Source organism: Latilactobacillus parafuchuensis (genome assembly GCF_055271665.1).
Genome location: NZ_CM143875.1, coordinates 1,787,817 through 1,843,924, shown reverse-complemented (window position 1 = coordinate 1,843,924; position 56,108 = coordinate 1,787,817). Strand labels below are relative to the sequence as shown.

The 56,108-nt window shown below is 42.0% G+C and carries 65 protein-coding genes and 2 tRNA genes (2 of these 67 cut by a window edge); 15 read left to right on the top strand and 52 right to left on the bottom strand.

From position 1 onward, the window contains the following. From cas9 to ACVPPQ_RS09020, 27 genes are all read right to left on the bottom strand, one after another. Window positions 1–261 carry the start of a type II CRISPR RNA-guided endonuclease Cas9 gene (gene cas9 / locus ACVPPQ_RS09150; protein ID WP_463494129.1) on the bottom strand. 3,834 nt of this gene lie to the left of the window's left edge, so only the first 261 of its 4,095 coding nucleotides appear in the window; it begins with the start codon at window positions 259–261; its stop codon lies off the left edge, out of view. A gap of 134 nt (window positions 262–395) precedes the next feature. Further along, the gene (locus ACVPPQ_RS09145; protein WP_025083226.1) at window positions 396–1,214 is read right to left on the bottom strand and encodes a MetQ/NlpA family ABC transporter substrate-binding protein; all 819 of its coding nucleotides are present in this window, start codon (window positions 1,212–1,214) and stop codon (window positions 396–398) included. Between the two features lie 17 nt (window positions 1,215–1,231). After that, complete coding sequence (locus tag ACVPPQ_RS09140) at window positions 1,232–1,921, bottom strand: methionine ABC transporter permease (RefSeq protein WP_463494127.1); 690 nt, start codon at window positions 1,919–1,921, stop codon at window positions 1,232–1,234. Beyond that, window positions 1,914–2,948 (bottom strand): methionine ABC transporter ATP-binding protein, encoded by a 1,035-nt coding sequence (locus tag ACVPPQ_RS09135; protein WP_463494125.1) that lies wholly within the window; start codon window positions 2,946–2,948, stop codon window positions 1,914–1,916. The genes ACVPPQ_RS09140 and ACVPPQ_RS09135 overlap by 8 nt, the downstream gene beginning before the upstream one ends. A 383-nt stretch (window positions 2,949–3,331) precedes the next feature. Beyond that, window positions 3,332–3,634 (bottom strand): glycine cleavage system H family protein, encoded by a 303-nt coding sequence (locus ACVPPQ_RS09130; protein WP_025083223.1) that lies wholly within the window; start codon window positions 3,632–3,634, stop codon window positions 3,332–3,334. Window positions 3,635–3,653: 19 nt separating this feature from the next. Continuing rightward, window positions 3,654–4,853 (bottom strand): FtsW/RodA/SpoVE family cell cycle protein, encoded by a 1,200-nt coding sequence (locus ACVPPQ_RS09125; protein ID WP_463494123.1) that lies wholly within the window; start codon window positions 4,851–4,853, stop codon window positions 3,654–3,656. A 91-nt stretch (window positions 4,854–4,944) separates the two neighbouring features. Further along, window positions 4,945–5,175, bottom strand: a complete 231-nt coding sequence (locus tag ACVPPQ_RS09120) for a DUF2969 domain-containing protein (protein ID WP_254680031.1) — start codon at window positions 5,173–5,175, stop codon at window positions 4,945–4,947. Window positions 5,176–5,196: 21 nt separating this feature from the next. Beyond that, window positions 5,197–5,442, bottom strand: coding sequence for a membrane protein insertion efficiency factor YidD (gene yidD, locus ACVPPQ_RS09115; RefSeq protein ID WP_254680032.1), 246 nt, complete (start codon window positions 5,440–5,442; stop codon window positions 5,197–5,199). Between the two features lie 21 nt (window positions 5,443–5,463). Then, window positions 5,464–5,646 (bottom strand): DNA-directed RNA polymerase subunit beta, encoded by a 183-nt coding sequence (locus ACVPPQ_RS09110; protein ID WP_025083219.1) that lies wholly within the window; start codon window positions 5,644–5,646, stop codon window positions 5,464–5,466. A gap of 37 nt (window positions 5,647–5,683) precedes the next feature. After that, window positions 5,684–6,673, bottom strand: coding sequence for a rod shape-determining protein (gene mreB, locus ACVPPQ_RS09105; RefSeq protein WP_025083218.1), 990 nt, complete (start codon window positions 6,671–6,673; stop codon window positions 5,684–5,686). A 141-nt stretch (window positions 6,674–6,814) separates the two neighbouring features. Further along, on the bottom strand, window positions 6,815–8,122 hold the full coding sequence (gene murA / locus ACVPPQ_RS09100; protein ID WP_463494120.1) for a UDP-N-acetylglucosamine 1-carboxyvinyltransferase: 1,308 nt from the start codon (window positions 8,120–8,122) through the stop codon (window positions 6,815–6,817). Window positions 8,123–8,153: 31 nt separating this feature from the next. Further along, entirely contained in the window at window positions 8,154–8,384 is a 231-nt protein-coding gene (locus tag ACVPPQ_RS09095) for a DUF1146 family protein (protein ID WP_463494118.1), read from the bottom strand. A gap of 136 nt (window positions 8,385–8,520) precedes the next feature. Next, entirely contained in the window at window positions 8,521–8,955 is a 435-nt protein-coding gene (locus tag ACVPPQ_RS09090; protein ID WP_463494116.1) for a F0F1 ATP synthase subunit epsilon, read from the bottom strand. Window positions 8,956–8,971: 16 nt separating this feature from the next. Beyond that, window positions 8,972–10,402, bottom strand: coding sequence for a F0F1 ATP synthase subunit beta (atpD, locus tag ACVPPQ_RS09085; protein WP_106483301.1), 1,431 nt, complete (start codon window positions 10,400–10,402; stop codon window positions 8,972–8,974). Between the two features lie 24 nt (window positions 10,403–10,426). After that, window positions 10,427–11,377 carry a F0F1 ATP synthase subunit gamma gene (locus ACVPPQ_RS09080; RefSeq protein ID WP_463494114.1) on the bottom strand — a complete coding sequence of 317 codons (951 nt, stop codon included), beginning with the start codon at window positions 11,375–11,377 and terminating at the stop codon, window positions 10,427–10,429. A 12-nt stretch (window positions 11,378–11,389) separates the two neighbouring features. Further along, window positions 11,390–12,925 carry a F0F1 ATP synthase subunit alpha gene (atpA, locus tag ACVPPQ_RS09075; RefSeq protein WP_463494112.1) on the bottom strand — a complete coding sequence of 512 codons (1,536 nt, stop codon included), beginning with the start codon at window positions 12,923–12,925 and terminating at the stop codon, window positions 11,390–11,392. Between the two features lie 28 nt (window positions 12,926–12,953). Then, on the bottom strand, window positions 12,954–13,496 hold the full coding sequence (gene atpH, locus ACVPPQ_RS09070) for an ATP synthase F1 subunit delta (RefSeq protein ID WP_463494110.1): 543 nt from the start codon (window positions 13,494–13,496) through the stop codon (window positions 12,954–12,956). Then, on the bottom strand, window positions 13,483–14,001 hold the full coding sequence (gene atpF, locus ACVPPQ_RS09065; RefSeq protein ID WP_463494108.1) for a F0F1 ATP synthase subunit B: 519 nt from the start codon (window positions 13,999–14,001) through the stop codon (window positions 13,483–13,485). The genes atpH and atpF overlap by 14 nt, the downstream gene beginning before the upstream one ends. Window positions 14,002–14,063: 62 nt before the next feature. Next, window positions 14,064–14,276 (bottom strand): F0F1 ATP synthase subunit C, encoded by a 213-nt coding sequence (atpE, locus tag ACVPPQ_RS09060; RefSeq protein ID WP_025083212.1) that lies wholly within the window; start codon window positions 14,274–14,276, stop codon window positions 14,064–14,066. Between the two features lie 19 nt (window positions 14,277–14,295). After that, window positions 14,296–15,009 (bottom strand): F0F1 ATP synthase subunit A, encoded by a 714-nt coding sequence (gene atpB / locus ACVPPQ_RS09055; protein ID WP_463494106.1) that lies wholly within the window; start codon window positions 15,007–15,009, stop codon window positions 14,296–14,298. Between the two features lie 267 nt (window positions 15,010–15,276). Next, on the bottom strand, window positions 15,277–15,906 hold the full coding sequence (gene upp, locus ACVPPQ_RS09050) for a uracil phosphoribosyltransferase (protein WP_463494105.1): 630 nt from the start codon (window positions 15,904–15,906) through the stop codon (window positions 15,277–15,279). Between the two features lie 157 nt (window positions 15,907–16,063). Further along, window positions 16,064–17,311, bottom strand: coding sequence for a serine hydroxymethyltransferase (gene glyA / locus ACVPPQ_RS09045; RefSeq protein ID WP_463494103.1), 1,248 nt, complete (start codon window positions 17,309–17,311; stop codon window positions 16,064–16,066). 19 nt (window positions 17,312–17,330) lie between these two features. Then, window positions 17,331–18,344, bottom strand: a complete 1,014-nt coding sequence (locus tag ACVPPQ_RS09040) for an L-threonylcarbamoyladenylate synthase (protein ID WP_463494101.1) — start codon at window positions 18,342–18,344, stop codon at window positions 17,331–17,333. 31 nt (window positions 18,345–18,375) lie between these two features. Continuing rightward, window positions 18,376–19,242, bottom strand: coding sequence for a peptide chain release factor N(5)-glutamine methyltransferase (gene prmC / locus ACVPPQ_RS09035; protein WP_463494099.1), 867 nt, complete (start codon window positions 19,240–19,242; stop codon window positions 18,376–18,378). Next, entirely contained in the window at window positions 19,220–20,317 is a 1,098-nt protein-coding gene (gene prfA / locus ACVPPQ_RS09030) for a peptide chain release factor 1 (protein WP_463494097.1), read from the bottom strand. Before prfA ends, prmC begins: the two co-directional genes overlap by 23 nt. Before the next feature lie 6 nt (window positions 20,318–20,323). Further along, window positions 20,324–20,917: a thymidine kinase gene (locus ACVPPQ_RS09025; protein ID WP_025083206.1), complete on the bottom strand. Its 594-nt coding sequence runs from the start codon at window positions 20,915–20,917 to the stop codon at window positions 20,324–20,326. A 168-nt stretch (window positions 20,918–21,085) separates the two neighbouring features. Further along, the gene (locus tag ACVPPQ_RS09020) at window positions 21,086–21,400 is read right to left on the bottom strand and encodes a glutaredoxin family protein (RefSeq protein ID WP_025083205.1); all 315 of its coding nucleotides are present in this window, start codon (window positions 21,398–21,400) and stop codon (window positions 21,086–21,088) included. A 181-nt stretch (window positions 21,401–21,581) separates the two neighbouring features. On the opposite strand from ACVPPQ_RS09020, the gene ACVPPQ_RS09015 reads away from it, so the two are divergent. Continuing rightward, window positions 21,582–22,931, top strand: coding sequence for a MurT ligase domain-containing protein (locus ACVPPQ_RS09015; protein WP_463494094.1), 1,350 nt, complete (start codon window positions 21,582–21,584; stop codon window positions 22,929–22,931). Then, window positions 22,928–23,671: a type 1 glutamine amidotransferase gene (locus tag ACVPPQ_RS09010; protein WP_463494092.1), complete on the top strand. Its 744-nt coding sequence runs from the start codon at window positions 22,928–22,930 to the stop codon at window positions 23,669–23,671. Before ACVPPQ_RS09015 ends, ACVPPQ_RS09010 begins: the two co-directional genes overlap by 4 nt. A 120-nt stretch (window positions 23,672–23,791) precedes the next feature. On the opposite strand, the gene ACVPPQ_RS09005 is transcribed toward ACVPPQ_RS09010, so the two are convergent. Both ACVPPQ_RS09005 and ppdK read right to left on the bottom strand, forming a co-directional pair. Beyond that, the gene (locus ACVPPQ_RS09005; RefSeq protein ID WP_463494090.1) at window positions 23,792–26,104 is read right to left on the bottom strand and encodes a glycoside hydrolase family 31 protein; all 2,313 of its coding nucleotides are present in this window, start codon (window positions 26,102–26,104) and stop codon (window positions 23,792–23,794) included. A 60-nt stretch (window positions 26,105–26,164) separates the two neighbouring features. Beyond that, window positions 26,165–28,789, bottom strand: a complete 2,625-nt coding sequence (gene ppdK / locus ACVPPQ_RS09000) for a pyruvate, phosphate dikinase (RefSeq protein ID WP_463494088.1) — start codon at window positions 28,787–28,789, stop codon at window positions 26,165–26,167. A 176-nt stretch (window positions 28,790–28,965) separates the two neighbouring features. Here ppdK and ACVPPQ_RS08995 point away from each other — a divergent pair, with 176 nt between their 5' ends. From ACVPPQ_RS08995 to ACVPPQ_RS08985, 3 genes are all read left to right on the top strand, one after another. Beyond that, window positions 28,966–29,589, top strand: coding sequence for a helix-turn-helix transcriptional regulator (locus ACVPPQ_RS08995; protein ID WP_025083201.1), 624 nt, complete (start codon window positions 28,966–28,968; stop codon window positions 29,587–29,589). Window positions 29,590–29,610: 21 nt separating this feature from the next. Further along, window positions 29,611–30,408: a pyruvate, water dikinase regulatory protein gene (locus ACVPPQ_RS08990; protein WP_463494086.1), complete on the top strand. Its 798-nt coding sequence runs from the start codon at window positions 29,611–29,613 to the stop codon at window positions 30,406–30,408. 121 nt (window positions 30,409–30,529) lie between these two features. Beyond that, entirely contained in the window at window positions 30,530–30,778 is a 249-nt protein-coding gene (locus ACVPPQ_RS08985) for a hypothetical protein (RefSeq protein ID WP_025083199.1), read from the top strand. A gap of 93 nt (window positions 30,779–30,871) precedes the next feature. Here ACVPPQ_RS08985 and ACVPPQ_RS08980 read toward each other — a convergent pair whose 3' ends face one another. Continuing rightward, window positions 30,872–31,387 carry an adenylate kinase gene (locus ACVPPQ_RS08980; protein ID WP_463494085.1) on the bottom strand — a complete coding sequence of 172 codons (516 nt, stop codon included), beginning with the start codon at window positions 31,385–31,387 and terminating at the stop codon, window positions 30,872–30,874. A gap of 37 nt (window positions 31,388–31,424) precedes the next feature. Beyond that, the gene (locus ACVPPQ_RS08975; RefSeq protein WP_463494083.1) at window positions 31,425–32,066 is read right to left on the bottom strand and encodes an HD domain-containing protein; all 642 of its coding nucleotides are present in this window, start codon (window positions 32,064–32,066) and stop codon (window positions 31,425–31,427) included. 117 nt (window positions 32,067–32,183) lie between these two features. On the opposite strand from ACVPPQ_RS08975, the gene ACVPPQ_RS08970 reads away from it, so the two are divergent. Then, window positions 32,184–32,645 (top strand): hypothetical protein, encoded by a 462-nt coding sequence (locus ACVPPQ_RS08970; protein ID WP_463494082.1) that lies wholly within the window; start codon window positions 32,184–32,186, stop codon window positions 32,643–32,645. Window positions 32,646–32,699: 54 nt separating this feature from the next. Here the strand turns inward: ACVPPQ_RS08970 and manA are convergent, their stop codons facing one another. Together manA and ACVPPQ_RS08960 are read right to left on the bottom strand one after the other, a co-directional pair. Next, the gene (manA, locus tag ACVPPQ_RS08965; protein ID WP_463494081.1) at window positions 32,700–33,680 is read right to left on the bottom strand and encodes a mannose-6-phosphate isomerase, class I; all 981 of its coding nucleotides are present in this window, start codon (window positions 33,678–33,680) and stop codon (window positions 32,700–32,702) included. Between the two features lie 89 nt (window positions 33,681–33,769). After that, window positions 33,770–34,498 carry a GntR family transcriptional regulator gene (locus ACVPPQ_RS08960; RefSeq protein ID WP_463494080.1) on the bottom strand — a complete coding sequence of 243 codons (729 nt, stop codon included), beginning with the start codon at window positions 34,496–34,498 and terminating at the stop codon, window positions 33,770–33,772. A gap of 187 nt (window positions 34,499–34,685) precedes the next feature. Here ACVPPQ_RS08960 and ACVPPQ_RS08955 point away from each other — a divergent pair, with 187 nt between their 5' ends. Both ACVPPQ_RS08955 and ACVPPQ_RS08950 read left to right on the top strand, forming a co-directional pair. After that, window positions 34,686–36,023, top strand: a complete 1,338-nt coding sequence (locus ACVPPQ_RS08955) for a glycoside hydrolase family 1 protein (RefSeq protein WP_463496358.1) — start codon at window positions 34,686–34,688, stop codon at window positions 36,021–36,023. A 15-nt stretch (window positions 36,024–36,038) separates the two neighbouring features. Then, complete coding sequence (locus ACVPPQ_RS08950; RefSeq protein WP_463494079.1) at window positions 36,039–37,349, top strand: PTS sugar transporter subunit IIC; 1,311 nt, start codon at window positions 36,039–36,041, stop codon at window positions 37,347–37,349. 42 nt (window positions 37,350–37,391) lie between these two features. On the opposite strand, the gene ACVPPQ_RS08945 is transcribed toward ACVPPQ_RS08950, so the two are convergent. From ACVPPQ_RS08945 to ACVPPQ_RS08930, 4 genes are all read right to left on the bottom strand, one after another. Further along, window positions 37,392–38,402 carry a serine hydrolase domain-containing protein gene (locus ACVPPQ_RS08945; protein ID WP_463494078.1) on the bottom strand — a complete coding sequence of 337 codons (1,011 nt, stop codon included), beginning with the start codon at window positions 38,400–38,402 and terminating at the stop codon, window positions 37,392–37,394. A gap of 103 nt (window positions 38,403–38,505) precedes the next feature. Further along, window positions 38,506–40,383 (bottom strand): ABC transporter ATP-binding protein, encoded by a 1,878-nt coding sequence (locus ACVPPQ_RS08940; RefSeq protein WP_463494077.1) that lies wholly within the window; start codon window positions 40,381–40,383, stop codon window positions 38,506–38,508. Continuing rightward, complete coding sequence (locus ACVPPQ_RS08935) at window positions 40,383–42,113, bottom strand: ABC transporter ATP-binding protein (protein WP_413476634.1); 1,731 nt, start codon at window positions 42,111–42,113, stop codon at window positions 40,383–40,385. The genes ACVPPQ_RS08940 and ACVPPQ_RS08935 overlap by 1 nt, the downstream gene beginning before the upstream one ends. Window positions 42,114–42,134: 21 nt before the next feature. Continuing rightward, complete coding sequence (locus ACVPPQ_RS08930) at window positions 42,135–42,773, bottom strand: TetR/AcrR family transcriptional regulator (protein ID WP_463494076.1); 639 nt, start codon at window positions 42,771–42,773, stop codon at window positions 42,135–42,137. Between the two features lie 247 nt (window positions 42,774–43,020). Between ACVPPQ_RS08930 and ACVPPQ_RS08925 the strand changes: the two genes are divergently transcribed. Beyond that, the gene (locus ACVPPQ_RS08925; RefSeq protein WP_463494075.1) at window positions 43,021–43,935 is read left to right on the top strand and encodes an Abi family protein; all 915 of its coding nucleotides are present in this window, start codon (window positions 43,021–43,023) and stop codon (window positions 43,933–43,935) included. 169 nt (window positions 43,936–44,104) lie between these two features. Here ACVPPQ_RS08925 and ACVPPQ_RS08920 read toward each other — a convergent pair whose 3' ends face one another. Continuing rightward, window positions 44,105–44,305: a cold-shock protein gene (locus ACVPPQ_RS08920; RefSeq protein WP_025083187.1), complete on the bottom strand. Its 201-nt coding sequence runs from the start codon at window positions 44,303–44,305 to the stop codon at window positions 44,105–44,107. 249 nt (window positions 44,306–44,554) lie between these two features. On the opposite strand from ACVPPQ_RS08920, the gene ACVPPQ_RS08915 reads away from it, so the two are divergent. Beyond that, on the top strand, window positions 44,555–45,196 hold the full coding sequence (locus ACVPPQ_RS08915; RefSeq protein ID WP_463494074.1) for a lysostaphin resistance A-like protein: 642 nt from the start codon (window positions 44,555–44,557) through the stop codon (window positions 45,194–45,196). 21 nt (window positions 45,197–45,217) lie between these two features. Next, on the top strand, window positions 45,218–45,538 hold the full coding sequence (locus ACVPPQ_RS08910) for a hypothetical protein (protein WP_463494073.1): 321 nt from the start codon (window positions 45,218–45,220) through the stop codon (window positions 45,536–45,538). Window positions 45,539–45,713: 175 nt separating this feature from the next. Here the strand turns inward: ACVPPQ_RS08910 and ACVPPQ_RS08905 are convergent, their stop codons facing one another. The 7 genes from ACVPPQ_RS08905 to ACVPPQ_RS08875 form a co-directional block, all read right to left on the bottom strand. Next, window positions 45,714–46,406, bottom strand: a complete 693-nt coding sequence (locus ACVPPQ_RS08905; RefSeq protein ID WP_025083184.1) for a YoaK family protein — start codon at window positions 46,404–46,406, stop codon at window positions 45,714–45,716. 90 nt (window positions 46,407–46,496) lie between these two features. After that, complete coding sequence (gene mgsA / locus ACVPPQ_RS08900) at window positions 46,497–46,919, bottom strand: methylglyoxal synthase (RefSeq protein WP_025083183.1); 423 nt, start codon at window positions 46,917–46,919, stop codon at window positions 46,497–46,499. A 150-nt stretch (window positions 46,920–47,069) separates the two neighbouring features. Next, window positions 47,070–47,708 carry an aggregation-promoting factor gene (apf, locus tag ACVPPQ_RS08895; RefSeq protein WP_463494072.1) on the bottom strand — a complete coding sequence of 213 codons (639 nt, stop codon included), beginning with the start codon at window positions 47,706–47,708 and terminating at the stop codon, window positions 47,070–47,072. Between the two features lie 346 nt (window positions 47,709–48,054). Next, window positions 48,055–48,465, bottom strand: a complete 411-nt coding sequence (locus tag ACVPPQ_RS08890) for a cupin domain-containing protein (RefSeq protein ID WP_463494071.1) — start codon at window positions 48,463–48,465, stop codon at window positions 48,055–48,057. Window positions 48,466–48,509: 44 nt separating this feature from the next. Beyond that, window positions 48,510–49,253, bottom strand: coding sequence for an SDR family oxidoreductase (locus ACVPPQ_RS08885; RefSeq protein WP_025083180.1), 744 nt, complete (start codon window positions 49,251–49,253; stop codon window positions 48,510–48,512). 125 nt (window positions 49,254–49,378) lie between these two features. Then, window positions 49,379–49,705 (bottom strand): MazG nucleotide pyrophosphohydrolase domain-containing protein, encoded by a 327-nt coding sequence (locus ACVPPQ_RS08880; RefSeq protein ID WP_025083179.1) that lies wholly within the window; start codon window positions 49,703–49,705, stop codon window positions 49,379–49,381. Between the two features lie 50 nt (window positions 49,706–49,755). Next, a tRNA-Gln gene (locus ACVPPQ_RS08875) sits at window positions 49,756–49,828 on the bottom strand. 106 nt (window positions 49,829–49,934) lie between these two features. Between ACVPPQ_RS08875 and ACVPPQ_RS08870 the strand changes: the two genes are divergently transcribed. The 3 genes from ACVPPQ_RS08870 to ACVPPQ_RS08860 all read left to right on the top strand — a co-directional run bounded on the left by ACVPPQ_RS08870 (window position 49,935) and on the right by ACVPPQ_RS08860 (window position 51,269). After that, a complete protein-coding gene (locus ACVPPQ_RS08870) occupies window positions 49,935–50,189 on the top strand; it encodes a hypothetical protein (RefSeq protein WP_025083178.1) in 255 nt (84 codons plus the stop codon). 72 nt (window positions 50,190–50,261) lie between these two features. Then, a tRNA-Glu gene (locus ACVPPQ_RS08865) sits at window positions 50,262–50,334 on the top strand. A 311-nt stretch (window positions 50,335–50,645) separates the two neighbouring features. Next, window positions 50,646–51,269, top strand: coding sequence for a GyrI-like domain-containing protein (locus ACVPPQ_RS08860; RefSeq protein ID WP_463494070.1), 624 nt, complete (start codon window positions 50,646–50,648; stop codon window positions 51,267–51,269). Between the two features lie 213 nt (window positions 51,270–51,482). Here the strand turns inward: ACVPPQ_RS08860 and ACVPPQ_RS08855 are convergent, their stop codons facing one another. From ACVPPQ_RS08855 to ACVPPQ_RS08840, 4 genes are read right to left on the bottom strand one after another with little or no spacing between them, the layout of a single operon-like run. Then, window positions 51,483–51,758: a hypothetical protein gene (locus tag ACVPPQ_RS08855; protein ID WP_463494068.1), complete on the bottom strand. Its 276-nt coding sequence runs from the start codon at window positions 51,756–51,758 to the stop codon at window positions 51,483–51,485. Between the two features lie 31 nt (window positions 51,759–51,789). After that, window positions 51,790–52,164, bottom strand: coding sequence for a hypothetical protein (locus ACVPPQ_RS08850; RefSeq protein ID WP_463494067.1), 375 nt, complete (start codon window positions 52,162–52,164; stop codon window positions 51,790–51,792). Further along, entirely contained in the window at window positions 52,157–53,461 is a 1,305-nt protein-coding gene (locus tag ACVPPQ_RS08845) for a Y-family DNA polymerase (RefSeq protein WP_463494066.1), read from the bottom strand. The genes ACVPPQ_RS08850 and ACVPPQ_RS08845 overlap by 8 nt, the downstream gene beginning before the upstream one ends. Next, the gene (locus ACVPPQ_RS08840; protein WP_463494064.1) at window positions 53,461–53,706 is read right to left on the bottom strand and encodes a hypothetical protein; all 246 of its coding nucleotides are present in this window, start codon (window positions 53,704–53,706) and stop codon (window positions 53,461–53,463) included. Before ACVPPQ_RS08840 ends, ACVPPQ_RS08845 begins: the two co-directional genes overlap by 1 nt. Window positions 53,707–53,836: 130 nt before the next feature. On the opposite strand from ACVPPQ_RS08840, the gene ACVPPQ_RS08835 reads away from it, so the two are divergent. Further along, window positions 53,837–54,022 carry a hypothetical protein gene (locus ACVPPQ_RS08835; protein ID WP_025084026.1) on the top strand — a complete coding sequence of 62 codons (186 nt, stop codon included), beginning with the start codon at window positions 53,837–53,839 and terminating at the stop codon, window positions 54,020–54,022. Window positions 54,023–54,233: 211 nt separating this feature from the next. Here ACVPPQ_RS08835 and ACVPPQ_RS08830 read toward each other — a convergent pair whose 3' ends face one another. The 3 genes from ACVPPQ_RS08830 to ACVPPQ_RS08820 form a co-directional block, all read right to left on the bottom strand. Continuing rightward, a complete protein-coding gene (locus ACVPPQ_RS08830; protein ID WP_463494061.1) occupies window positions 54,234–54,986 on the bottom strand; it encodes a CPBP family glutamic-type intramembrane protease in 753 nt (250 codons plus the stop codon). A gap of 152 nt (window positions 54,987–55,138) precedes the next feature. Next, the gene (gene apf / locus ACVPPQ_RS08825) at window positions 55,139–55,726 is read right to left on the bottom strand and encodes an aggregation-promoting factor (RefSeq protein ID WP_463494059.1); all 588 of its coding nucleotides are present in this window, start codon (window positions 55,724–55,726) and stop codon (window positions 55,139–55,141) included. Window positions 55,727–55,969: 243 nt separating this feature from the next. Then, a protein-coding gene (locus tag ACVPPQ_RS08820; RefSeq protein WP_463494057.1) for a KUP/HAK/KT family potassium transporter crosses the window boundary here: on the bottom strand, window positions 55,970–56,108 show its end. 1,889 nt of this gene lie beyond the right edge of the window; only the last 139 of its 2,028 coding nucleotides appear in the window; its start codon lies off the right edge, out of view — the gene reads right to left on this strand; its stop codon occupies window positions 55,970–55,972.

The following is a 56,108-nucleotide window of genomic DNA, read 5'->3' as shown; positions in this document are numbered from 1 at the left end:
TAAGAAAAAAGTCGCATCTTGCGGTGTGATGTAAGGTTCAAAAATTTCGCGTAATAAACCTAAGCGCCATTTACGCCGTTTTAAGCGGCGGCGCGTCGTTCTAAACAGTCGTCGGTCTTCAGCTGTTTGACCTTCATCGTACAGTCGAACACCGTACCCTAATTTTCCCTTAATTCTGACTAACTGACTTTGATCATTAACCACTGACCAGCCGATGGAATTGGTCCCAATATCTAATCCAATATTATATCGCTTATTCATATTATCTGATCCCCCTAATCACTTAATAAGTTTAGTATAACTATTTTGTAAAGGCTTTACCACTCAAATTAAAGTTTGCACAAAGGCTCACAATAAAAAAGACGCCACCTGAAGGTAAACGTCTTAATACTATTCTATTCGACTGGTAAAACTGCCCCGTGCCATTTATTTTTGATCCAAGTTTGCGTTGATTTTGATTTCAAGGCCTTAACCAGTTTCTTAATCGCTGGTTTGTTTTGATCACCTTTGTTGACTGCCACGATATTCGCATATGGTGACGATTGTTTTTCAAGCGCGACCGCATCTTTTTCGGGATTCAATCCCCCTTGAACGGCGTAATTCGAATTAATCGCGACCAAGGTGCCTTCATTATTTTTCAAGAGTTCGGGCATGAGTTTGGGTTCGAACGTGTATTCAAACTTGAGATGTTTAGGATTAGTGGCAATATCCTTGAACGTTGCATTCTCAGCATTCACGTCGGCCTTTAAGGTGATCAAGCCACCGTCCTTCAGAATCGTCAAGACGCGACCCCAATCAGGCTGACTGCTGGAGACCAACACTTTAGCGCCGTCTTTAACTTCACTGAGTTTCTTAACCTGCTTGCTGTACAGCCCTAATGGTTCCAGATGAATACTGCCTGCACTGACGAGATGATAACCATTATCCTTGTTGGCCTTCTTCATAAAAGGGACATGTTGATAATAATTGGCATCCAATTCACCGCTGTCCAAGGCTTTATTCGGTAGCACGTAATCGCTGAACACTTTAATTTTAAGATTAACGCCCTCTTTTTTCAGTTCGGGTTGAATGTGTTTCAAGATTTCAGCGTGGGGCATTGCTGAAGCCCCCACGGTAATCGTATTACTATCGGCTTGCTTTTTCTGACCACAACCGGCTAAAGTAACTCCGGTTAATAAGACAGCTGCGACTACAAATAAACTTTTTTTCATAATTAATTCCTCCTAATTTTTTAACGGTGATCGATGTGTTTGACCACTAAATCCCCTGTTTTTTGACAAATGAAAACGATGATTAAAATAATGACGGTCGCGACCAATGTAATCGTATTCTGATTGGCTTGAAACCCATCTTGATACGCGAGATTCCCGAGACCACCCGCGCCGATGACCCCGGCCATTGCGGTGTAGCCAATCAATGAAATCGCGGTGACCGTTAAACCGGACACCAGTGCTGGCAAACTTTCAGGTAGCAATACTTGCCAAACTAATTGCCATTTCGATGCGCCCATTGACCGCGTCGCTTCGAGCACCCCACCATCAACTTCGTGAAACGCTAATTCAACTAGTCGGGCGTAAAACGGCGCGGCTGAAATAATCAGTGCGGGGATTGCGGCTTTGGGACCGATCATCGTCCCCATAATCCCCTTCGTCAACGGAATCAATAATACGATTAGGATGATAAACGGAATAGAGCGGAAAACGTTGACGCATAATGCCACGATGCCATTCAATAAGCGACTCATTGGTCGTTGGCTTTGACCCGTTTGGTATAACATCAACCCGAGTAGGAAGCCGAGAACGGCGACTAAGATGACGCTCATCGCTGACAACCAAACTGTTTCAACAGTCGCTTGCCACATGGTTGCCCAATCAACCTGATTAAATTGAAAATACGATTGAAACCCATTGACATTAGTCATGACGAATCACCTCCACTTCGATTGTTTGTTGCGCTAAATCGGCTAGAACCGCTTTTAAATCAGTTGGATCAGCTTGAATCTGGATATAGAGATAGCCGAGTGCTCCGTTAACGGTTTGCTGTAAACTCCCACTAATCACGCTGATTTCAATTGCTTGATAGCGGCGCATCAGTTGACCAATCACGGGTTGAACTGATTGTTCCTCGTTGAACCGTAATTTAACGATGCTGCCATTGGGGACGCGGTTTAGTAATTGGTCAATTGATGCCTGGGTTTCGCTCGGGGTCACGACCAATGATTCCGAAACGAAAGCTTTGGTGGCCGCTGCTTGTGGTCGTTCAAAGATATCGTGCACGCTGCCTTCTTCAATCAGTTGCCCATTTTCCATCACCGCAATTCGTTGACAGATTCGCCGCACCGCATCCATTTCGTGGGTGACTAACACAATCGTAATCCCTAATTCGCGATTGATCTTTGCTAGTAACGCTAGAATCGACGCCGTTGTTTTAGGATCCAGTGCGCTAGTCGCTTCGTCACACAACAGAATTGCTGGATCGCTAATCAAGGCGCGCGCGATTGCCACCCGCTGTTTCTGACCACCCGATAATTCACTAGGATAAGCGGCTTCGTAATCGGTTAACTCAACAAGCTTTAATAATTGACGTGCTTTGGCAAGGCGTTGCTTTTTATTAACGCCGGTTAATTTGAGCGGTAACATGATATTATCAATCACCGTTTTCGACCAAAGTAGGTTGAAATGTTGAAAAATCATCCCCATCTTTTGCCGAACCGGTCGCATCGCTTGTTCACTTAAACCGATGATCGATTGACCATTGACTAAGACATCACCACTCGTTGGCTTTTCCAAACCATTGAACAAGCGGATTAACGTACTTTTACCCGCCCCTGAATAACCGATGATGCCGTAGATTTCGCCATCCTGAATTTCAAGTGACACGTTTTTCAAAGCTTGAAAGGTCTCCCCTTCACGCGTAAATTGCTTATTAACTTGCTGAACTGTTAACATTGAATGCCCTCCTCGTATGCCTAGCGCTGAAAAAATGAGTAAAAAAAAATCCTTCCTCTCAAAAATCGAGAGAAAGGACGCCAAAATGCGTGTTACCACCTTAATTTACGATGACTTCACAGTCATCGCCTTACAAAGTACCAGATTGATACTCGTTCGCTATATCGGGCAACCCCCGCACCGGCTCAGTAAACCTCACCAAATGAAATGCTCAAAGACCATATTCAACTAAGGTTCACATTATCCGCTTGCACCTGACCGGACTCTCTAAGAATGTTACTGCTTAATCTACTCATCTTTTCATCGCTTTTTATTAATTGTCTTTCATCTTAAACAATTTAAATTAAGAAGTCAAGCTTATTCATTTAAAAAAATTGCTTTCGTTAATCAACCCGAACATCGGCGATCCACGCATCTTTTTCATTATCCGCGTTTAATAATTCGGGACTATCAGCTAATGCGGTGTTGACATTGACTAGCTCACCTTTGATGGGGCTATCTAAATCTTGGACCATTTTTTCAGCTTCGATCGCCACTAACGTTTCATCCTTCGTGACGGTCTGCCCGACCGCCGGAACATCGACAAACTTAATCTGACCAAATTCAGATTGGGCCGCTTTGGTAATGCCAACCCGTCGAATCGAAGCCGCGATTTCCTCTGTCCAAAAATAATCATCGTTACTCATTGCCACTTTGTCTTCACTCCTAGAAAGTATCTTCTGACTCACTAAACATGTAACTCTTATAATGATACCGCATCGACATCATAAAACCAATCCCAATCATGTTCCCCAGTAATGAAGAACCCCCCTGTGAAATAAAGGGTAGCGGAATCCCCGTTAATGGCAATAGTCCGACACTCATCCCGATGTTTTCAAAAACATGGAATAAAATCATCATAATGACCCCGGTTGAAACGTAAGCGTAAAATTCATTTTTCGTATCAAACGTAATCCGAATCATCTGATAAATCAGTAAGAAATACAACAGGATCACAAAACAAGAACCGATGAAACCAAAATTTTCACCAATGACGGAAAAAATCATATCCGATTCACGAACTGGGACATTAACTTGAATCGTGTTGAATCCTTTACCGAATAATTGACCAGAACCAATCGCCTTTAAACTTTGAGACAACTGCAAACTGGTAGTCGCCGTATTATCAAACGGATGTAACCAAGCATCAATTCGGTTAAACTGGTACGTCTTAAAACCAACATGGGTCAAGATTACTCGACCCCAAGTCGTGGCAGCCAGAGATAAAGCCGTCCCACCGATTGCGGCAGCTACAGCGATTGTTGGTGCTAAAATCTTCCAAGTAACGCCGGAAACTAAAACGACGCCCCCAAAAATTGCGAAAAAGACCAACATTGTCCCAAAATCATTTTGTAATTTTAACAAGACCATGACTGGCAATGTCCATAGTAATAAACGGCCTAATAATAACCAATCAGAACGCATCGTATGTTCTGAATATTCAGTGTTGTGCTGCGTCACAACCCGGCCCAACATTAAGATGTAGGCCGGTTTCATCACTTCAGACGGTTGAAACGAGATTGGTCCTAAAGCAAACCAACTTTTAGCACCCGTTTGCGCGGCAACTTGGCGATTATAGAGAAATAAAACGGCAATTAGTAGGAAGATCCCGACACCATAAACCAATGGCGCAATTCGCCACAGTTGTTCAGAATCAAATTGCATAATAATGACAATCGCAATCCCACCAATCACGTACCACATCGCTTGCATAACCACTGCTCGGACGGGATTACTGCCACTCGTATCGTGTAAGACAGCAACATAAATCGACATTAATCCGACTAATGCCAACATAAAGACTGAAAAGACAATCCCGTAATCAATTCGCGACGTCTCTTCTGTTGTTTCTAATTCTTTTGGCATGTTAAATCTCCTTCAATCAATCTGCTTTTATTATATAAATAACCCGGCCAAAATGCCGCCGGGCTACTCAAAACTAAGCAATTCTTAAGAATTAACCTTGATGTAAATGGTATTCCTTAAGCAATTCATTGACCGCATCATCGTGTGTTTTTGTAATGATTATTTGCTTCGTACCGGTAACCGTGGCTTCAAAACGCTTCTTAACGCTATCTTCCACAATTACACCAATTTCATTCTTACCGACCATAATACTGGTCATCGCTTGACCGTCACGAGTGATATCGTCAATAGTGACTTCAATATTTTTTTCTTTTTTTGACATAACTATTTAAAACTCCTCTGTTTAACGCTGCGCCTTGTTGCGGCGTACCGTAAAATAATCTGGCACGGGGTCGTAACCACCCTTAATAAACGGATGACAGCGTAAAATGCGCCCAATGCCCATAATCAGCCCTTTGAAGGCCCCGTGTTTTTGAATCGCTTGGATCATGTAACTCGAACAAGTTGGATAATAACGACAACTAGGCGGTAACAATGGCGAAATCCCTTGCTGATAAAACCGGACCAACATAATTAACCCTTTTTTCATCTTGACCCACCTACTATCGAACTATTGTAAGAAATTAATAATGTGACTCCAAGTACTTGGTAAGAAAACCCCAAACGGATTCTGACCGCCCATCGCAAAACCAATCATCTCACCCACTAAGAGCGCAAGGATGATCAAGACAATGACTAAGAGTATTTTCTTAAGTACCGGTTTAACATGTTCATTAAAATTTGATTGATACACGATTTTTCACAATCCCTTACTCATATTCCGATGCACCTTAATGCGCCCGTTTATGTTCCATATTATCCAATAAAATACCCGTCCCGATTGCGACGGCATCTAACGGATTTTCAGCTAAGACCACTGGCACCTTGAGATGTTCAGCAAATAAGTTAGCGATATTCCGCAATAGCGCACCACCACCGGTCAACATAATCCCACGGTCAATAATGTCCGCTGATAATTCGGGAGGTGTCACTTCTAAGACTTCTTTAGCCGCTGCGACAATTTCCATCATGGTATCGTGTAAGGCTGATTCAACTTCATCCGCTGCAATCGTGACTGATTGTGGTAAACCAGTCACCATATCACGGCCCCGAATTTCAAGGGTTTCGCTAGCATCTGCGTGCCAAACGTTCCCAATCGTTAACTTGATGGTTTCGGCACTGTGTTCACCAATCAGTAAACCATGTTTTTTCTTAACGTAGGCGGCAATTTCAGTATTCATCTTATCACCAGCTAGGCGCAATGAGCGACTCGTCACGACTTCACCCATTGAAAGCACGGCAACATCACTGGTACCACCACCGATATCAATCACCATGTTACCCCGTGGTTGAAAAATATCCATGCCCGCACCGACAGCCGCCACTTTGGGTTCTAATTCTAAAAAGACCTTACCGCCGCCTGATTTTTCAGCCGCTTCAATAATGGCTTTTTGTTCAATTGACGTAATATTAGTTGGACAACAAATTAAGATATTTGGTTTTGATAAAAAACCTTTAACGTTTAATTTATTAATAAAATAAGCTAACATTTCTTCTGTAATATCAAAATCCGCAATCACGCCATCTTTTAAAGGACGCACTGCATGAATGTTGCCGGGTGTCCGACCCACCATGCTGTAAGCTTCTGAGCCGACTGCTAAAACCTTTTTCGTTTGTGTATCAATCGCAACAACTGAAGGTTCGTTAAGGACAATCCCCTTACCTTTTACATTAATTAAGACGTTGGCTGTCCCTAAATCAATCCCGATATCTTTAGCCATTTAGCGTTGCTCCTTCCGAAAACCATATTCAATACTAAATTATACCACACGGTACTTTGCAATAACATATAAGATTTATTAACGCTTGGCCTACAAAAAAGCTGAATCAGCAAATGCTCATCCAGCTCTCGATGGTGCTTATTAAGCTAATTTCGCTTCATTCTTAACGATTATTTGACCTTTAGCGTCAAAATCAGCACGGCTAATGTGCGCGCCTAATGCCCGTAATTTCTGATGGAAATGATAATAACCACGATCCATATATTGGAGATTGGTCACTAATGTTTCACCGTTCGCCACCAAACCGGCGATCACTAAAGCAGCGGCCGCCCGTAAATCAGAAGCCGCGACTTCAGCACCATTAAATTTCGTCGGCCCATAAAGTAGGACAGATTGGCCTTCAATTTGATAATCAGCCGTCATCCGACGCAATTCTTCTAAATGCATGAACCGATTTTCAAACACCGTTTCAGTCATCACACTCGTGCCATCCGCCATCAATTGCAACGCCGTCATTTGGGCTTGCATATCCGTTGGAAAACCAGGATATGGGAGGGTTTTAACATTACTGGGTTTCAAAGTCGCTGGTCCGATGACACGAATACCCGCATCTTCTTCAATCACTTCAGCACCCATTTCAACTAATTTCGATAATAAGGGCTTATTATGTTCAGCAATGGCTTCTTGAATCAAGACATTACCGTGAGTCGCAGCAGCGGCTACCATAAAAGTCCCGGCTTCAATCCGATCTTGAACAATACTGTGTTCAGTCCCACATAAACGGGTCACGCCTTCGATCCGGATTGTTTCAGTTCCGGCACCAAAGACCTTCGCCCCCATTTTATTTAAAACGTTGGCCAAATCAACAATTTCGGGTTCGCGAGCAACGTTATCAATTGTCGTCGTCCCTTTAGCCATCGTCGCGGCCATCATAATATTTTGAGTCGCACCGACACTTGGAAAATCTAAATAAATTTCAGCCCCGACTAACTGGTCTGCTTTAGCCTCGATGTACCCATTACTTTGGGTAATCGTGGCACCGAGCGCTTCAAAACCCTTTAAATGTAAGTCAACCGGTCGTGAACCGATGGCACAACCACCTGGCATCGCAACGCGGGCATGACCCAAACGGGCTAACAGGGGACCCATGACAACGATTGAAGCGCGCATTTTAGAAACATATTCAAAAGCAGCTTCAAAATTTAAAGGTTGTGTCGCATCAATCACGAGTTTGTTGTGCGCTTCATCAAAGTTAACTTGCGCTTCTAAACTCTTTAAAACGTCTTGCATCATAAAAACGTCCGATAAAATCGGCACGTTGGTAAATTCGACTGGACCGTCTTCTGCTAATAATGCCGCTGCCATAATGGGTAAAACAGCATTTTTGGCACCTTCAATGTGCACATCTCCGACTAAAGGTTGTCCACCTTGTATGATTAATTTTTCCAAGAGTTTCCCTCCGCTAAATTGGCTTGTTTAATTAAACTAGGAACATGATGTTCCTAGCTTGTGAGATAATTTCTAAAAAGAATTGACTGACTGAATAACCCATCACAATTGCCAGAAACATCATGACAATCTGGATTTGGCGGACATGACCCGGTTTAAAGAACTGTTCCAACCGAACCGCTTGTAATCCGTAAAAACTGATCACAATAAAGCCCATATGACTGATGATTGTGACCACTGCTTGTAATCCAATTGATTCCAATGAACTGATGCTCCTTTTGTGATATACGGACATTGTAACATATCAAAACCAGATTTGTCTGCCTCTCCGCTGCAATCTTAAAATATGTAAAAAAAGCGGTCATCACCTATCAGTGACAACCGCTTTATTTTGATGCTTATAATAAATGATTTTTAACATTAATTCGGTTCACTGCACGTTGTAATGCAATTTGAGCACGAACTAACTCATTACTATCATGTTTTTCTGAAGCAGTCTTAATCGCTGTTTCAGCACGTTGCTTAGCACTTTGAGCACGATCAATATCGATATCACGAGCCCGTTCAGCACTATCAGCGACGATTGAAGCAATATTATGACTAACTTCCATAAAACCACCATTAATGGCAATCGCGTCTTCATGCCCTGGGTTATCTGTCCGCTTAACACGAAGTTCACCAATTTCTAAAGGGGTAATAATTGGCTCATGATTAGCCATAATACCAAGTTGACCCGCCATTGCTGGCACAACGACCATTGAAGCCCGGTGATCATAAACAATCCCACTAGGCGTCACGATATTAACGGTTAATACGTTTTGTCCTTCTGCCATTCATTAGCACCCCTTCCTAAGCTTGAGTTGATTCCTGTTCGGATTGTGTATAACCCATATCCTTTGCCTTTGCTAAAACGGCATCCATATTCCCAACTAGACGGAACGCTTCTTCGGGAACATCATCATATTTACCAGCTAAAATATCTCTGAAACCAGTAACGGTTTCTTTAACAGGTACGTATGATCCAGGTTGGCCAGTAAAGGCTTCGGCAACGTTAAAGTTTTGTGACAAGAAGAATTGAATGCGACGAGCGCGGGCAACGATGATTTTTTCATCGTCTGACAATTCATCCATCCCTAAAATTGAGATGATATCTTGTAATTCACGGTAACGTTGTAAAACGTGTTGTACTTCTGATGCAACATCATAATGTTCTTGACCAACGATTTCAGGATCAAGCGCACTAGAAGATGATTCTAGTGGGTTAACGGCTGGATAAATCCCTTGTTGCGTTAACTTGCGATCCAAGTTGGTTGTGGCATCCAAATGCGCAAATGTTGTTGCAGGTGCAGGATCGGTATAATCATCGGCAGGCACATAGATGGCTTGGATAGATGTTACTGATCCTTTTTTAGTGGATGTAATCCGTTCTTGTAATTGACCCATTTCAGTTGCTAATGTTGGTTGATAACCAACGGCTGAAGGCATCCGACCTAAAAGGGCAGAAACTTCTGAACCAGCTTGTGTGAAACGGAAAATATTATCGATGAACAATAGTACATCTTGGCCTTCAACATCACGGAAGTATTCGGCAATTGTTAAACCAGTCAAGGCAACACGCATACGTGCACCAGGCGATTCATTCATTTGACCGAAAACCATGGCTGTCTTTTCCAAAACGCCTGATTCTTTCATTTCAAAGTATAAGTCATTACCTTCACGTGTTCGTTCACCAACACCAGTAAAGACAGAAATACCACCATGTTCTTCGGCAATATTATGAATTAATTCTTGGATTAAGACGGTTTTACCGACACCGGCACCACCGAACAAACCGATTTTACCACCACGCACATAAGGGGCAAGTAAATCGATTACCTTAATACCAGTTTCTAGAATTTCTGAACTTGTATTTAATTCCTCAAACTTAGGCGCAGAACGGTGAATACTGTCGCGTCTAAAGTCTGCAGGAAATTCTTCACCGCCATCGATTGTTTCACCCAAGACGTTAAACACCCGTCCTAGGGTTTCCTTACCAACTGGTACGTTAATTGAACGACCAGCATCTTCAACGTCCATCCCACGACGTAAGCCGTCAGTTGAATCCATTGAAATGGTACGCATTACCCCATCGCCTAATTCTAGAGCAACCTCTAAGACGACAGTTTCATTATTGCCTTTATCAACGATCAAGGCATTATTGATATCTGGTAAAGTCGTATCTAAAGAAAATTCGACATCGACAACGGGACCAATAACTTGGATAACTTTTCCCATACTCATGTTGTTATCTTCCTCCCGCGTTTCTTATTCTAATGCTGCCGCACCACCGACAATTTCGGTGATTTCAGTTGTAATTTGTGATTGACGTGCCCGGTTATATTTAATTGACAAATCGCCAATTAAATCGTTGGCATTATCAGTCGCACTCTTCATTGCTGTCATTGAAGCCGCATGTTCTGCGGTTTTAGAATCTAGAATGGCACCATAAATTAAACTCTCAGCGTATTGCGGTAGAATCGCATCTAAGGCATCCTCAACAGAAGGTTCTGTAATGTAATCTAAATCTTGATCAGCAACTTCTGAAACATCTAAATCGGTAACGGGTAACATTTTTTCAGCTCGAAAACCAGATGCTAATGAATTGATATGGTGATTGTAACAAACATAAAGCTCATCAAAAACCCCACTATCATACATGGCAACGGCTGTTTTAACGATTTCACGAACTTCATTAAAGGATGGCACATCACTGACGCCACGATATTCGTAGGTCATGTTCATGTGGCGTGCTTTAAAGAAATCAGCGCCAGTCCCACCGACCGCCATAATAGCGTAATCGTCAGCAGACTCGTGATTAGTTGAAATCATTTCAACCATGGCTTTTAAAATCGAACTGTTATAAGCGCCAACTAAACCCCGATCACTGGTAATGACCAAGTAACCGGTCTTTTTAATTGGTCTTTCCACTAACAAATTACTTAAAGTGATTGTGTGTTTCATCACTTCTTGTTCAGTCATGTTGACTGTTTCAGTAGCTTTGACACCCTTCTTTTTGCGAGCTATGCCAATTAATTGACTAGCTGCTAAATGAGTGACAATTTCCCGAATCTTATCCGTATAAACGGAATAAGCGATTGAGTTTTTTTCAATCTGCGAAAGTTTAGCCCCTGAAACCATTTGCATGGCACTTGTAATTTGACCAGTTTTTTTAGTAGAGGCGATTCTTCGTTTGATATCCATTAAAGATTCAGCCAATTAATTCACCCCTTACTTATCTGCGTCTTGATTGTCAGCATCTTGTGTTGGTGCAAAGCCTTCGGTGAAGGTCTTGATTGCAGCATCAAGTTTGTCAGTATCTGGCAATTTCGTTGTTTGACGAATTGTGTCCATCAAGTCTTTCGCAGTACTTTCAAGATAATCAGTTAATTCATTTTCATAACGAGCAATGTCATCAACTGGTACATCATCAATGAAACCATGCGTTAACGCATATAAAATGGTTGTTTGTTGTTCAAATGGTAATGGTTTATGAAGTGGTTGTTTCAAGACTTCAACCGTCCGTTTACCACGATTCAACTTCGCTTGCGTTGACGCATCTAAGTCAGAACCGAATTGCGTAAAGGCTTCAAGTTCACGATATGATGAAAGATCAAGACGCAATGTCCCAGAAACTTTCTTCATGGCTTTCGTTTGAGCAGCGCCACCAACCCGAGAAACAGATGAACCAGCATCGATAGCTGGCCGAGTTCCTGAATAGAATAAATCACTTTCCAAGAAGATTTGACCATCTGTTATCGAGATAACGTTGGTTGGGATATAAGCTGAGATATCACCGGCTTGAGTTTCAATGATTGGTAAAGCCGTCATTGAACCACCACCTAATTCATCACTCAACTTAGCAGCCCGTTCTAGTAAACGTGAATGTAAGTAGAAAATATCCCCTGGATAGGCTTCACGGCCTGGAGGTCTTCTCAAAAGTAATGAAATTTCACGATAAGCAGCCGCTTGTTTCGTTAAATCATCATAGACGATTAAAACGTGCTTGCCGTTATACATGAATTCTTCACCCATAGCTGCGCCAGCATAAGGAGCGATATACAATAATGGTGCGGGTTGGCTAGGGCCAGCTTCAACCACGATAGTATAATCCATTGCGCCGTAACGACGTAATGTTTCCACTTGATTTCTGACAGTTGATTCTTTTTGACCAATGGCGACATAGATGCAAATCATGTCTTGGTCTTTTTGGTTAATAATGGTATCGATCGCAACTGATGTTTTACCAGTCTTACGATCCCCGATAATTAATTCCCGTTGGCCACGGCCAATAGGCACTAAAGCATCGATGGCTTTTAAACCAGTTTGTAAAGGTTCTGAAACTGATTGACGGGCCATAACGCCAGGTGCTTTCTTTTCGATAGGACGTGTCTTATCGGTTTTGATTTCACCTTTACCATCCACGGGTTGACCCAATGGATTAACGACCCGACCGATCATAGCGTCCCCAACGGGAACTTCCATAATCCGACCAGTCCGTTTAACTTGGTCGCCTTCACGAATATTTTCATATTCGCCAAGAATAATGATACCAACATCATTACTTTCCAAGTTTTGAGCGACCCCGTATGAACCGTTAGAAAATTCCAACAATTCACTTGCAAGGGCGTTTTCTAAACCGTGAGCACGTGCAATCCCATCACCAACGTAAGTGACAGTACCGACTTCTTCGACGGCTAAATCTTCATTATAATTTGCTAGTTGTTGTTTAATTAATGCACTGATTTCCTCAGTTTTAATGCTCATCAGGTTCACCTCTTTATCAACGATTGACTTATTTCAATAATAACGACTTAATGTGATCTAAACCGTGTTTAACACTGCCATCAATCACTTTATTGTTCGCTTCAAGCACGATACCACCAATGATTTCTGGATCCACAATAGGTTCAACGATGACTTGGTTTAAGCCTTCGCGTTTAGCAAAAGTTTGACCAATCTTTGCAATTTCAGCTTCATCCAAAGGGACTGCTGAGGTCACTTTCGCATGGGCAATCCCTTTTTGATGATCATATAGATCTTCATAAGCTGCCATGATGTACGGCATATCTGCCATGCGATCATAATCAAACACCAAACCTAAAAAGTGTTGCATCAACGTACTAAAATTTTGTGTTAATAATTCTAGTAGCGTACGTTGTTTTAATCCAGACAAAGTTGTATCGGTGAGAAGCGGGCCTAGTTTCGGATTATCATTGAAAATAGTCTCGAGTGCTTGTATCTCATCATGGATACTTTCAAATTGTTGCTCTTGTTCTGCAAGGGCAAATAAGGCCTTCGCATAGCGCTGGCCGACTGCATACTTATCTAGTTTCATTTTGCTTGTCCAACCCTTCAATATAGGAATTGATCAATGACTTTTGATCAGTAACTGACAATTCTTTCTTAATGAGTTTAGAAGCAATTTCAATAGATAGTTGAGCAACATCATCTCTCGCACTGTTTAACGCATCTACACGAGATTGTTCGATGTCTTTTTTAGCATTTTGTTTTAAAGTTTGGACTTCTTCTTGCGCGAGCGTAACCATACCTTCGCGTTGTTTTTCACCGTTTTGTTTGGCAGTCGTTACAATTTCAACGGCTTCTGATTTAGAGCTCTTCAACTCAGTGGCGCGTTGGGCAGCTAATTGGGCTGCATCTTCGCGTGATTGAGCCGCGTTGTCTAAATCATTGGTAATTTTGTCAGAACGTGTCTGCATCATTTTTGAAACAGGCCCGAAAGCAAATTTACCAACTAAAGCAACTAAAATAATAAAAACCACTAGAACAAATAGTGAATCCCCAAGGTATGCAGAAGCACCAACGAATAAATGACTAAACATCTATTGACACTCCTTCCTTGACTTACTGACTAATTTTTAAAGCAATATAAATCTACTTTTATTTATTGAAATAAGATCAAGAAAGAAACGACGATAGCTAAGATTGGAACGGCTTCAATTAAACCAACCCCGATAAACATGGTTGTCCGTAATTGGCCTGATAATTCTGGTTGGCGAGCCATACTTTCGATTGTCTTAGAAATAACCTTACCATTACCGTATGATGCTGCGAATGCTGCGACCCCTGCTGCGATAGCTGCTGCTAAAAAGTTCATAATTTTTTTCCTCCTGTTTTTAGTCTTCTATTTCAATTTTTTCTGAAATATAGACCATCGATAGTGTTACAAATACAAAGGCTTGAATCGATCCGATAAAGACGGAAAAGCCTTGCCATACCATTTGAATCGGTGCTGTCACAATCATTGTACCAAAACCATTTGAGAAGGCCATTTTTACTAATAAGTTTAGTAAAACTTCACCCGCAAAAATATTCCCATACAACCGTAATGACAACGTTAGGAAATTGGTAAATTGTTCGATGATGTTAATCGGTAAGAAAAAACTTACCGGCTTAATATAACTCTTCAAGTAATTCCCAAATCCTAGTCGTTCGACACTAAAGTAGTGCGCAATGACCAAGACGATCATTGCTAACGACATTGTGACGATTGGATCGGTGGTTGGACTTTTCAGCCAAGTAAACCCATCTACTTTTAACTGGAAAATCAAACCAAACATATTACTAACAAGGACGAAGAAAAACATGACAAAGGCAAATAAATAAAACTGCTGTCCCTCTTTGCCAGGTATCGCGCTTTTCACAATCCCGTTCGTAAAATCGATTGCCCATTCCAAGACATTCTGCCGTTTAGTCGGTTTTAACGCAATCTTCCTTGATAGGAACAAGACAATCGCGAAAACAATAGCTGCACACAATAATACCGATAGGCAGTTCGCTAAATTAAAACGAATTCCCAAAATGCTAATAATGGGATATTTATCATCCACAAGATTCCCTCCTTCCTTAGGCCTATTATTTGTTGGCAGCAATTTTCCGATTCAGAACTGCGTCAAACAAACAACCTAAAACACAGTAATATTTATGTATAGAAAAAGCATAAATCATTACCGTAACACAATTAAGATAATACCACCATTGATTTGAAAGTACAAAGTAAATCAACGAATAAATTTTATTTTTTTAATTGACTCACTTAAGCTTTAACCACCTAACAAAAAATGCTCACAGACAAATGTCTGTAAGCACTAGGGCAATTACTTAGTTCCGAACAACCGATCGCCAGCATCGCCTAAACCAGGTACGATATAGCCATCCTCGTTTAAATGATCGTCTAATCCAGCCGCGTAAATATCAACATCTGGATGCGCATCTTGAACCGCTTTAACACCTTCGGGAGCAGCCACTAGAACAACTAAACGCATTGATGTTGCGCCCCGTTTTTTAAGGGCATCAATTGCCATGATAGCTGACCCACCCGTAGCTAACATAGGATCAACGATGAACAATTGACGTTGATCAATATCTGGTGGCAATTTAACAAAATATTCGTGTGGCTGTAATGTTTTTTCATCACGGTACATACCGATATGGCCCACTTTAGCAGCTGGGATTAATTTTAAAACACCATCAACCATGCCGAGACCAGCACGTAAAATTGGTACCACGGCCAATTTCTTACCACTCAATTGTTTTTCAACAGCGGAACCCATTGGTGTTTCGATTGTCACATCTTCCATTGCTAAATCGCGTGTAATTTCGTACACCATCAATTCTGCAATTTCATTTGCAACTTCACGGAAAACTTTAGTACCAGTATCCTTATTACGGATAATTGTTAATTTGTGCTGGATCAATGGATGATTTAAAACTGTGAACTTTGCCATTTTTTTGCCCCTATTCTCTTAAATTTAAACCGGAAAGAATCTCACCAAAAAAGAGCGACTCCAAAGAAATAATCTTTTGAGTCACTCCCCTTTCCGCGTAAATTCCTGTTGTCTATTGTAGCCCAGATAGCCACAAAAAACTAGCATTATTGCAAAATTAATCTAAAAATTTTGCTTGCGTTAACGGAAATTGTTGTGTGAGTTCAATCACCGCTTCACTAACAGCCGTCATGGCTGCTAAATCAGTATGGTTTTCGATCACTTTTAAAATCAACTGTGCAACTTTTTCACAATCAGCTTCTTTAAATCCGCGGGTTGTAATGGCTGGTGTGCCAATTCGAATCCCACTGGTCTTAAAAGGCCCTAATTGTTCAAAAGGAATTGTATTTTTATTAACGGTAATATGGACACTATCCAATAAACTTTGAACTTCCTTACCATTTAAACCACTTTTTGATAAATCTAATAACATTAAATGATTATCTGTTCCGCCTGAGACAACCCGCACTAAATCAGATTGTTCAAAAACGGCCGCCATCGCTTGCGCATTGGCCACGATTTGTTGCGTATAGGCCGTGAATTCAGGTTGGAGGGCTTCTCCAAGTGCCACTGCTTTAGCCGCAATCACGTGTTCTAGTGGGCCACCTTGAATCCCAGGGAAGACTGCGGAGTCGATGGCTTTGGCATATTCTTGTTTACAGAGAATCAAACCGCCACGAGGGCCGCGTAACGTTTTATGGGTTGTGGTTGTCACAACATCAGCATATGGCACTGGGCTTGGGTGAACACCCGTTGCCACTAAACCAGCAATATGGGCCATATCAATCATTAAATAAGCACCGACGTGATCGGCAATCGCACGTAATTCTTTGAAGTCGATTGTCCGACTGTACGCCGAGGCACCAGCCACAATCATTTTAGGGTGAATTTCTTCAGCAATTGTTCTTAATGCCGCATAGTCAATCTGTTCATCTTGATTAGCCACGCCGTAACTTGAAAATTCATACAATTGACCACTAAAATTAAAGGGTGAGCCATGGGTTAAATGACCACCATCGGTTAAGTTCATCCCGAGAATGTGATCACCGGGTTCTAATAAAGCTTGATAAACCGCCATATTCGCTTGCGAACCAGAATGGGGCTGCACGTTAGCGTGTTCAGCACCAAACAATTCCTTAGCGCGATCAATCGCAATCGTTTCAATTTGATCGATATATTCACAACCACCGTAGAAACGTTTATTCGGATAACCTTCTGCATATTTATTCGTGAGCACACTACCCTGTGCTTCTTGAACGGCAGCCGAAACGATATTTTCAGACGCAATTAATTCAATATTATGAACTTGCCGATTTTCCTCTTGCTTAATTAAATCATAGATTGCCGTATCTGTTTTTGCCAACATTGACAACACCCCTTATCTTTTATTGAAAGTGCTTTTGCCCCGCAGATTTTTCAAGTCGATTCATGTAAGCCACACCGACGCCCGTCATTGTGAATCCTTGAACTAAGATGATTTTGACTTCTGGATTTAAATCAAAATACCGTAAGCCATCAAAAAGATGTCGGCTAGCTGAAACAACTGAATCACCTAACGAGAATTGATCTTTGAAGCGGACTGTCGTTTGATTGGTTAAAATATCATCGACCGCCATCACCCCGAATGGCACATTTTGTTCAGCCGCCCATTGAATTGCTTCATTAAATTGAGCTGGTTGATCAATAATATAAACCTGTGCATTCGGTGCATAATGTTTATATTTCATGCCAGGCGCCTTTGGTATCTCAGAAGCACCTACTTGATGATGGTCGGCAATAATCGGGCCAATCACCCGTTCAATCGCTTCTTGTGTGACAACGCCAGGACGCAATATAACGGGAGTCGCAACGCTTAAATCAATCACAGTCGATTCTAACCCAACCCCTGTGGGTCCATCATCCAATACGCCAGCAATCTTGCCACTTAAATCATGTAATACATGATCAGTCGTGGTTGGACTTGGTTTACCGGACGTATTCGCTGAGGGCCCCACTAATGGCACACCCGCTGCTTGAATTAAATCCAAAGTCACTTGATTAGCAGGCATTCTAAACGCGGCCGTCTTTAAACCACCGGTCACAACCGACGCTAATGCATTCGGTTTCAATGGTAGAATAATCGTCAACGAACCTGGCCAGAACGCCTCAACCAATTGTTTAAACTTAGGGCTCAACGTTGCAGCGTACTGTGCAACCGTCTCAACTGACGCAACATGGACGATTAGCGGATTATCACTTGGTCGACCTTTTGCCGCATAGACTTTTTTGACTGCTTCGGGATTAGTAGCATCCGCGCCCAATCCGTAAACCGTTTCAGTCGGAAACGCAATTAACTCACCTTGCTTGATATCAGCTGCGGCTGCGGCAATTTGTTTGACTGTGTATCGTTTTGTTTCCATTATATGCCTTCCTTACTCGACGTCTATCTCATCATATCAAATTATTCGTTAAATTGTAACTACCACGCATCATTCTAGGCCAATTTGCTAAATCTTTTTTGAATTCCAGCGAAATATCCGAACTATAATTCAAAAAAAGCTTTTCAATATTCGGTTTTTGCTTGTAGCCGAATTCCAAAAACAATTCTGCTGTCGGTTTAAAGTATGGTAACACTTCTTTAGCAAAGCGTTCATAAAAAAGCAGACCCTCTTGAGCAGCAAATAGCGCAATGTCTGGTTCATATTCTAGCACAGAGGCATCCATGACTGCCCGTTCTGAATCCGCGATATACGGCGGATTCGAAACAATGATGTCAAATTGTTGACCATTGACTGGCGCTAAAAAATCCCCCTGTTCAAAATGGACACCGCTCTGCAATTGTTGGGCGTTCTCTTGAGCGACGTTTAAAGCGTCCATCGAAATATCAACCGCCGTCACTTGCCAATTGGGGCGTTCTAACGCCAACGTATTGGCAATCGCCCCCGAACCGGTGCCGACATCTAATACTTGCAGCGTTTGATTGACATCCGGATGCGTTGTTAAAACCCATTCGACCAATTCTTCTGTTTCAGGACGCGGAATCAAGGTCGCCGGCGTCACTTTAAATTCACGACCATAGAAATCAGCATACCCTAAAATATATTGGGCCGGTTGATCGGCTGCAAACGCTTGAATAGCGATTTGGTATTGTTGCCATAAAACCTCAGGCATGTCACTTTGATAATTCAACACCAATTGCGTGTTAGACCAATGTTGTAATCCGGATAATAAGAAACGGGCTGCTTCTCGTTCTTTATCCCGTTCTTCTAGAAATAAAAAAGCCCAATTCAGGGCTTTAAGATAGGTGCGTTGTGCCATCTTGTAATTGCTCCAATTTCTCAGTTTGGTCAAATAGGATTAACGCATCAATCACATCACCTAATTCACCATTCATAATTCGGTCCAATTTATTCAAGGTTAAGCCAATTCGGTGATCCGTCACCCGGTTTTGTGGATAGTTATACGTTCTAATCCGTTCGGAACGGTCCCCAGAACCCACGGCCGATTTACGACTTGAATCATATTCACTTTGGTTTTCTGATTCATAAAAATCATAAACCCGTGATTTTAAAATTTGCATGGCTTTCACTCGGTTTTGTTGTTGTGAACGTTGATCTTGCATTGCCACTACAATCCCGGTTGGTAGATGGGTCATCCGAACGGCTGATGACGTTTTATTGATATGTTGACCACCGGCACCAGAAGCCCGGTAAACATCGGTCCGAATATCTTTCGCTTCTAATTGAACGTCGACACCATCATATTCAGGCATCACCGCTACCGTAGCGGTTGACGTGTGGACACGGCCTTGTGATTCCGTCTTAGGGATTCGTTGGACACGATGCGCACCATTTTCATATTTTAATTTTGAATAAACATTCTTACCAGTAATCATCATGGCAACTTCTTTGAAACCGCCGACTTCAGTGGCCGTTTCATCGATAATTTCAGTTTGCCAATTCTGTGATTCGGCGTAACGTTGATACATGTTTAATAAATCACCGGCAAAGAGACTGGCTTCATCACCACCGGCTGCCCCCCGAATTTCCATAATGATATTTTTTTCATCATTAGGATCGGTTGGTAACATCAACAGTTTGATGCCTTGTTCTAGTGTTTCTTTTTCAGTTTGGAGTTCACTTAAATCAGCTTTAGCCAATTCAGTCATTTCAGCGTCATCAGAGTCACGCAATAGTTCTTCGCTTTCTTCAATTTCGCTGAGGACTTCTTTCAGACGCGTATACTTCGCAACGATATCGCGTAAGCCCGCTTCTTCTTTCGATAGTTCCATGTAACGACTAGTATCGCTAATAACGTCTGGATCCGACATTAATTCTTGTAATTCAGCATAACGGTCTAATAAACCGTCTAGTTGTTCAAACATTTTATCCATTAATGGTTAGCCTTCCTTTTCAATCTGCGTTTTAACGGGTGGGTTAAAATAATGTTTCCGGCAAACCGGATAGTAAGCTTCGTTCCCACCAATTTGAATTTGTTCACCCGTGTAAACGGGCTGACCATCATTCATGCGCAAATTCATAATTGCCTTTTTACGGCAGAACCAACAGATTGTCTTCATTTCTTCAATCTTGTCAGCAAATAACATTAAGTATCTTGAACCTTCAAATAATTCGTTGCGGAAATCATTTTTAAGACCAAACGCCATCACGGGAATGTTCAAGTCATCCACGACGTGTGCCGCTTCTAATACGTGATGTTGTTCTAGAAATTGCGATTCATCGATTAAGACGCACGCGGCATCTGGATTCGTATTTTTAACCAATTCAAAAATATTCGTATCCGCAAAAATCGGTGTTGCTTCGCGTTTTAGACCGATGCGACTCGACACGATGCCAACGCCGTCTCGGTTATCAATCCCACTGGTTAAAATGATGACTGATTTATCTTGTTCCTCATAATTATGCGCGACTTTCAAAATTTCAATTGATTTGCCACTATTCATTGCACCATACCGAAAAAATAATTGCGCCAAACTCAAACACCCCTAATAAGCACATTTTAGTCTAGTATACCTGAAAATAAGTAGCGCAACAATATTGGAAAGTCATAAAAACGACTATTTATGCTCGAAATGACAAAAAAATAACCCATCCTCGATTCGGATAAGTTATTGCCAACAGCATCTGACCGCTGCGGACTATTATTTTTGATGCCATTGTTGAATCTTGCTAGGCTGAAATCCCGCCCAATATTCTAATAAGTCTTCGCTATCATCATCGATAATCTTAACCAATGGTAATTGTTGAATCTCATATTTTTCTTTAAGGCGTTCAACCTTGCGTTCGCTCCATGACCGTTTTTGTTCATCGTCACTATTAACGTCGATCGAATTACTCTCTTCGGAATTACCGTAGTAGGTATTTTCGTAAGGAAACCCCAATTGGTCCATCAACCGCGTTGTCATCTTGCATTGCGGACAATGGGGCTTGGTATAAATCACTGCGTGAACTGCCATCTTATGCCTCCAAAATTGAATTAATCTGAATGGTTTTATTATAGCAAATCTAACAAGAACTACTCAATGTTTTAATCATTTGATTGTATAAGCTGCCCTGATGACCGCTATCAGTGCAACAAAGTCGTATCCTAATTTCCGAAAATATGCTATGATAATTGGCATTGAAAGGGTGGCTTGCATGACAATTAAAAGTACATTTGCTAAAACGTCTGGCCGTTTTTCATATTGGTTCTTACACACCTTTATGCAAGGCGGTAGTTCATTGCCTGGTCAGATTGCGACCAAACTTGACCCAGCCGTTTTAAAAGATTTAACCAAAAATTACGATGTGATTATTATCACTGGGACGAATGGTAAAACATTAACGACCGCTTTAACCGTCCAAATATTGAAACAAAAGTACGAAAATATTATGACGAACTCGACGGGCTCTAACATGATGCAAGGCATCACAACGGCCTTCTTAGCGCATCGCCCTCAAAAAGGCCAACGTGACCTCGCGATTTTAGAAGTTGATGAAGCCAATGTTGAACCGCTATGTCGGTATATCGAACCTAAAGCCATCGTGATGACTAATATTTTCCGGGATCAGATGGATCGTTTTGGCGAAATCTACACCACTTATAACAAAATTCTGGATGGTGTTAAATTAGTCCCGAACACAACTTTAATCATGAACGCTGATGTACCCCTATTCTCATCAGTTGAACTCCCTAATCCGAAACTTTATTACGGCTTTAACCATTTACCAGATGGCGAATTACTAGCGCCTAGCAATACCGATGGCGTTCTCTGTCCCATCTGTGAACACATTATTCACTACAAATTCATTACTTACAGCAGTCAAGGTAAATTCTATTGTCCAAATTGCGGCTTCAAACGCCCTGAATTGATGGATCAAGTCACCGCCATTGATGAACTACGGCCGACTAGCTCAAGCTTTGAAATCAACCAAGAACCGTTTGCGATTTCAATTGGTGGGATGTACAACATTTATAACGCGCTCGCAGCATACAGTATTGGCCGCTTCCTCGATGTGGACGTCGCCGACATTCAAGCCGCCTTCACGAGTAATAAAAAAATATTTGGTCGTCAAGAAGTGATTCAAGTTAAAGATAAAGAAGTCACTTTAGTCCTCGTTAAAAATCCGGTTGGCTTAAACCAAGTCCTCCAAATGATTGAATCCGATCCCGAAGATTTCTCATTAGCGATGTTGTTAAACGCCAACTATGCTGATGGCATTGATACTAGTTGGATCTGGGATGGCGAATTCGAATCCCTCCTCAAGTCGGGGATTCCAACAATCATTACGGGTGGTGAACGGCGCGATGATATCACCTTCCGCTTAAAAGTGGCCGGTGTGACCGAACAACAATTACAAGAAACGGCCGATCTAGACGCGACTTTACGCGCCATCGAAACCGCCCCCACTAAACACGTTTACGTCCTCGCAACTTATACGGCAGTCTTACAACTCCGTAAAAAAATGGCTGAACATAACTACATCAAGAAAGGGATGTCCGTATGACCCAAACTTTAAAAATCGCCCACCTCTATGGTAACTTGATGAATACTTATGGAGATCTTGGTAATATCCTCGTTCTTAATTATTATGCCAAAAAAATTGGTTTACAAACCGAAACCGAGGTTATCAGTATTGGTCAAGAATTTGAGGCGAGCCGTTACGACATCGTCCTATTCGGTGGTGGTCAAGACTTCGAGCAAAAAATTATCTCTAAAGATTTAGAATCCAAAGCAACCGCCATTACCAACTATATCGAAGATGGTGGCGTCATGTTAGCGATTTGTGGTGGCTATCAACTACTCGGTCACTATTACATCGGTGCTGATGGTTCTAAAATTCCCGGTATTGGCGCACTCGACCATTACACACTTAGCCAAGATAACAGTCGCTTTATCGGCGATATCGTCATTCATAACGATTTATTTGACGAAACCTATCTCGGTTTTGAAAATCATAACGGCCGCACCTTCTTAGGCAAGCATGAACAACCCCTCGGCCGCGTCGAACGCGGTCATGGTAATAACGGCGAAGATGGAACCGAAGGTTGTGTCTACAAAAACACCTTTGGTTCATACTTCCACGGCCCAATCTTAACCCATAACGGGGTTTTGGCGAAACGCTTACTCGCAACCGCCATCACCAATCGTTATCCTGATTATGATTTAACGGCGCTAAAAGCCCTTCCGATTGAAGAATCACGTTACCAAGTCGATGCCGCGGGCGTTAAATTGGTCCAAAATTAAGCTGTGACAGAACTCGGTTATCAATTGAGTATCAAGTTAAAAAAACGAGTATCCTGAATTTAGGATACTCGTTTTTTTGATTTGAACGGAAATTGATGAGTGATGGCGCGCGTTAAAAATTTATAAAATATACACCAATTCATACAACATCTTCGCTAAATCATGATCGGCCAACGTGTTTAAAAAGTTGATGAAGCGAATTTTATCCGGCGCCTTTAAGAATTGGGTCCAGATTTCGTTTTTCAAATCGTATTCAATTTGTGCTTGATTCAACTTATTGAATAACCGATCAACTACCAATCGACGTTGGAGCATAATCCGTAAACGATGCAGACTAAATGTGACTTGGCGTTGTTGCGAATCGACACTTGAGTAAACAAATGCTTTATCATTCTCAACTAATTCAATTGGAGTCACGTTACCGATTCCATTTTTAATCGTTGGTTCAAAATCGGTGACACCCCGGAATTGAAATTGATAATGTCGATTTTTTGGAATGATTTGCCCTGGATCAACCATTCGCATGGTTAATTCTTTATTTAACCAATCAAAGATAAAATGCGTGCGCGCCACTTGCCCATCTAAATGTTCATATAAAACATACTCGTTACTAGCGCCTGGGAAAATTAGTATTTTTAAAACCTCTGGTAACTGATTAACATCCGCCATGTAATTCGGATTCAACGGCACAATCGCCCCAGCTTTGGCAAACACCGGAATCCGCGTTTCATCCCGAAAAACACTCAGCGTTGTGTCACCGCCGTATTTCAAACCGTTAAAGAAATCAAACCACATCCCTTTCGGTAACCAAACACGGACCTGGCTTTGATCTAAATGACGTAATTTCGGGGTGACGACCGGTGCCACCAATAATTCCGTTCCAAATAAATATTGGTGCTGGTTCTTAAAGGCTAATGGCTGATCATACGTATAATACATCGGTTTAACTAATGGCACACCAGCCGCATGGGTTTGGTAGTTCGCGCTGTCTAAATAGGGTAACAATTCGTGCCGTAGCCTTAAGAAACGAACCATATTAGTTGCGGCAAAATTTTTATAGCGCCACGGTTCTTTGCCGTTAAACGGATTATTGGCGCTGTGTAGGCGCATAATCGGGCTAAAAACGCCCAATTGCAACCAACGTAACGCCAATTCATCGTCGCGAATGCCACCCATATGACCGCCAATGTCGTGACTCCACCACGTATAACCAATATTGGCGGCCGTCGCTGTGAAATACGGTTGAAACGCTAAAGCGGCCCACGAAATATAAGTATCACCCGAAAAACCAATCGGATAGCGATGACTGCCAGGACCCGCATAACGCGATAAAATCAGTCCTTCACCGTGGTGCTTGGCCGCGCTATCGCGATAGTGATAGTGGTTCAATAGCCATAATGGATCGACATCGCGCACGCCTAAAGTACCCCCCTGTTGCCAATCCAACCACCAAAAATCGACACCCATCTCTTCAAGCGGCTGATGAACTTCTTTAAAATACGTTTCCCGAAAAGCCGCCTGATTTAAATCAAATAACGCCGGTTCTTCATTGTTTTGATCCAACCCTAATTTTTGAGCGACCACTGGATATGTCGCCTCGTAAGCCCGAATCCCCGCTGCCGGGTGAACATTCAAAGTGACTTTCAAACCTCTAGCGTGCAGTGTCGCTAAAAAATGGGCAGGATCGCTAAACAACGCTTGATTCCACGTATAACCCGTCCAACCAGAGCCAAACCGTTTGGGAATGTCGGTGAGATGCCAATCCATATCCAACGTCACGACGCTAAATGGCAATCCATCCCGATCGAAACGATTTAACAATTCGGTCAAGCTGCGCTCACTGTATGCCCAGTAGCGACTCCACCAATTACCAAGTGCATAGCGGGGCAATAACGGTGTCGGACCCGTCAATTGATAATATGCTTGTAATGCTTTTTGAAAATCATGTCCGTATGCAAAATAATACCAATCGGTTGTCCCAACATCGCGCGGACTAAATTGATCCTTTTCTAAAATAAAACTCGCCGAATCATCAAGCGCCGCAAAACCATTGTAGGCCATGATTCCGGGCGCTAACGGTACCACACCGTCAGATTTATCCAAGGTGCGGACGGTGCCGCCTAAATTTTCAACCAATTCACCAAAATGCCACCGATTATGATAATCGGAATAACGGTAATTCACATCAATGTATAACGTATCGGCTGCAAACGGTCCGCCTTTGTAATATAAATGGTAATAATTCGTGATAATTTCGATTTCAAAATGATTATGAGCCGTCAATACTTGATAAGGCACTTCCGTAAACTCGCGATTTTGCACCATCTGAGTTGTTCGGTCTTCAAACTGACCGTCAGCTGAATATTCCATCCGCAATAGGCGTTCCGTTAAAATCGTAAACCGATACTGCTGACCTCTAACTTGATTGGTCATTTGATCACCTCATTTAAAATGAGCTTATCAACTTAACCCAAAAGCTGTAAAGAAATCTGTCTATTCAGTAGCCGTTCGTAAGGCAACTTGGGCAGCTGCTAGCCGAGCGCTCGGTACCCGATATGGCGAACACGAGACATAATCAACGCCGAGTGCCTGACAAAAAGCGATGGAGGCGGGATCCCCACCAACTTCCCCGCAAACCCCAATCGATAATCCATGTTTCGTTTGCCGGCCCTTTTGAATCGCGATTTTCATTAACGCCCCGACACCATCTTGGTCTAACGTTTGGAATGGATCTTTCGTTAGAATTTCTCGCTCTTGATACGCCCCAATAAAATGGCCGATATCATCTCGCGAAAAGCCAAACGTCATCTGGGTTAAATCGTTGGTTCCGAAACTAAAGAAATCAGCTGAAGCCGCAATTTGATCCGCAACTAAACAAGCGCGTGGCACTTCAATCATCGTCCCAATCTGATACGCAATCGTTTGGGCTTGTTGTGCTAAGAAAGCATCAATTGTTGTGGTTAATTGGTGTTTCAACAACTGCATTTCAGTCGCAGTGCCGATTAATGGCAACATGATTTTAGGCGCTACCGCGTGCCCTTGTTCAACTTGAACGGCCAACGCACTTTCGATAATCGCTAAGACCTGCATTTGATAGATTTCTGGATAAGTCACCGCTAAGCGACTCCCCCGATGGCCCAGCATGGGGTTTACTTCGACTTTCGCCGCAATCCGGCGCTTAATTTCGGCTGGCGTAATCTGTAAGGTCGTTGCTAATGCTAATTGATCAGTGGTTGACTGTGGTAAAAACTCATGCAACGGTGGATCTAATAACCGAATCGTGCATGGTCGGTCCTGGGCTAATTCAAAAATCGCTTTAAAATCGGTTAATTGGAGTTCTTTTAACGCTGCTAACGTGATTTGGCGATCACTTAATTGATCCGCTAAAATCATCTCGCGCATCTTGAAAAGCCGTTCAGGTCCGAAAAACATGTGCTCGGTCCGGACTAACCCCAATCCTTTAGCGCCAAATTCAAACGCCGTTGCTACTTCCTTAGGGGTTTCAGCGTTGGCCCAAACATCAATTGGTGCCTCCGCATCACACCAATCGAGAATCGTGTTGAGGGCTGCTTGTTGCTTGCCAGTTTGTTGGTCCAATGCGCCTAAGTAGATTCGACCAGTGTGACCATCAACCGAAATAATCGCGCCTTCTCTTAATAGCTGTCCGTTAAAATCCGCTTGTTTCTGATCCGCATCGACACTCAATTGCGCACAACCAACGACGCAACAGCAACCCATGCCCCGAGCGACCACCGCTGCGTGCGAAGTCATCCCGCCACGACTCGTGACAATCGCTTGACTGACGATCATTCCATCGATATCTTCCGGTGAGGTTTCTTGACGGACTAGAATCACTTTTTCACCGGCTTCGTGCGCCACTTGTGCTTGTTGTGCATCAAAATAAATTGCACCAGTCGCCGCCCCCGGACTAGCGGGTAACCCCGTTAATAACAATGGCGCTTGCTTCAAGGCTTGCGGATCAAATACCGGATGTAAGAGTCCCTCAATCATCGCCGGTTTTAACCGTAAGATGGCCGTTTGTCGGTCAATTAAGCCTTCTTCGACTAAATCTAGCGCAATCTTAAAAGCTGCTTGAGGCGTTCGTTTACCAATCCGGGTTTGCAAAACATACAACTGCCCGGCTTCAATCGTAAATTCCATATCTTGCATATCTTGGTAATGGCGTTCAAGTTGATTCGCCAATGTTTTAAATTGGTCGTAAATCGTTGGTAATTGCGCTTTTAGCGTGGCAATTGGTTCTGGCGTTCGAATGCCCGCGACCACGTCTTCGCCTTGCGCGTTCAATAGATATTCACCAAACAAACCTGGTTCACCCGTTGCGGGGTTCCGAGTAAACGCGACACCCGTCCCACTTTGTCCTTGATAATTGCCGAAAACCATTTGTTGAATATTAACGGCTGTGCCCATTGCCGCATCAATTTGGTGTAACCGCCGATAAGTTTGAGCCCGCGGATTTAACCATGATTTAAAGACCGCTTCGACCGCCAGGTTTAACTGTGCCGTTACCGATTGTGGGAACTGCGCATCATCTGCGTTCTGATAGAGCGTTTGATAAGTCTGAATCAATTGCTTTAGATCAGCCAGGGTTAAATCAGTATCATTGACAACCTGTTTGGCACGTTTCAAAGCTGTCAATTCGGCTTCAAAAATTGATTTATCAATTCCGTAAACAACATCACCGAACATTTGAATTAATCGCCGGTAACAGTCATACGCAAACCACGGATTATGCGTTTGCTTCGCGAGACCTTCCACGGTTTGATCGTTGAGGCCTAAGTTCAAAACGGTATCCATCATCCCTGGCATCGAAATCGGTGCCCCACTCCGAACCGAAACTAGTAAGGGTTGTTCTGGATTGCCCAATTCGCGGTGCGTTGTTGCTTCTAATTGTTGAACCGCTTTCATTAAGTCGCCTTTTAAAAAGTCACAATCTAGTTGGTCATTGGTTAAATAACGTTGGCAAGCTGCCGTCGTAATCGTAAAACCGGCTGGCACGGGTAAGCCTAAGCGCGTCATCTCAGCTAAGTTTGCCCCTTTACCGCCTAATTCAGTATTGGTTAATGTTTGATTTTCAGCAAAAGCATAAATATATTGCATTGTGATAGCCTCCAATATTTTATTGAACATCAACAGCATATAGTGTGACACATTAAAAGTCAATAGTACGTCACATTTAATTATATAAGCTATACTATTATCCGATTTTGATTGCAAATAGGTTGTCGCTATTTTATAATAGTCTTATTGAAATCGGTTAAAGTAAAGGAGTCATTATGGAATTATCAGCGCGTCAAAAGCAAATTATTCAAATCGTCCAAAACGATCAACCGATTAGTGGCACTAAAATTGCCGGACAACTTAATTTATCGCGCGCGACTTTGCGTAACGACCTCGCGATCTTAACGATGACTGGCATTCTAGACGCTCGTCCGAAAGTCGGTTATTTTTACGTCGGTCAAGAGGTCGCCCCATTGCTCGCCGATCATCTGTATCAGGCAACGGTCGATCAACTGATGATTCCCCCGTTACTGATTCAACAAGCGACCACTATTGATGAAGCCGTCACGCAACTTTTCATGCACGATGTCGGTTCATTGTACGTCGTCGACCAACAACAAAAACTATTGGGCGTTCTCTCACGTAAAGATCTATTACGTGCAACGATTAACGCCACTAATACCAGCACGACCCCCGTGGCCATGATTATGACCCGCATGCCCAACATCGTCACGATGACTGAACACAAAACGATTCTACAAGCCGGCCAACGATTAATCGCCCACCAAGTCGATTCGCTACCGATTGTCGAACCTGACGGCGTGACCGTGATTGGTAAGATCACCAAATCAATCATTATGCGCTACTTTATCGAAGAAGGATTACACATTCAAAACTAAGCTTGCTTGGAGGTTTTCAAAATGTCAGCGATTCCAATTTTTATGATTTCAGATTCAATCGGCGAAACTGCCCGCTCTGTCGTGTCAGCCGTCGCCGCTCAATTTCCCCAATCAGTTCCTCTAAAAATCCAACGCTTCCCATTCGTCACCGATCAAGCAACGTTAGTGCCGATTCTAAAAGACGCCCAACAGGAACAAGCGATTATTGTGACGACTTTAGTCAATCGGCCCTTACAACAATCAGTCACCAAATTCTGCCAAGCGCACAATTTAACCCTCATCGACCTATTATCATCGCTAACGGCAGCGATTAGTGACCGCAGCCAAACCGATTCCTTAGAAGCGCCAGGCTCCTTACGTAAATTAGACGAACACTATTTCCACCGAATTAGCGCCATGGAATTTGCCGTTCGTTACGATGATGGTAAAGAACCGCGTGGCTTATTAGAAGCCGATATCGTTTTATTAGGCGTCTCCAGAACCTCTAAAACCCCATTGAGTATGTACCTAGCCAATCAAAATTATCGGGTTGCCAACTTACCCTTAATTCCTGGTGTCCCATTACCCAAGGAACTCTTTAAAGTGCCCACCCATAAAATTATCGGCCTCACGATGCCACTCCAAACGCTACTCAAAATTCGCACCGAACGCCTGGCAACCCTCGGCTTACCCCAGACGACTAATTATTCCGCCGCCACCAGCGTTAGTGATGAACTTGCTTATGCGCAACAACTCTTTGACACGTTAGGGGCGACCGTCATCAACGTGGCCGATCGCTCAATCGAAGAAACCGCCAGCCTAATTCAAACCATGATTTAATGTTTAATCAAGCTCTTAACCTTTTCTGAAGAAAAAATGCATTTATTATTCATAAAACAACAATACTTTGGTAATAGTTAGTCGCTATACTGAACTTATCATCAAGAAGGAGCGATTGACTATGTTAGTACAAACGCAAAATATTGAATCCGTTAAAATTAAAAGCATTGAAAGCCATGATAAAGTTTGGGCTACGACTGAAAACGGCCAAGTGATTGAATTACATATTACCGAACAACAAAAAACCGACCGCCTTTTCTGGGAATCATTGATTAATATTCTTCGGGCCGAATTATGGTTACCACTTCAAAAAAGAACTCACGAACTCTTACAAAATGACTGGCTAACGAGTGAACCCACTTTAGCTTAGATCCTAAAAAGCGCCACGACACCTTACTAATTCAGTGTCGTGGCGCTTTTTAAAATCGATTAATTTCGCTAATAGCATCGTATTGATTCCACGCTACCAGTCAAAATCCGTTTGGTATTGTTCATCAATGTATTCATAGTTGATATGCTGCTTTTGCGCTTGTTCTAAAAAATAAGCATTATCCTTCAAAACCGTTGCTAAAGTACAATGATCATCGTCTAACCGGTGTTCAATCCGATTGGCATATTGCTTAATATCATCAAAATGCTTTCGAATGTAATGCTCACTCATAATCAGACAGATAAATTTGATGTCATTTAAATATGGTTTAGTAAAACTTCGCTCCCAATCAAAAGGAATATAACAGCCCTCGACAATCAAGTTCTGTTTATTCTCAATCGCAGTTTTAACCATCTCAGAAACAATTGGCCATAAGTATTCGGTCAAAGTGGCATCGTCACTCAATGGTGTCAGACCAGTCTGGCCACTTCGAATTAAACCCATTTTCAAAATATCGATTGAAAGGTAGGGATATTGATATTTCTCAAGTAACTTTTGGGCAAGCACCGTTTTCCCAGTATGTGACGCACCCGTTATCAAAATAATCATTTGCCACTTTCCTTCCCACAATCACGATTCGCCCTTTTTAGCGTTCGCCCTGCCATTCCGCTAAATACTCCGTCACAAAATCTTGCATCACTTGGGTCCGTTTCGTCGCCAGCGTCTTAGCGACTGGCGTATTCATGGTCGCCGCCAACTTAAATAACTTTTCATAAAAATGATTAATGACTGTCGTCGGTTCCCGGTAGTTGGTGGCGGTTAATTCGGCCCGCGGTTCAATCTGCAGATCATAAGCCACCCCCGAATGTGCACCACCGTACATAAAGGTCCGACCAATACCAATCGCACCAATTGCGTCTAACCGGTCCGCGTCTTGGACAATTTGCCCTTCGAGCGATAATACTTGTTGTTGGTCGATATTTTTAACAAACGACATATGCTCGATAATCGTCAGAATCGCTTGTTGCCGCGTAACTGATACACCAATGACGGTTAACTGCGCCACCATCGCTTGGCGGGCTTGTTCAACATCAGCGGCCACTTTTTCATCAATCACATCGTGTAACAGCGCCGCCATTTCAACCAACGTCCCATCCGCTGTTGGAATTTGTTGGCAGATTAAACGTGCATTGCGGACCACCCGCTGAATGTGATCAAAACCATGCCCACTGTGTTCAGTCGCTAACTGCACTTTAACGTATTTTTCAATCTGTTCAATTTGATTCATGCTTATCGACCACCGTTTTCCTCTTATTCTAATGAAATCAAACGTTAATTACTAGTTCAATTCGCCCCCAATTGTGCTATACTCTGATAAAAATCTAATTGGAGGCGTTTTATTGTGATGAAACAAGTGAGAACCATTAAAATACTAATCCTCAGCACCATCATTCAACTGAGCATCTTGGTCGCTGGCCAGGCCCATCTCAGTTTGCGATTGCCGATGCATGTCGATTTTAATGGTCAAATTACGACGACAATCGCTAATCAAAACCACCCTTTCCTCCGTAGTGCCGCTTTGTTAGTAATGTTTGCGTTAGTCGCCAGCTTTTTAATCTTGACAAGCACAGCCATTCAATCCCGATTCAATACGATGCTGCTGAACATCAATGCCTTAATCAGTCGTCTCTGCCAACTAACAGCAGTTTTTATCACCATGATGGCCTGGCTTTTCTTAGCAACCATGCTGGAAGGTCACGTTCAATTATGGTTGATGCTGACCAACTATTTGTACACATTGGGGTTACTGATTGTCGTTGGTCAGTGGTTGTATCAACTCATGCAGATTAATCATTCTTCAAAATAATCAACCTAAAAAAACCGGTTAATCTGAATCAGATTAACCGGTTTTTACGTTATATTATTTAGTTGATTCACCAGGTTCAGAGGCAATAATTTGCATATCCCCACGTAAATCCCAAGCTTTAATCGCAAATGGTAAAACAAAATGCATGTTTTTATGAATGGGATAAACTTGTCCATCAACCACTAATTCACCAGCGCCGTCAACCACGGAGACTAACGTATAAGGTGCGTTCGTCCGATCAAAATGCAATTGATCTTTGACCAACCATTGATAAACACTGAAAAATGGTGACATTGGTGGTTGCACGTAAGTCGTAATCGTTGAAGCCCCGACTTGTTTGGTTTGAATGTTTAATTCTGGATCGTGATGCGGCACCGTCGTCGTATCAATTGATTGTTGTAAATGTAATTCACGTTTTTCACCCGTCTTAGCATCGACCCGATCATAATCGTATAACCGATAAGTCGTATCACTACTTTGTTGGGTTTCTAGGGCCATAATCCCCTTATTTAAAGCGTGAATTGTGCCGCTTGGGACGTAGAAGAAGTCACCAGTTTTAACCGGAACTTTCCGCAATAATTGGTCCCATTGGCCTTGATGAATCATATCGGCTAATTCGGCTTCCGTTTTAGCGTAATGACCATAAATTAAATACGCACCGGGTTCAGCATCTAGAATATACCAACATTCAGTTTTACCGAGTTCAGTTGGGCCTTCATGAGCGGCTGCATAAGCATCATCGGGATGGACCTGAACAGATAAGCTAGCTTCAGCATCCAGAATCTTCGTCAATAATGGGAAAACTTCACCCCTGGCATTGCCGAAATAGTCGCGATGTTGGGCCCAAGCTTGATCCAAAGTTAGCCCTTTTAAGGGCCCATTTTCTATGGTACTAGGGCCGTGTGGATGGGCTGAAATCGCCCAACATTCACCGATATCGCCGGCGGGTAATTCATAATCGAATTCTTCAGCAAGCTTGCGCCCACCCCAAATTTTTTCTTGAAAGACTGGTTTTAGAAATAACGGTTCTGTCAATTCAATCACTCCTAATGCACTTTTATTATCAATGGTTTCTATTCTACCACAAATGAAAGCGGATAAGCAGTCAAAATGTGACCGCTTTATTAATTTGCTCTAGCATTCCCCATATTAATGGTTGTAATACTCCCCTTATCAAACCGATGGCGGGTCGTTGAATATTCAAAAGGTTCCCCTGTTTGTAAAAAGACGGTTTGTTCGACTTGTAAAACTGGTTCAGTGATAGCGCATTTTAAATATTCTTGATCCATCTGGTTAGGCTGATCGGCACTAATTTTACGATAAGCTGCCCCAATTTTAAAATTCAATTGATTTTCAAGATAGGCGTAAATCGATTCTTTTAAAATATCATCCGTTAAATCACCCAGTATTTTAGCTGGCATAACAGAATGCTCAATACAATACGGGGCTGTGTCTAAATAACGAACCCGAATAATATCATACACCGCATCAGTTTTAGTCAACTGCAGTTTATCTTGTTCATCTGCATTAGGCAATCGCAATTCATTTTTTAAAATTTGACTCTTAACAACTGCCTGGTCTTTAAATAACTCCGTGGTCCCGACGTATTGATTAATACTGGTGTCTAACCGCGACAACGAGGCTGCATTGGACTTGATAAAGGTCCCTTTACCTTGCGTACTATAAATTAAACCTTCAAAATTTAAAATTTCTAATGCTTTTTGAATGGTCATTCTCGACGTCTGAAATTCCTGAGCTAATTTGATTTGTTCTGGTAATAGACCACCAGTCGGATAAACACCCTCTAGAATTCGATTACGAATAATTGTTGCAATATCTTTATATTTCGCCATTTTATCCACCTACCATTTACTATCCAAATTATAGCATACTCATCACCGATTGAATTGATGTGTTAATTTTTAATAATGACTTTACATTTATAAAATAAAACGTTATCATTATTCTCGAATACAGAAATGGAGGTTTTTACTTGTGAGTTTAAATAAAGATTTTTTATGGGGTAATTCGGTTTCAAGTATGCAAAGTGAAGGTGCTTGGGTGGCTGATGGGAAAGGAAAATCAGTTTATGATATTAAACCAGCCACCAAGACCACCTCTGATTGGAACGATGGCATTGATGAATACCATCGTTACGCAGAAGACGTTGCCCTCATGCAAGACATGGGAATGAACTGTTATCGTTTCCAAATTTCTTGGTCGCGGATTTTTCCAAATGGTGACGGTCAAATCAACCTAGCCGGCTTTGACTATTACGATCATTTAATCGATGCTTTACAAGCTGCTAATATTGAACCCATGATTTGCTTATACCATTTCGATATGCCATTAAAATTAGCACAGCAACACAACGGCTTTGTCAGTCGGCAAGTCACCGACGCTTTCGTCAACTTTGCGAAAGTCGTGATTGACCGTTATGGTAAACAAATCAAGTATTGGTTGAGTTTTAATGAACAAAATGGTTATCTTTTTGAAGCTGGTTTTGAAAATAGTGGCTATCTAGCTGGTAACCAAACCCTTGAAGAGCTCTATACGATTGCTAATAATACCATGGTGGCGCACGCTCAGATTGCTAACTACCTGCATGCCAACTTTCCCAAGGATCAAATTGGCGGTATGTTGGCCTATCAAGAGTTCTACCCGGCGACTAACCATCCCGAAGATGTCTTTGCGGCTCGTAAAGCCTCTGAATTCATCAACCAAAATTTTGTGGACGCTTTTGTTCGCGGTAAATATTCTAATGAAGTTTTATGTTATTTAAAAAATCATGATTTATTGTCCACGATTCAGCCCGGTGATCTAGCACTCATTGCGAGTCATCATAATGATTTCATTGCACTCAGCTATTATTATACGGTGGCCTTAGATCACACCAAGCTCACCGATAAAACGCCACCTAATTTTTATATGCGTGATGCTAGCGTCCCTAATCCGTATTTAGAAAGTAGCGAATGGGGTTGGCAAATTGATCCGCTAGGATTTAGAAACGTTTTAACTAAGCTCTCAAATGAAACCCAATTACCGATTTTCCCAATTGAAAACGGAATTGGTGTTCAAGAACAAATTGATGCCAACAATCCGATGATTCAAGATGATTATCGGATTAAGTATCATCAATCGCATATTCAGGCGCTTTGTGATGCAGTCAACTTAGATGGCGCTAATATTATCGGTTATCTAGGTTGGGGCCTCATCGATATTCCCAGTTCTAAAGGTGATATGCGCAAACGCTATGGCGTTGTTTATGTCAATCGGGATAATCATGATTTAAAAGATCTAAAAAGAATTCCAAAAGCCAGTTATTACTGGCTGAAACAAGTCATTGCCAGCAACGCTGAAAATTTGACTGATAAATAATAAGGAGGTTCTACAATGGAATCAACAAAACGAAGTCAGAAATTTATTGACCAATTCACCAATATTGCTTTTAAAATCGGGAATCAAATTCATCTGCGCTCACTGCGCGATGCGTTTGCCATCATTATGCCATTATTTATTTTGGCCGGTATCGGCGTGCTGGTTAACAATGTCATCTTTCCTTGGTTTATTTCAGGCCAAACACTTAAAAACTGCCAATATTTCGGGACTTACATCACGAACGGCACCTTAAACATTGCTGGTTTACTAATTGCGCCCACAGTCGGCTATTGCTTAGCGCGCAATAAAAACTACACCAATAAAATTTCAGCAGCCATTATCGCCTTAGCGACCCTAGTTGTTATGATGCCCATCAATATTCCAGCGACAACGGTCAGCGGTCATTCAGTGAACGTGACCGGTGTCTTGCCCTTTCAAAATATCGGCACAACCGGGATGTTTTCTGGGATTATCATCGGCTTGGTTGCAACCGAATTATTTATCCGACTATCTAAATTCAAGAAATTACAAATTCGTTTAAGTGATGCCGTTCCATCAGCCGTTGCTGGTTCGTTCAACACGATGATTCCAGCTTTAATTACAATGAGTTTATTTGCAGTTTTGGCTGCGATTTTAACCGTTGTTTTCCATACGGATTTAATCACTTTAATCACAACCTTGATTCAAGAACCATTACGCCGCGTTAATACTAGTTTACCTGGTCTATTATTGATTTACGGCACTGGCAATCTGCTATTCTCATTTGGGATTCATCAAGCGGTGATTAACGGGACTTTATTAGATCCAGTGCTCTTAATTAATATGAATAAAAATATGGCCGCTTACGCTGCTGGTAAACACATTCCTTACATCATTAATAATGTTTTCCGTGATACATTCGGGATGTTAGGTGGTACTGGTAGTACCATCTGTCTCCTCATTGCCACGATTCTTTTCTCAAAATCAAAAGCCAGTCGCGACATCACTAAATTATCTTTCGTTCCTAGCCTTTTCAACATCAACGAACCCGTTATTTTCGGTTATCCAATCGTCTTTAACTTCGCCTTAATTATTCCATTCGTTTTAATGCCGGGACTCGGGATTAGTATTGCTTACTTCTTTACCGCGATTGGTTGGATGAATCGTGTGGTGGTCATGGTACCTTGGACCACACCACCATTATTAAATTCCTATTTAGCCACTGGCGGTGATTGGCGAGCACCCGTCATTCAAGGCTTAACGTTAATCTTAGGCGTACTCATTTACTGGCCATTCCTTAAAATCAGTGAACGGGTTGCCGCTAAACAAGCTGCTCTTAATCTATAACATCAAAAAACGACGTAAATTAAATTTTACGTCGTTTTTTATTTAATGATTCTCCTGTAAAAATTGTTGAACAATCTGGTCGCGTCGTTCCAGAAAAGCAGGGTTATCGGCCGTTGGGTGGATGCGATTGGTTAAGACCACCATCCCCGTTTGGCGTGCACGATCCAGTAACATGAATGTCCCGGTAAAACCAGTATGGTAAATCAGCGGGTGTTGGTTCCGGACATCAAAGCGTAAATCCCAACCTAACGACCGGTGCAGATGGGCCGGTGTCCAATCCCGATATAACGCTTGAACACTGCCCTGAGTAATTGGTGCGTGTTCGACTGTCAATTGGCCGAGTTGAAATTGGGCGAAGCGCACAACATCTTTTAACGGCGCAAATAAGCCCGCTGCGCCACTGTGATTCTGGAGCGTATAACTTTTAGGATCGTGAACAACCCCCTGTATCAAGCCCCGTTCAGTCGTTAATTCAGTCGGTACGGCCAGTTGGCGGTCAGGTGCAAATGTACTGTCATTGAGGCCGAGCGGGGTTAAAATTTGTTCCTGAATCAAATCTTGAATGGGTTTTTGACAAATCGCTTCAATCATCCAACCGAGATACAATAGGCCGATGTCAGTATAGACGACCTTCTTTTCAAAATTCGGGCCAACCGTCAGTTGCGTCAATAACGCTTGTTTCAAATCCTGAGCGGCTAATTGATTCCGATTGGGAATGTAGCCCTCTAAGCCGGATGTGTGGGTTAATAAATGTAAGACCGTTACTCGGCGATCCTTGAAGGCCGGTAGAATTCGGCAAACTTTCGTGTTAAGCGCCAATTGGCTATGTTCCAATAACCGTAACGTTAATGTCGTCGTCCCAATCACTTTGGTTAATGACGCTAAATCGTATAGTTGATCCGGTAGTAGTGGTTTCGTGACCGGCACCTTTTGGGCGTCACCCACGACTGTCTGTTGACAATCGAGACCGTCGATTAACGCGTACGAGACGCCGGGTACAATTTGATCCGTTACTAAAGCTTCGATTTGAGCGGCTGTTTGATTAAAGCGCATTGGCTCACCTTCTTTTCTGATTACTGTTAGTATCACGCAAAGTTTTAAAATGTGCAAATAAAAAAACAGCGTTGCGTTGCCGCGCGGCTGTTTTCCTTAAAAATTAGATTTTAACATTCCCTGAGAACTGACTGTTATAAAGATCAGCGTAGAACCCATTTTGACCCATTAAATCATCATGTGTCCCAGTTTCCATAATCGAACCGTGATTCATCACAATGATGTTGTCGGCATCGCGAATCGTTGATAAACGATGGGCGACTACGAAACTCGTCCGGTTAGCCAAAAGGCGTTCCATTGCGTGCTGAATATGAATTTCAGTCCGTGTATCGACGGAACTAGTGGCTTCATCCAAAATTAAAATTTCAGGATTAGCCACAAACGCCCGCGCAATCGTCAATAATTGACGTTGACCTTGTGAGATATTCGATGCTTCTTCGTTCAAGATTGTTTGATAACCATCTGGTAATTGACGGACAAAACTATCGACATGGGCCGCTTCAGCAGCGGCTAAAATCGCTTCGTCTGACGCCGTTTCATTACCATACTTCAAGTTATCCCAAATCGTCCCCGTGAATAACCAAGTATCTTGTAAGACCATCGCAAAATGACTGCGTAATTCATCGCGACTCATATCGCGCGTATCGACGCCGTCTAACTTGATTGAACCGCCACTAACGTCGTAGAAGCGTTCTAACAAGTTAATAATCGTTGTTTTACCCGCACCAGTTGGGCCGACAATCGCGATCATTTGACCCGGTTTGACTTTTAAGTTGTAATCTTGCATCAAAATTTCTTTGCCTTGATAACCGAATTCAACGTGTTCTAATTCTAATTTATTCACATCATCTTGAACAGCTGGTACACCGGATGGTTCGTCCGTCATATCGGCTTCATCTAAGACTTCAAAAACCCGTTCAGCTGAGGCGATTGTGGATTGAATCGTGTTGGCTAAATTGGCTAATTGAGAAATCGGTTGCGAGAATTGTTGCGTATATTGCATGAACGCTTGCATATCCCCTAACGTGACTTGACCGTTGGAAACGCGAATCCCACCGATAATGGCGACAAAGACGTAACCTAAGTTATTGACAAAGGTCATCGCTGGCATGATAATCCCAGAAATAAATTGGGCTTTCCAAGCCGCTTTGTAGAGTTGTTCATTTTGTTCTTCAAACATATCAATCGTAACTTGTTCGCGATTAAACGTTTTTAAAACAACTTGGCCTGAGAAATTTTCTTCAATTTGGTTATTCAATAGCCCCAGACTCTTTTGTTGCGCGGCAAAGAATTTTTGCGATTTGGGCGCAATAATGCCGACAACGATTAAACTAAACGGAATCGTCACCAAGGCAATCAAGGTTAATTGCCAACTAATCGTCAACATCATCCATAAGACGCCGATAAACGTCACCGCACTTGTCACCATTTGGGTTAAACTTTGTTGTAACGTACTAGCGATATTATCCATATCGTTAATCGCACGACTCATGATATCCCCGTTTGAATGGGTATCATAATAGTTAATTGGCACCCGTTGCATTTTATCTTTTAATTCTTTACGTAATTCATAGACCGTTTGTTGTGAAATCCGGGTCATGATGAATTGTTGTAAGAAACTGAAAAGCGCTGAAGCGAGATACATCAGAATGACGGTCATGATAATTTGTTTAATCTTATCAAAATCGATTGGGAGTTGATCCATTGAAATGCCAGCTTTTTGCATGGCACTCCCTTTCATGACCCCTTTAAAAATTTCAGTCGTTGCTTCCCCTAAAACTTTAGGCGTTCTAATTTGGAAAACAACTGAGATGATTGCTAAGGCTAAAACAATCACTAAGCCGATCACTCGACTCGACATGTAAGTTAATAAACGTTTCGTTGTGCCCCAGAAATTCTTAGGCTTTTCAACGAGCCCGCCCGGACCGTGTCCACCTGGGCCACGACCACCGGGCCGCATTGGTTGTTGTTTAGCTGCCATTAGTCTTCATCTCCTTCTCTGATTTGTGAATTAATAATTTCTTGATAAGTGGTATTAGTGGCTTTTAATTCAGTATGTGAACCCTTGCCGACCATTTGACCTTCATCCAAGACGATAATCGTATCAGCATCGGCCACGGTTGAAACCCGTTGACCGACAATCACAACGACACTCTTTTGGATTTCTGGATCTTGTTTAAGGGCTTTTCGTAAATTAGCATCCGTTTTAAAATCTAAGGCTGAGAAGGAATCATCAAAGACATAGATTGACGCGCGTTTAACTAATGCACGCGCAATCGCTAACCGTTGACGTTGCCCACCGGAGAAGTTACCCCCACCTTGTTCAACGTAACTGTCTAAACCATCCGGTAATTCGCTGACAAAATCGTCAGATTGAGCAATTTTTAAAGCGTGCCAAATCTGATCATCAGTGGCATCTGGATTGCCGTATTGCATATTTTCCCGAATCGTCCCGGTAAATAAATTCGCTTTTTGAGGCACGAAAGCGACTTGTTGATGAATATCGTGCAACGTAACGTCTTTGACGTTTAAGCCATCAACCACCACATCACCCGATTCAACATCGTAGAAACGTGGAATCAAATTGACCAACGTCGTTTTACCAGAACCCGTCCCACCAATCACGGCGACCGTTTGACCGGCCGTCATTTTGAAATCAATCTTTTCCAGCGCTAAATGTTCCGCATTTTGATAACGGAAATTCACTTGATTAAAGGCTAAATTAGCGGGTTCATCCTTAAAATCAGCCGGTTGGTCTGGATTGACAATGGGTGTTTCTAAATCTAGGACTTCATTAATCCGGACTGCTGAAGCTTGCGCCCGTGGAATGAAAACAAAGACCATTGATAACATCATGAAACTCATCAAAATTTGCATCGCGTAAGTCATGAACGCTAATAGATTCCCAACTTGCATCGCTTGGTTGGCGATCAAGTGACCACCCATCCAAGTGATGGCGATGTTGGTGCCGCTCATGATTAGCGTCATAATCGGTGCCATGACGGCCATAATACTGTAGACCTTCTTGGCATTATGCGTGTAATCATCATTGGCATCGTCGAACCGGTCTTGTTCAAATCGATCACGTCGGAAAGCCCGAATTACCCGTACACCCGTTAAACCTTCTCGGAACACTAAGTTAATTCGATCGGTTTTTTCTTGCATCGCTTTAAAAAGCGGTACGGCAAAATACATCACAATCCCGATGAACAACGCCATGATTGGTAACACCACGACGAAAATCGAGGTTAACTGCGCATCTTTTTGATACGCTAGGAAACTAGCCCCAATTAACATAATCGGTGCCATGATCATCATTCGTAAGAACATCATCGCTACGTTTTGAATTTGGACCACATCATTGGTTGTCCGTGTAATCAACGAAGAGGTCCCAACTTGATCCATTTCATCATGTGAGAAATTAATGACTTTACGATAAATATCAGAACGTAATTTTTGACCCAGACTTTGAGACGTCTTAGCGGCTAAAAAAACATTCGCAATCGCTGCAATGATACTAACTAATGAATATCCCAGCATTTTAAAACCGGTCTGCCAAATATAATCAATATCCCCTTTGGCAATCCCGTTATTGACAATATCTGATGTTAAATTGGGTAAATACAGGTTACTGACGACTTGAATAATCATGAAGATTATCGCGCCTAGCACCGCCCAAGTGGACATGCGACTCTTTGCAAGTTTAATCATGCGTACTACGCCTTCTTCCTGTTATTTCCGTGCACTGGCACCATTTTCAAGCCAATCAGCCACTAGATTAAAGCGGTGTTCAACTTGTTCAATGGTCAGTGCTTGTTCCGTATCTTGGTGCATGTAATATGAAGCAATGCCTTGAAAAACATTATTCATTAATTGATGGAATAGAATCTCCATTTCTTCAGGTTGATCACGATCAAACTTTAATAAACTGTAATCAATGTGCTCAACCAAAAAGGTGAGTCCTTCCGAATGATGACTATGTTTCAATTCTGGCGACATTTTTCGCCGATCTTTATAATCGGTGTGCAAAAATAAATGCTTATAAAAAGGCGCATCTTTCCCATTAATAATTTCTTCGGCCATCGCTTTAAAGAAAATCCGCATCGCCGCAAATAAATCCCCATCGGCCCTTAAAATGGCCGTCTTCAAGTCTTGTTTAGAACTATCCCGCATTTTATTCAGATCATAAAAGAAAATATCTGCCTTATCTTCAAAATACTGATAAAAGCTCCCCCGCGGAATCCCGGCCGCCTTAATAATATTGCTGACCGAGGCTTCGTTAAACGGTACGCGCGAAAATTCAGCGTGCGCTGCAACTAATAAGCGTTGTTGTTTTTCTGCTGGTAACCGAAAAAATGTCTTTTTGGGCATTAAAATGCTCCTTTCTAACGTTAATGACAACTCGTCACTTTTATGACGCTTTGTCATTGTATTACACTTTTAATGAATTATCAAGTCCCGGCCATCCTTGATTTAGCACGGTTTCAACTGGCACCGCTACCATGTCATAATGATTCACCATCACAAACTACCAATATTACTTTGACCCCGCGACTATCTCGCTGTAAAATTGGTTAAATAACAAAGCTTTCTAAAACTAACTAAAGGATCTGATTTTTTGACCAATCAATCTTTAAAACCGATGCTCAACTCAACTGAATTAATTGCGCACATGCTCAGTAAAGGGATCACCTTCGAAGCCATCTCGCAAACCGAAGCCACTACGATTCTCAATAAAGTTAACTATTATTTCAAAGTGACCGCTTATCGCAGTAATTTCCCGAAAAATACGGCGGGCCAATACGAAAACCTTGATTTTGCCTACTTGATTGATTTAGCGTCAATCGATATGCAACTACGCGACTACCTCCTAAACCTCTCATTAGACATCGAACACGGTTTAAAAGTCATGCTGTTAAATCTGATTGCCAACGATCCAGCTGAAGATGGTTACCAAATTGTCCAGGATTTTAAAGTCAATCATCAATCCGCTTATAATCAAACGTTAACGTATCTCCGTAAAAACCGCTATTCGCAAGATTTGTATACGAAGCACCGCGACCACCTCGCTATCTGGACCTTTCTAGAGATTGCAACCTTTGGTACCCTATCGATGTTTGTTGATTTCTATTTAGAACGCACTCAAACCAAATCTGTTCGAAAAGTCCACACCTATTTAAAATACAGCAAGAATATTCGCAATGCTTGCGCCCACAGTAATCCATTATTAATTAATCTTTTCTCAGAGAAAGAATTTTTACGTTATCCCTCGAGCGCCGTCCAACTCGCGGCTCATCAAATGGCAATCCCCACTAACCGCCTATCAGATTTAAAAATCAACGATCTCGTCTCCTTATTTTATCTTCACCAATTATTGCAAAGTCCCAAAATGAGCGGCCATCGTTACCAAGAAGGCCTCGATTTAATCAAGCGCTACCACCGCCATGAAGACTGGTACGCTCACAATTTAAAACTAACCACATTTTTCAACCTTTTTGGGCAACTGGTTGAATACCTAACGGTTAAAGCGTAAACTAGACATTAAGGAAATAACGGTTCGACCGTTAGCTGGCCAAGGTACTGCCAAACGCTAGTTATTGCACAGAAAGAGGCACCCAATCTTAATTTTAAGAATTGGGTGCCTCTTTTTTGACTATCATTTAAAGCAATAAAAAAACCCCGCTAGGCGGGGTCTAAAAGTCTTATAGTTTAACGATGTTTGTTGCTTGAGGACCGCGGTCGCTGTCTTCTACATCATATGAAACTGCTTGGCCTTCATCTAATGATTTGTAGCCTTCGCCTTGGATAGCTGAGAAATGAGCAAATACGTCTTTGCCGTCTTCACCAGTGATAAAACCAAAACCTTTGTCTGCATTAAACCATTTTACTGTACCGTTGTTCATGTTGTTTCCTCCTGTTACATATCAAAGTATGTATATTTATTATTGTCGCAAAAAATTATTAATAGGTAACAGAGGAATGATTATTCAAAACTCAAATTACGTCTCAAAATTGTTTACTTGATTAGTATAGCATATGATTTTCGGAATGGCAATCTTTCTCAAAACTTTTTTAAATTATTTTTTCGAGGAATCTCTCGGTTCTATTCCGATAGAATATGCTATGATGACTATTATACGGAGGTGTTGCCAATGATGCAACTCAAACGGCTATTCGGGTTGTTCGGTTTGATTCTATTACAACAACTACCCCTACTAATTGTCGGAATTTTTGTCACCTTACCTAAAGCTAATCGCACCCCACAGCTCGTGACATTAGTCGGTTGGCTGTTTCTCGGTTTAACAATCCTGATTACTTGGTTCATGTGGCGTCGCTATCAAGCCATTAAGGACCCGCGCTACGCGACCGGGATGACCACTCAAAAATGGTGGACAGTCTTAATCGCATTTGTGGCCATGGTCCTGATTAATAATCTGACGGTCCCGTTTATTCAACCCACTGGTAACGGTAATGTCGAAGCGCTGACCGACTTACTCCAGACACTTGGCCTCTATATGATTCCCTACATCGTCTTTCTAGGCCCGATTATGGAAGAACTATTATTCCGCGGCTTCTTAATGAATTGGTTTTTTACCAAACGACCCGTGTTCAGCATACTTAGCAGCGCCCTTTTATTTGGACTGATGCACGGGATAACAGATCCTATTTATTTTTTATCAAAAGCTTTATTAGGCCTCGTCCTAGCGATTGTCTATGTGCGCAACCAAAATATTAAAAGTACGATTACCTTGCACATTCTTAATAATTTAACGGCCGGCTTTACTATTTTTTAAATTCAGAAAGGAATTGATTAAATGTCTGCTTTAACCACGATTCTAACTTATATTCAAGACCATCCGGACCAAGTGACGGTTGAACCCTTCCAATATGCGAACGTCATTCGCTTTGGCATCAACGATCAAACTGAGCTACCAGAAATGGACAAATTATTTCCTGAAATGCGACTACACGTTAACCGCATCGATCCCGATTACGTCCAAAGCCATTATGACCTACTTGATTATTTTTACCGTCAAACAGAAGAGAAACAAAAAGACGGCTTCGAAGATGTTTGGATTACAACCTCCCATCTCAGCGACCGTCAACTCTTTTTAGTGGATCTTTCTTTTGAATAACCCGCAATTCAACCAAGTTAAAATTAGTTTATTAAAAACGTTAATCCTAACGCTCTTTCTGATGACAATGCGCTGGTTAATTCCACACCCAATCGTCATTATCGCCAGCTGGGTCAGCGCTTTTGTTTGTTTAATCTACTTTGGTATTTTACTGTGGCTTTACCATTATCGGTAATTACGCCATTTTCTTAGTTTCAACGATGACTTCTTCAGTGAAGTAGACTTGTAACCCGAAAAAGATGGTTAACATGGCCGCAGCAATCCAGGCTGTGCGCACGTTGAAAAATTTAACAAACAAACCTGAACTAATCGTCCCAACAAAGAAGCTACCAACAATCAGTCCAAAATACTGGGCTTTTTGTTGGTATTTTTTTTGCTTAGTTTCAAAATACAAATAAGTATTCTCAACTAATTTTTTATAATTACCGGTTGTAAACGTATTGGCATAGGGATAACCATTGACTGTCGCGTAACTTGAGTATTGAATGGCCATCGACATCGCTAAGATGGTCGTCACCAACATATTTGGCACACTCGTGGGTAAAAAGCCAACGACCACTAACGCGATAATTTGAATCGCCAACAGCCATAACCGCCAAACATTCAACCCATTCATATTGAAATGCCGTTTCGCAATTTGGACAATGATCGTCCCAATCGCAAACGCAATAATCGGTGAAATCTTCTCCGGTAGTTGTGACCATTGGCTCGTCGCAACATCTAACCCAATAAAGACAATATTACCAGTCTGGGCACTCGCGAAAACCCCACCGCGTAAGATGACACAGTAGGCGTCTAAAAAGCCACCAATGAAGGTTAAAAAAACCGCCGTGCCTAATCGATCATGAAAATAAATTTCTTTTTGCAAAATCAGCCCTCCGAATCAATACTTCCATTATACGCAAAAATCAACAGAATTCAAAAACGCCATCAACAATTTTGATGGCGTCTCTTGAAATTATAAATTAATCGGTGTATCAATTTGGTCATGAACGATTGTTCGGAAATCTAATAACCCGGTATCGAGGCCCCGTAATAAGACTTCCGCGGTGCCGATATTGGTCGCTAATGGGACTTCGTAAACATCCGACAACCGAATCAATGCGTTAACGTCTGGTTCGTGCGGTTGGGCCGCTAATGGATCTCTCAAGAAAATAACGAGATCAATTTTGTTTTCGGAAATTAACGCGCCAATCTGCTGATCACCACCAAGTGGCCCCGATTTAAACCGTTTAACGGATAAACCAGTCGCTTCAATAATTTTTTGCCCGGTTGTCCCGGTCGCAAACAATTCATGTTGCGCTAAGATTGGTTGGTACGCTGTGACTAATTTGATCATTAATGGCTTTTGACGATCATGGGCAATTAATGCAATTTTCATTCTAACGCCTCCCTATCATTTCATTCGTAAGGCTCAGCAATTGATTCTCTCTATAATAATCAGTGTACACTTTCTCTCAATCGTTGCCAATTAAAAAAGTCAGTCCCTCAAAATGAAGGGCTGACTTTGAAAAATCGGTATTCTTTAAGCTTAATACCAGCCGTTGCTTAACCAGAAGCTCTTGGCGGCGTCCCATGAACCATAACGGCTCGTGACGTATTGATCAGCGACCTTTTCTTGATTGGCAGCTGAATAGTCACCATTTAAATATGACGCTGATAATTGGTAACGGCCGATTAATTGACCATTGCTAGCTGTATATGAACCGCCGGATTCCTTTTGGGCAATCCATTCTTTAGATGAGTTCGTGGTTGCGGCAGTAGCGGGTGTCGTTGTTGAGGCTTGCGTTGTGGCAGCTGGTGTCACCGTTGCGGCTTGAACTGGTGTCGCTGTTTGTGTCGTTGCGACCGGTGTTGTTGTTTGGGCAACTGGCGCTTGAGTTGTCGTAGCGGCTGCTTGAGTCGTAGTTGAGGCCGTTGTATCCGCATCAATCGTTAGTTGTTCGCCAACGTAGATTAAGTTGATATTTGAGATACTGTTGTTCTTAGCGATTGAATCAACTAAGTCGTTGTTACCAGCGAATTTATTTGAGATTGATGATAAGGTATCACCAGTTGTAACGGTGTAAGTTGTGGCTGCACTTGCTTGACCGTTGCCTGCGAAGAGGATGCCAGCAGCTGTTGCGGCCGTTAATGTTGTACTAAATAAGATTGTTTTTAAAGGTGTCATGTATGATTGATCTCCTTGAATTTAAGTTTTGTGTTTCAACGTGTGACCAATATACCATCTAAATTCCCGTTGTAAATATCAAACAAGTAACAATTGATGACAAAATGGTAACAGTTTAACGGCAAATCCCGATCAATCTGTAATGAACAGCGCTTCATTGCCCGCCCTTATCCACTTTACCAATCAATAAATAACGCCCTATTATTTTAAGCAAAAAAATAAACGCTCTTAAAATTAATTAAGAGCGCTCTGTAATAACTTTGGGGGAGATATTACTTTTATAGTTTATCGCACGTTAACAAATTGCGCAAGAGCGATAATAAAATAACATTGTACGTTATACTATTCACTTACTCAACTGATTATAATCCTCATCAGAAACGGCTTCCAACCATTCTGGTGTGCCGGTCGTAATCGCCACGTGTGAAAACCAACTATCTTTAGTTGCCCCGTGCCAATGCTTAACCCCGTCATGCGTAACCACAACTGAACCCGGTGTCAATAATTGCGCCGGCTGTCCCGCTTCTTGATACCAACCTTGCCCACCCGTGACTAATAAAATTTGATAGCCAGCATGATGAATATGCCAATGATTCCGACAGCCGGGTTCAAACGTGACGTTGCCCACACCAACGTTGATTGCTGGATCATTCACCAACCCTTGTAAATAACTTTGCCCCGTAAAAAAGGCCGCATATGCCTCATTTTTGGGACCCATTTCAAAAATACCATTTTGCACTGTTTCTTGATTAGTCATCTGATTACCAGCCTTCATTTAATGATTAGTTTTAACGTGCTTCTTTAGACTTGTTTTGTTGGATAGATTGTGAATTCGTTAACGTTGACGTCTTCTGGTTGATCGATTGCAAAATTAACGACCCGCGCAACCGCATCCGGTGTGATTCCGACCGCCGCGTAAAAGTCCGTCATATTTTGTTTAGCGGTTTGATCGGTAATCGTCGTCAATAATTCCGTATTGATGGCCGCCGGGTATAAACTAACCGTCCGAATATTAGTCCCTTCCTCGGCGCTCTCCATCCGAATCACTTCCATTAGATTCCGGACAGCAAACTTAGTGGCACCATAGACACCAGCGCCGGAAAAACTTTTGATCCCGGCAACTGACGACGTTGTAATAATCTGACCACTCTTTTGAGCAGTGAATTCCGGCATAATCGCAGCGACCCCATTCAACACACCGGTTAAATTAATGTCGATCATCTGTTGCCATTCAGTCGTATGCAACGCACTAATCGGTGACGTTGGCATAATCCCCGCATTATTAAATAACACATCGACCCGGCCAAATTCAGTTTTAGCCAACGCTACTAAGGCCTGCAAATCAGCTGCCTTAGTCACATCAGTTACCCGATAGACGGCTTGGCCCCCCGCAGCTTCAATAGTGTCAACCACAGCTTGTAACCGATCCGCCCGCCGAGCACCCAATACGACTCTAGCACCATTGGCGGCCAACAATTGGGCGCTAGCCGCGCCAATCCCTGAAGAAGCGCCCGTAATAATAATCACTTTATCTTTAATTGTCATTTGAAAAACTCCCTTGCTGTTAACTACAATCGCTAGATTACACCCTCGAGTGCACTATAAGGCAAGCTTCTTTTCAAAATAAAAAACGACTTTCCCAAATAAATTGAGAAAGTCGCTTGATTAAGCTATTTATTTTTAAAGCGTTCAGTCAGCTTGTGTTCACTATACTGGCTTAATTCACTCGGTTCAATTTGATATTTCGAACAGATAATTAATAACTGATCGAAACAGTCCGCTAATTCTTCTTTTAAATTATCGTATTTGGCATCCGTCGATTGAACCACTTCGCCCGGATGGTCCCGCCCTAACTCGATTGTCCGAATCGCGCGTGATAATTCACCAACTTCTTCAGATAAGAAATTCAGCCGAATCAGCGGTGAATATTGATACCAATCACGCTGTGTATAAAATTGCGTCAACCACGCTTGATGTGTTTCTAAATGATTAGCCATCGAATTCACTCCATAAAAAAAGCCTACCGCAGTAGACTCCTCGAATTTAGTTGGGTATATAGGGATCGAACCTATAAATTACGGATTCAGAGTCCGGTGCCTTACCAGTTTGGCGAATACCCAATGTTATTTATCACGGATATTATGATACCGCTGATTGGAACCCTTGTCAATTCTATTTTTTAACAAAATCGCCAAAAAGGACTATACTATAGAAGGAGGCGGTTAAATGATGGATAAAACAGCAATCGAGAAATTGTTTCAAGGTAAAGTATTATCGCATGACCAGCAGTCCGTTTTAATTGAATTAGCTGATTCCCGCAAAGAATTATCAATCTCAATCGAAGAAGATGTTTTAGCGTTAATTGAAAAACATCAAGATTATGCGCTCAATATCATTAAGAACCTAAAGAAAAAGTCGAATCAGAAAATTACTAAAGAACACATTAATATTAATCATCGGAATTATAAAATATTTATCTAAGCATCAGTTTGTCTTAATTAAAGATTGACAGCGCAAGCTTTATTCGATAATATATTAATTGTTACAAAACCTTGCCCGTTGGTCAAATTGGTTAAGACGTCGCCCTCTCAAGGCGGAGTTACGGGTTCGATCCCCGTACGGGTGATATTTAAAACATCCCAGAAGATAGAAAAGCTGTTAAACTAAGGTTTAACGGCTTTTTTGTTGCCTTAAAACAGCCTAGAAAACAGATGCATTTTGACTTTATTTTGACCTAAATCGGTAAATTTTAACGATTTTGTACCCTATAAGGGATAAATCGCTGTTATACCAACGCTATTAGAATTGGTTTGCTAAAGTCGTCAATTGGCTTATAATTGAGCTAGTGAATCATCATGACTTTTAAGGAATACATCCACCACTCCCACTTACTGTAAAATCTCAATCATTATTTTTGATTATCAAAGGAGTTTTCCAATGGAAAAAGCAAACTGGCGTCAAACAGAAAAAGAAATCTACCCACTGAAAAAGGCAACCTCGATCACGACCTTACCACCACAAAGTTTCATCACTATCAGCGGACAAGGTAATCCGAACGGTCCAGAATTCGCACAAAAAATCACGGCACTTTATCCCATTGCCTACAAGATTCGCATGGCACCGAAGAAGGGAATCGAATTCCCAGGTGCCTTTGATTACACGGTCTACCCACTTGAAGGCTTCTGGTCATTAGCGGGCGGACACCGTGATGGCCCATTGGATAAAGATTATTTACAATACAAAATAATGATCAAACAGCCAAGTTTCGTTGACGAATCAGTTTTCAACCGAGCAGTTGAGCTGGCGCATGACAAAGTAGCACCGGAATTATTAGCGCAAGTTAAATTTGAAACCTTTGACGAAGGTGATGTTGCCATGATCATGCATATCGGTTCATTTGATGATGAACCAGCTAGCTTTGCAAAGTTAGAGACGTTCATCGACGCATCCGGCTATCAACGTACTTTAAAAGAACACAAGGAAATTTACATCTCAGATTTTCGCCGTGTACCTGAAGCAAAACGGAAAACAATTTTACGAGTCAGCGTTGAGAAGAAATAAAATAAACCATCAGGATCGTCTTCAAAAGAAAATCCTGATGGTAATTTTAATATTGAACCAGCTAAGCACCCATCAAAAGTGTTTTACACATTATCTTCTATAAATACTGTCATATCAACTTTAAACACAAAAGCCCTGCCAAGGAATTCCCTGGCAGGGCTTTTGGTAGGAAATCACATCACCCTTACTAAAATATCGATTCCTAACCACTCGTTATCTCATCGCCACATTCTGTCCGCCAACTTTTAAGCAGCCGCATTCAGACATTGTGGCGATTTGGGTATCCAATTGGACCATCACGTCGTGGATCACCCGTAGATTGGCGCTTGGATCATGTCGACAGATAAATAGCGGTAAATCATTGCGCAGATAATAATAGCTCATCGAATCAACGCAGCCAACATCGGTCTTCTGTAATGTAACCTGTCCGATTTCATCCAGGGTGATTGAATATTGTTGATTAATCTGGATTGGTTCAAATTTAGTCATTTTGATTATTCTCCTTGAAACACATTTTAAATTAAGCTTTTTGAATCGAATAGATGGCGTCAATTGCAACAGCTTGATCATTAATAATGATTTGACTCCCAAACCAACCGCTGATTGGCCCCACTATTTGATGTGGAATCAACCCCTCAACGGTTCGTTCAGCTTTATCAACCATAACAGGATAGCCCTTAACCACTGCCTCGTTGATTAAGGCCGCAATCTCGGCTTCTGTCATTGTTGGGCCATGTTGTTGACTACGCGCTTGCTGACTGGCAGTCGCTGTCTTGGCAACCACTGCGGTATGGTCACTTAAATAGAACCCTTGCCACTTCATCATGCCCCGATCATGGTAATCATATTTTAGAAATTGATTGACTAAATTTGAATCATAATCATCATTATTCATACGTGTTACCTCCGGCGTGTCCGCCAACCAGACCAGCGCGTTCAATCGCAGTAGCCCCTTTTGATTTACTTGATAATTTAACGACCGACTTAAAACCGTACTTTTGACGAATACCATCAACCGTCCGATCAAGTTTCTGCTTCTTAAAGTTGACGTCTTTCACATCAAATAAATCAAGCTGTGCGATATGATCATCCACTAACTCACCGCACGTAATACTGACGTGTCGAATCGTTTCATGGTGCCATTTAGCTCGAAATAATCGTAAGGCGTGTTGCGTCAATTGACCATTCGCATTGGTAGCATCAATTTTAACGGAGCGTCCAAAGCCAGTCCGTGGTGAATCGGCTTTTTCGGAAAATGAAAAACCAATCCCCAAGCTAATAACGGTCGCCGCTTGATGATGCGACCGTAATCGAGCAGCGACTTGTTCGATAATCTCACGAATCACAACTTCAATTTCAGCTTGATTCACATAATCCCGCGGCAATACTTGGCTGTTGCCGTACGACTTCTCTTTGGCGTGATACTTTTCCCGAATTAAAGCCCGATCAATCCCCCAGCTAATCGCAAATAACTGAGCGCCGATAATTCCCATTTTTTGTTTCAATAGATATGGATTAGTATGGGCTAAATCAGCCATTGACTGAATGCCGCGTTGATTGAGTTTATCAGCCGTGCGTTGTCCAATCGACCAGACATCCGCTAATTGGGTAATTGGCCACAGCTTATCAGGTACATCTTCATAATGCCATTCCGCAATCAGACTATGATTCTTTTTAGCCTCAAGATCGAGGGCTAACTTCGCTAATACGGGATTGTCGCCAATTCCGACGGTTAAATAAATACCGGTTGCCTTTTTGACCGTCAATTGAATCTGACGCGCGACTTCATGTGGTGTTGCGCCAAACAAATGCCAGCTATCCGTCATATCCAATAACGATTCATCAATCGAATAGGGATGAATATCCACTTCCGCCGTAAATTGTTGAAAAATCCGGTTAATTCTTAAATTCTCTTGGATATACAAGTTCATTCGTGGCGGCCTCACAATCAATCGCGGATCATCGATTGGCACATCGCGCGCCCGCGTCACATTACTAATGCCAAAGATTTTTTTGGCCATCGGACTGGCCGCTAAAACCAATCCGCTTCCCGTATTCTCAGCCGCTGACATCACAACCAAGATGGCCCGCAATGGATTAAGCTGCATTTCAACTGCTTCCACTGATGCATAAAAAGATTTAGAATCGATCATAAAAATCACTCGGTGCGGTTCATTCTGATAATCATACATTAGGCACTCATGGCCGTTCTAACGTAGTATTGATCAATCACGAGTTGCTTGCTTTGATTGAAGTGGCCGTAAATGGCAATCGGTGCATCAGTTTCAGCAACATACATAAAGTTCAACGCATCTTTTGCGATTAAACAATTATAATCTTGAGTTGCGGTCCGCAACGTAAACCGCACCAAATACGGATTGAAACTAATCACTTTAACGGCGCTGATAATCGTCCCTTTTAAACTAATATTTGTCATATTGACCACTCCTCTATGAATTACATTATACGAACAAACGTTCTGGTTAGTCAAGTGATATTTATTTGTTATAATAATGTTATCACGCGTCGTAAAGGAATTTGCACGCGACCAAAAAGGAGTTTTCAACATGTCATCAATGGCCCATTCAGCGTTAACGCTGCTACTATTCGTCTCATCCGTCGCAGTTCTTATTTCAACTGTCATGACCTTCATCGGTTTTTTGAAAAAGAATCAAACTTTAAAAAAAGCCGCGACGGTCGTTTTCTGGATTAGCATCGTCCTACTATTAATTGCCTACCAATTATTGAAATAACCAATCCCTATTTCCTAAAAAAATAACAAGCTGTGACAGAACTCGGTTATCAATTGAGTATCAAGTTGGAAAATCGCCTATCCCGAACTAAGGATAGACGATTTTTTGATTTGAACGAAGATTGATGAGTTCTGGCGCGCGTTGAAGAGGAATGTTCGCTTAATATCAGAATACTAAGACTTATGGCACAGTCTCTTATTTTAATTATCTATCAATGTTTAAATATCAGACCAAATATTAATGGTAAGGCAAAAACAAAACTGTCATATAGTAAATGCGTCACATACGTTAACCAAATATTTTTGGTCTTCAAATATAGGACGTCCAAAATTAATCTCAAGAAAACAATACTGGTGAAAACCATCGGCACGTTCCATTGATAACTTGGTAAATGTAAAGCCCTAAATAAAACTGAAGTGACGATTGTACTTAAAATAATACTGATTTTACGACTAACACCAAGCGCTTTTAGCCCCGCCATCATCGCTAATAACGGGATTAGACTGATTAATTCTTCCCAAAAAAGGCTTAGAATATTATCCAAGAAAACTGCCAAATAGCCGACTAAACCAGTGACCTGATCACCCGCCACATCACCGTTAGTGGTCTGGCCAATTAGATTCAGAACAATCGTGCTGCCAAGCCCAATGACCACCATCAATAGCACATATTTGATAATCGTTAGTGTATCGCGCCATTTTAGAGGTTTAAACAACGCCCCAATAGCGTGTTTGGTAAACCACCACAATAAGCCCATCGGTACGCCAACCAAAAAAATATCCATTAGTGCAGTCGCAATCCCCTTTGGCAGAAAGGATAAGGTCGCCGTACTCATAATCCAGAACTGCGCGAGTAAGACAAGCACCATGCTAAGCCACTGAACTACCGTTAACTTTTGCGGGTTGCCCGCATAATACGGAAAATCACCACTATTTTTTTCAATTTTAAAATAATCCCGTTGCACTAAGACACCCCTCCTAATCATTAACACTATTTCTGATTGATTCCATCTATCCTACCATTGATGTTTAGTGGCTGCCAACTGATAAGATGCACAAAACAAAAAACACACCAATCCGCAATCGAATTGGTGTGTCCTATTAATGTTATTTAAGCTTAATACCAGCCGTTGCTTAACCAGAAGCTCTTAGCTGCGTCCCATGAACCGTAACGGCTCGTGACGTATTGATCAGCGACTTTTTCTTGATTGGCAGCTGAATAGTCACCATTCAAGTATGACGCTGATAATTGGTAACGACCGATTAATTGACCGTTAGTGGCTGTGTATGAACCACCAGATTCCTTCTGGGCAATCCATTCTTTAGATGAGCTCGTGGTTGCGGCAGTTGCTGTTGCTTGCGTTGTGGCTTGAACTGGTGTCGCTGTTTGAGTCGTTGCGACCGGTGTTGTTGTTTGGGCCACTGGTGCGGCTTGAGTCGTAGTTGAGGCCGTTGTATCCGCATCAATCGTTAATTGTTCGCCAACGTAGATTAAGTTGATGTTTGAGATACTGTTGTTCTTAGCGATTGAATCAACTAAATCGTTGTTGCCAGCGAATTTATTTGAGATTGATGACAAAGTATCACCAGTTGTAACGGTGTAAGTTGTGGCAGCACTTACTTGACCGTTGCCTGCGAATAGGATTCCAGCAGCTGTTGCGGCCGTTAATGTTGTACTAAATAAGATTGTTTTTAAAGGTGTCATGTATGATTGATCTCCTTGAATTTAAGTTTTGTGTTTCAACGTGTGACCAATATACCATCTAAATTCCCGTTGTAAATATCAAACAAGTAACAATTGATGACAAAATGGTAACAGTTTAACGGCAAATCCCGATCAATCTGTAATGAACACCGCTTCATTGCCCGTCCTTAACCGATTCACAAAAAAAGGCAACGCTGAAATCCAAATTGGATTCCTAGCATTGCTTTTTTTAAGACACTTTAATTAGTCCTCTTCACGCTTCTTAAGGTGGTATTGCATCACTGGTCGTTGTCGTCCGAGCACTAATGGCACCCGTTCAACAAAGACTTCACTATATTCGAGACCGAACCATGAAGCCGGTGTATCAGTAAATTTCTCTAAC

What these genes read in the sequence shown, in the direction of transcription:
- ACVPPQ_RS09140 (WP_463494127.1), bottom strand. Translation starts at nt 1,921, where the DNA reads ATGACTAATGTCAATGGGTTTCAATCGTATTTTCAATTTAATCAGGTT.
- ACVPPQ_RS09135 (WP_463494125.1), bottom strand. Translation starts at nt 2,948, where the DNA reads ATGTTAACAGTTCAGCAAGTTAATAAGCAATTTACGCGTGAAGGGGAG.
- ACVPPQ_RS09130 (WP_025083223.1), bottom strand. Translation starts at nt 3,634, where the DNA reads ATGAGTAACGATGATTATTTTTGGACAGAGGAAATCGCGGCTTCGATT.
- ACVPPQ_RS09125 (WP_463494123.1), bottom strand. Translation starts at nt 4,853, where the DNA reads ATGCCAAAAGAATTAGAAACAACAGAAGAGACGTCGCGAATTGATTAC.
- ACVPPQ_RS09120 (WP_254680031.1), bottom strand. Translation starts at nt 5,175, where the DNA reads ATGTCAAAAAAAGAAAAAAATATTGAAGTCACTATTGACGATATCACT.
- yidD (WP_254680032.1), bottom strand. Translation starts at nt 5,442, where the DNA reads ATGAAAAAAGGGTTAATTATGTTGGTCCGGTTTTATCAGCAAGGGATT.
- mreB (WP_025083218.1), bottom strand. Translation starts at nt 6,673, where the DNA reads ATGGCTAAAGATATCGGGATTGATTTAGGGACAGCCAACGTCTTAATT.
- ACVPPQ_RS09090 (WP_463494116.1), bottom strand. Translation starts at nt 8,955, where the DNA reads ATGGCAGAAGGACAAAACGTATTAACCGTTAATATCGTGACGCCTAGT.
- atpD (WP_106483301.1), bottom strand. Translation starts at nt 10,402, where the DNA reads ATGAGTATGGGAAAAGTTATCCAAGTTATTGGTCCCGTTGTCGATGTC.
- atpA (WP_463494112.1), bottom strand. Translation starts at nt 12,925, where the DNA reads ATGAGCATTAAAACTGAGGAAATCAGTGCATTAATTAAACAACAACTA.
- atpH (WP_463494110.1), bottom strand. Translation starts at nt 13,496, where the DNA reads ATGAAACTAGATAAGTATGCAGTCGGCCAGCGCTATGCGAAGGCCTTA.
- atpF (WP_463494108.1), bottom strand. Translation starts at nt 14,001, where the DNA reads ATGTTTAGTCATTTATTCGTTGGTGCTTCTGCATACCTTGGGGATTCA.
- atpE (WP_025083212.1), bottom strand. Translation starts at nt 14,276, where the DNA reads ATGAACTTTTTAGCAGCAGCTATCGCAGCAGGGGTCGCAGCATTCGCA.
- upp (WP_463494105.1), bottom strand. Translation starts at nt 15,906, where the DNA reads ATGGCAAAGTTCACAGTTTTAAATCATCCATTGATCCAGCACAAATTA.
- glyA (WP_463494103.1), bottom strand. Translation starts at nt 17,311, where the DNA reads ATGTTGGCAAAAACAGATACGGCAATCTATGATTTAATTAAGCAAGAG.
- ACVPPQ_RS09040 (WP_463494101.1), bottom strand. Translation starts at nt 18,344, where the DNA reads ATGGAAACAAAACGATACACAGTCAAACAAATTGCCGCAGCCGCAGCT.
- prmC (WP_463494099.1), bottom strand. Translation starts at nt 19,242, where the DNA reads ATGGCACAACGCACCTATCTTAAAGCCCTGAATTGGGCTTTTTTATTT.
- prfA (WP_463494097.1), bottom strand. Translation starts at nt 20,317, where the DNA reads ATGGATAAAATGTTTGAACAACTAGACGGTTTATTAGACCGTTATGCT.
- ACVPPQ_RS09020 (WP_025083205.1), bottom strand. Translation starts at nt 21,400, where the DNA reads ATGGCAGTTCACGCAGTGATTTATACCAAGCCCCATTGTCCGCAATGC.
- ACVPPQ_RS09015 (WP_463494094.1), top strand. Translation starts at nt 21,582, where the DNA reads ATGACAATTAAAAGTACATTTGCTAAAACGTCTGGCCGTTTTTCATAT.
- ACVPPQ_RS09010 (WP_463494092.1), top strand. Translation starts at nt 22,928, where the DNA reads ATGACCCAAACTTTAAAAATCGCCCACCTCTATGGTAACTTGATGAAT.
- ACVPPQ_RS09005 (WP_463494090.1), bottom strand. Translation starts at nt 26,104, where the DNA reads ATGACCAATCAAGTTAGAGGTCAGCAGTATCGGTTTACGATTTTAACG.
- ppdK (WP_463494088.1), bottom strand. Translation starts at nt 28,789, where the DNA reads ATGCAATATATTTATGCTTTTGCTGAAAATCAAACATTAACCAATACT.
- ACVPPQ_RS08995 (WP_025083201.1), top strand. Translation starts at nt 28,966, where the DNA reads ATGGAATTATCAGCGCGTCAAAAGCAAATTATTCAAATCGTCCAAAAC.
- ACVPPQ_RS08990 (WP_463494086.1), top strand. Translation starts at nt 29,611, where the DNA reads ATGTCAGCGATTCCAATTTTTATGATTTCAGATTCAATCGGCGAAACT.
- ACVPPQ_RS08985 (WP_025083199.1), top strand. Translation starts at nt 30,530, where the DNA reads ATGTTAGTACAAACGCAAAATATTGAATCCGTTAAAATTAAAAGCATT.
- ACVPPQ_RS08980 (WP_463494085.1), bottom strand. Translation starts at nt 31,387, where the DNA reads ATGATTATTTTGATAACGGGTGCGTCACATACTGGGAAAACGGTGCTT.
- ACVPPQ_RS08975 (WP_463494083.1), bottom strand. Translation starts at nt 32,066, where the DNA reads ATGAATCAAATTGAACAGATTGAAAAATACGTTAAAGTGCAGTTAGCG.
- ACVPPQ_RS08970 (WP_463494082.1), top strand. Translation starts at nt 32,184, where the DNA reads ATGAAACAAGTGAGAACCATTAAAATACTAATCCTCAGCACCATCATT.
- ACVPPQ_RS08960 (WP_463494080.1), bottom strand. Translation starts at nt 34,498, where the DNA reads ATGGCGAAATATAAAGATATTGCAACAATTATTCGTAATCGAATTCTA.
- ACVPPQ_RS08955 (WP_463496358.1), top strand. Translation starts at nt 34,686, where the DNA reads ATGCAAAGTGAAGGTGCTTGGGTGGCTGATGGGAAAGGAAAATCAGTT.
- ACVPPQ_RS08950 (WP_463494079.1), top strand. Translation starts at nt 36,039, where the DNA reads ATGGAATCAACAAAACGAAGTCAGAAATTTATTGACCAATTCACCAAT.
- ACVPPQ_RS08945 (WP_463494078.1), bottom strand. Translation starts at nt 38,402, where the DNA reads ATGCGCTTTAATCAAACAGCCGCTCAAATCGAAGCTTTAGTAACGGAT.
- ACVPPQ_RS08940 (WP_463494077.1), bottom strand. Translation starts at nt 40,383, where the DNA reads ATGGCAGCTAAACAACAACCAATGCGGCCCGGTGGTCGTGGCCCAGGT.
- ACVPPQ_RS08935 (WP_413476634.1), bottom strand. Translation starts at nt 42,113, where the DNA reads ATGATTAAACTTGCAAAGAGTCGCATGTCCACTTGGGCGGTGCTAGGC.
- ACVPPQ_RS08930 (WP_463494076.1), bottom strand. Translation starts at nt 42,773, where the DNA reads ATGCCCAAAAAGACATTTTTTCGGTTACCAGCAGAAAAACAACAACGC.
- ACVPPQ_RS08920 (WP_025083187.1), bottom strand. Translation starts at nt 44,305, where the DNA reads ATGAACAACGGTACAGTAAAATGGTTTAATGCAGACAAAGGTTTTGGT.
- ACVPPQ_RS08915 (WP_463494074.1), top strand. Translation starts at nt 44,555, where the DNA reads ATGATGCAACTCAAACGGCTATTCGGGTTGTTCGGTTTGATTCTATTA.
- ACVPPQ_RS08910 (WP_463494073.1), top strand. Translation starts at nt 45,218, where the DNA reads ATGTCTGCTTTAACCACGATTCTAACTTATATTCAAGACCATCCGGAC.
- mgsA (WP_025083183.1), bottom strand. Translation starts at nt 46,919, where the DNA reads ATGAAAATTGCATTAATTGCCCATGATCGTCAAAAGCCATTAATGATC.
- apf (WP_463494072.1), bottom strand. Translation starts at nt 47,708, where the DNA reads ATGACACCTTTAAAAACAATCTTATTTAGTACAACATTAACGGCCGCA.
- ACVPPQ_RS08890 (WP_463494071.1), bottom strand. Translation starts at nt 48,465, where the DNA reads ATGACTAATCAAGAAACAGTGCAAAATGGTATTTTTGAAATGGGTCCC.
- ACVPPQ_RS08885 (WP_025083180.1), bottom strand. Translation starts at nt 49,253, where the DNA reads ATGACAATTAAAGATAAAGTGATTATTATTACGGGCGCTTCTTCAGGG.
- ACVPPQ_RS08880 (WP_025083179.1), bottom strand. Translation starts at nt 49,705, where the DNA reads ATGGCTAATCATTTAGAAACACATCAAGCGTGGTTGACGCAATTTTAT.
- ACVPPQ_RS08870 (WP_025083178.1), top strand. Translation starts at nt 49,935, where the DNA reads ATGATGGATAAAACAGCAATCGAGAAATTGTTTCAAGGTAAAGTATTA.
- ACVPPQ_RS08860 (WP_463494070.1), top strand. Translation starts at nt 50,646, where the DNA reads ATGGAAAAAGCAAACTGGCGTCAAACAGAAAAAGAAATCTACCCACTG.
- ACVPPQ_RS08855 (WP_463494068.1), bottom strand. Translation starts at nt 51,758, where the DNA reads ATGACTAAATTTGAACCAATCCAGATTAATCAACAATATTCAATCACC.
- ACVPPQ_RS08850 (WP_463494067.1), bottom strand. Translation starts at nt 52,164, where the DNA reads ATGAATAATGATGATTATGATTCAAATTTAGTCAATCAATTTCTAAAA.
- ACVPPQ_RS08845 (WP_463494066.1), bottom strand. Translation starts at nt 53,461, where the DNA reads ATGTATGATTATCAGAATGAACCGCACCGAGTGATTTTTATGATCGAT.
- ACVPPQ_RS08840 (WP_463494064.1), bottom strand. Translation starts at nt 53,706, where the DNA reads ATGACAAATATTAGTTTAAAAGGGACGATTATCAGCGCCGTTAAAGTG.
- ACVPPQ_RS08835 (WP_025084026.1), top strand. Translation starts at nt 53,837, where the DNA reads ATGTCATCAATGGCCCATTCAGCGTTAACGCTGCTACTATTCGTCTCA.
- apf (WP_463494059.1), bottom strand. Translation starts at nt 55,726, where the DNA reads ATGACACCTTTAAAAACAATCTTATTTAGTACAACATTAACGGCCGCA.